The sequence below is a fragment of the Kitasatospora sp. NPDC059408 genome (genome assembly GCF_042751525.1).
Classification (GTDB): domain Bacteria; phylum Actinomycetota; class Actinomycetes; order Streptomycetales; family Streptomycetaceae; genus Kitasatospora.
Genome location: NZ_JBHYWI010000060.1, coordinates 1 through 57,518, shown reverse-complemented (window position 1 = coordinate 57,518; position 57,518 = coordinate 1). Strand labels below are relative to the sequence as shown.

Genomic DNA, 57,518 nt, shown 5'->3' with positions numbered 1-57,518 from the left:
GCCCGCGGCCGTCACCGAGGCCGCCCCGGGCGGTGCCGAGGCCGGCACCCCGCGGCCCGCGCCGACCCTCGACGTCCCCGCCCCGGGCCTGCGCAGCCGGCCCGCCCGCCCGTTCCCCGGCGGGCCCACCGAGCCGCCGGGCGGGGCCGGCAGCCCGGCCGAGGGCAGCCTGCTCGACATGCTCAAGGTCGCCATCGCGATCCTCGACACGGCCGGCCGCGTGGTGCTCTGGAGCCCCGCCGCCGAGGAGCTGCTCGGCTGGCCGAACGAGCTGCTGGTCGGCCGCCGGATCGACGAGCTCATCCCCGACCACGACCAGGTCGCCCGGATCCAGGCCGCCATCCGGGACACCCTGCGCAACGGTCGCTGGGCCGGGCCCGCCGAACTGCGCGACCGGGACGGCGTGCCGGTCGCCGTGGACGCCCGGATCTCGCTGCTGGTGGACGGCGACGGCACCCCGTTCCTCCAGGTCAACCTGGCCGAGGCGGCCGCCGTCCGGGCCGTCGAGCGCGACCTCGCGGTGCGTGACGCGCTGTTCGAGCAGTCCCCGCTCGGCATCGCCGTCCTCGACACCGACCTGCGCTACACCGCCGTCAACCAGACCCTCGCCGAGATGAACGGCGTCGCCACCGACGACCACGTCGGCCGCACCACCGGCGAGACCCTGCCCGAGCGGGCCGCCGACGAGATCACCGCCATCCAGCGCCAGGTGCTGGCCACCGGCGAGCCGGTCATCGACGTCACCCTCGCCTCGCCGGTCACCGCCCGCTCCGGCTACCGCTCGATCTCCTACAGCCGGATGACCGACCGCTCCGGCCGGGTGCTCGGCATCTCCGGCACCGTCATGGACGTCACCGAGCGCTACCGGGCCGTCGCCAAGGTCGAGCACGCCCGGCGCCGGCTCTCCCTGCTCAACGAGTTCGGCTCGCGGGTCGGCGACCTCCTCGACGCCGCCCGGATCGCCCAGGAGCTGGCCGGCTCCGTCGTCCCCCGGCTCACCGACCACTCCGCGGTGATCCTGCTGCAGGCCGTCGCCCACGGCGACGACCTGCCCCGCCACGGCCACGACCGGCGCACCTCGCTGCTCCAACTCGGTACCGCCTCCGTCCAGGACGGCCCCGAGGTCGACGTGATGCTGCGCCGCGGCGCCCGGATCACCTTCGCCGAGGACTCCGCCTGCGGCCGGGTGCTGCGCACCGGCGTGCCCGAGCTGCTCTCCGGCGCCGACCAGCTGAACGACGTCACCTACCCGGGCGACCCGAAGATGCAGGCCGCGCACGACCTCGGCGTGCACTCGATGCTCGTCGTCCCGCTGCGCGCCCGCGGCATCGTGATCGGCCTGCTGCTGGTCAGCCGGGCCGGCTACCGCGAGGGCTTCGACCGGGACGACCTCGCCTTCACCGTCGAACTCGCCGACCGGGCCGGCAGCTCCCTCGACAACGCCCGCCTCTACGCCCGTGAGCGCACCGCCGCGCTCACCCTCCAGCGCACCCTGCTCCCGCAGCAGGTCCCGCAGCCCACCGGCGTCGAGGTCGCCTACCGCTACGTGCCCGGCTCCAGCGGCACCGAGGTCGGCGGCGACTGGTTCGACGTCATCCCGCTGCCCGGCGACCGCACCGCGCTGGTCGTCGGCGACGTCATGGGCCACGGCCTGCGCGCCGCCGCGACCATGGGCCGGCTGCGCACCGCCGTCCGGGTGCTCGCCGCCCTCGACCTGCCGCCGGACGTGCTGCTGCGGCACGTCCACGAGCTCGCCGACGACCTCGCCCAGGGGCCGGACGAGGCGCTGCTCGCGACCTGCGTCTACGCCGTCTTCGACCCCGGCACGGCCCGGCTGACCGTCGCCAAGGCCGGGCACATCCCCCCGGTGCTCGTGGTGCCCGGCCAGGAGACCGAGGAGCCGACCCGCACCGGCGGCCCGCTGCCCGGCGGCACCGGCCGGATCCTCGACCTGCCCTCCGGCGCCCCGCTCGGCGTCGGGGGCGTCCCGTTCGAGTCGGTCGAACTGAAGATCCCCGAGGGCAGCCTGCTCGCGCTGTGCACCGACGGCCTGGTCGAGTCCAGGGACAAGGACCTGGACGTCGGCCTCGGCCGGCTGGTCACCGTCCTCCAGGAGCCGCACGCGTCCATCCAGGCCGCCTGCGAGGCCGTGCTCGACACCATGGAGCAGGGGCGCGAGCCGGACGACGTCGCGCTGCTGCTGGCCCGGCTCGGTCACGGCCAGGCCGGCACCCCGACGGCCGGCTGGACGCTGCCGGCCGAGCCCACCGCCGTCTCCCGGGCCCGGCGGCTGGTGCGCTCCACGCTCGCCGAGTGGGGCGTCGAGGCGCTGACCGACATCGCGGAGCTGCTGGTCAGCGAGCTCGTCACGAACGCCGTCCGGTACGCCAGCGCCCCGATCGGGGTCCGGCTGACGCTCGGCGAGACGCTGCTGGTGGAGATCTCCGACCCGCTTCCCGACCCGCCCCGCGAGCGGCACGCGGCCGAGGCGGACGAGGGCGGCCGGGGCCTGGAGCTGGTCCGTCGGCTCGCGCTGCGCTGGGGCGCCAGGGCCGAGGGCATCGGCAAGGTCGTCTGGTTCGAGCAGGCGCTCCCGGGTAATGAGCCCGACGAGCCGTGAGGCGTGCGGCGGGCGAGGGCGTGAGCCGGCGCGGAGGACCAGCGGGACGCGAGTAGAACGGAGCTGCATATGCCACCTGGCGGCCAGGGGGAGCGCGCACTCCGGAAGGGGGCGCGGGCGTGGCATTGTGGTTGCGCGGGCGGTAGGACAAAAACCTTCGCCCGATCTGATGTTGTGATGTTGAGGGCGTGTGAACGCACCCCTCGATGATGAATACTCGGTCTTCTCGACATCCGGACGGTCGCGGGTTGGAGGGGTCGGTCCGTTGAACAGCACCCCGGCGCGGAACGCGCCGAGCAGCAGCGGTCATGCCGCCGTGCCCGGGCAGGCCGGTTCACCGCACCTGCCCGCCCCGGTGACGGCCCGCGCGGCCGCCGCGGCCGAGGGCCGGCACGGCGCCGCCGCCCACGTCGGCACCCACGCGGGTGCCGGCTCGGTCTACGACTACATCCGGGTCGCCACCTTCGCGATCGGCCCCGACGGGCGGATCAGCCAGTGGAGCGAGCGCGCTGCCGAGTTCTTCGGCGTCCCCGCCACCGACGCGGTCGGCGCCGACCCGATCACCACGTTCGTCCCGCGCGAGCTCTGGCAGCGCGGCCGCGCCCGGCTGGAGCGCACCCTCGGCGGCGAGGAGTGGACCGGCACCACCCCGTACCTCGACGCCGCCGGCGGCGAGGGCCTGGCCGAGCTGTACCTGATGCCGGACACCGCCCTGCCCGCCGGCGCCACCTGTCTCGCCGTCGACCTCGGCCGGCTGCGCCGCGTGGAGACCGATCTCGCCGCCTCGGAGGCGGTTTTCGGCCAGACCCCGACCGGCTTCGTCCTGTTCGACGACCGGCTGCGCCTGCAGCGCGTCAACGACGCCTTCGCCTCCGGCATGGGCCTCGCCCCGGTCGACCTCGAAGGCCTCACCCCGCACGACCTCTTCCCGCCCTCCGAGGCCGACCGGCTGAGCGCCGCCCTGCGCAAGGTGCTCGCCACCGGTGAGCCCGTGTTCGACCTGCGCTTCCACGGCGTCGTCCCCACCCGCGAGGGCAACCGGCTCTGGGCCGTGTCGCTCTACCGCCTCAACGGCGCCGCGGGCCAGCCCATCGGCGTCGCCGGGCAGGTCTCCGACGTCACCAGCCGGCACGTCGCCGAGCGCGAGGCCGACGGCGTCCGCCGCAACCTCGCGCTGCTCAACGAGGCCAGCGCGCACATCGGCTCCACCCTCGACCTGGAGACCACCGCCAAGGAGCTGCTGGACGTCGTCGTCCCGCCGTTCTGCGACCTCGCGACCGTCGACCTGTACACCGCGCTGCTCTCCGGGGAGAGCGTCCCGAGCGCCGGGCGCCTCGGCGACACCGTCCTCACCGACGGCAGCGGCGAGCTGCGCCGGGTCGCCGTCTCCAGCGTCGTCGGCGGCGCCTCCTCGGTGCTCGGCTCGGTCACCGGCCTGCCCATCGCCGAGGCCGGCGGCACGCTCTGCTACCCGCGCCGCTCCCCGCACGCCCGGGCCCTGCGCACCGGCCGCAGCGTCGTCCCCGAGCCGGGGCCCGACCCGCTGCTGCGCTCCACGCTGATCGTCCCGCTGGTCGCCCGCGACCAGGTCCTCGGCCTCGTCCAGCTCTCCCGCGCCATCGGCAGCGAGCCCTTCGACGCCCGCGACGTCGCCATCGCCGAGGAGCTCGTCGCCCGCGCCGCCGTCTGCATCGACAACGCCCGGCTCTACCGCCGCGAGCACGAGCGGGCCCTGATCCTCCAGCGCAGCCTCCTGCCGCCCGGCAACCCGGCCGCCAGCGGCCTGGAGATCGCCTGCCGCTACCTGCCCAGCAACAACAACACCGAGGTCGGCGGCGACTGGTTCGACGTCATCCCGCTGCCCGGCAACCGCACCGCGCTCGTCATCGGCGACGTCATGGGCCGCGGCCTGCGCGCCGCCGTCGCGATGGGCCAGCTGCGCACCGCCGTGCGCACCCTCGCGATGCTCGACCTCGACCCCGCCGAGGTGCTCGGCGCCCTCGACGAGATCGCCCGCGGCCTCGGCGACGACTCCGTACCGGCCGGCCCGGCCAGCCCGTACGGGCGGCTCACCTCGACGGCCGACGAGGAGGCCCGCGAGGTCTACCTGGCCACCTGCGTCTACGCGGTCTTCGACGCCGTCACCCGGCGTTGCGTGTTCGCCAACGCCGGCCACCTGCCGCCGGTCCTGCTCAGCCCCGGCGAGCCCGCCCGGATGCTCGACGTGCCGCCCGGCCTGCCGCTCGGCGTCGGCGGCGAGCCCTTCGAGGAGGTCGAGCTGACCCTGCCCGACGGCGCCGTCCTCGGCCTGTACACCGACGGCCTCGTGGAGAGCCGCAAGCACCAGCTGGACGAGGGCCTGCGGGCCTTCCGCACCGCGCTCTCCGCCGAGGGCAAGGGCCTGGAGGACCTCTGCGACCACGTCCTCGGCGAGCTCAACCCGCACCACGGCGAGGACGACATCGCCCTCCTGATGGCCAAGGTGCACGCCTTCCCCGAGGACAGCGTCGGCAACTGGTTCCTGCCGCCCGAGCCCACCTCCGTCGCCAAGGCCCGCGAACTCGCCTGCAGCTGGCTGCTCGCCCGCGGCCTGGACGAGCTCGTCGACACCACCGAGCTGCTCGTCAGCGAGCTGGTCACCAACGCGCTCAAGCACGGGCGGGGCGAGATCCGGCTGCGGCTGCTGCGCGACCGCGGGATGGTCTGCGAGGTCTGGGACGACGGCTACGCCCAGCCCCGGCAGCGCCGCGCGCAGGAGACCGACGAGGGCGGCCGCGGCCTGCAGCTCGTCAGCCTGCTCGCCGAGCGCTGGGGCAGCCGGCGGACGCCCAAGGGCAAGATCGTCTGGTTCGAGCTGGCGCTCTGAGGCGTCCGGGGGATCGGCCGTCCGGGTGCAGTCGCCCGGCGGCCCGCCGTGTCGGCGCGGGCGCGACCGGCCGGTCGGCGTTCGATGGCCGCCATGCGCGTCCGCCAGCTCACCGCCGCAGCCGCCGCGCTGCTGCTCGCCGCCGTGCTCGGCGGCTGCTCCGACCGCCCGGCCCCGGCCCGGCCCCCGGCCCCCGAGCCCGTCCCCGAGGCCACCGCCGCCACCGGGGACGTCCGGCCCGCCGACCGCGCCGCCGTCCGGGACGGCGGGACCCTGCGCTGGGCGGTGGACCGCGTCCCCGCGACGCTCAACGTCTACCAGCCCGCCGCGACCGCCGACTCGGCGCTGCTCGCGCACGCCCTCTACCCGTCGCTCTTCCGGCCCGACGGGCACGGCCGGCTCGTCCCCGACCCGGACTACCTGGCCGGCGCCGAGTCCACCCCGCCCGGTCAGCGGCCGCAGGTCGTCACCTACCGGCTCAACCCGCACGCCGTCTGGAGCGACGGCACCCCGCTGACCGCCGCCGACCTGGTCGCCCAGCGGGCCGCGCTCTCCGGACTCGACCCGGCGTACCGGGGCGGGCACCCGGCCGGGTACGACGCCATCGACTCGATCGGCCAGGGCGCCGACCCGCACGAGGTCAAGGTCACCTTCCGGCGGCCCTGCGCCGACTGGCCGTCCCTCTTCGGACCGCTGTACCCGGCCGCCGAGACGTCCACCGCGGCGGCGTTCAACCAGGCGCTCGCGGGCGGGGGCCACCTCGGCGCCGGGCCGTACACGGTGTCCCGGTACGACGCCGAGGACGGACGGGTGACGCTGGAGCGCAACCCGCTCTGGTGGGGCGACCGGCCGAAGGCGGACCGGATCGACTTCCTCGCGGCGGCCCCCGAACGGCGCCTCGACGCCCTGGACCAGGACCTGCTGGACATCGCCCCGGTCACCGCCGCGGTGGACCGGGCGGTGCCCCCGGCGCCGTCCGCGAGCCCCTCCGCGGCCGCACCGCCCGCCGCCGCACCGCCCGCCGCCGCACCGCCCGCCGCCGCGCCCGAGGCGGCCGCGCTCGCCCTGCGGCGGGCCGAGTCGCTGCCCGGGATCACCGTGCACCGGGCCGCCGCCGCCTCGCTCACCCAGCTCACCCTCAACGCCGCCCGGGGCCCGCTCACCGACCCGGCGCTGCGCCTCGCGCTCGGCCGGGCCGTCGACCGGCGGCGGGTCGCCGCCGCGGCCCTCACCCCGCTCGGCGTCGCCCCGGCCGCCCTGGGCAGCCACCTCCTCGCGGGGGACCAGGACGGCTACCGCGACAACAGCGCGGCCGCAGGCCCGGCCGATGCCGCCCGGCTCTTCGACGAGGCCGGGTGGAAGCGGCCGGACGGCGGCGGCACGCGGGCCAAGGACGGCAAGCCGCTCACCCTCGACCTGCTCGTCCCGGCGGGCTCCGCGACCGCCAAGCGCACTGCCGACGCCCTCACCGCCGGCCTCGCCGAGCAGGGCGTCGCCCTGCGGACGGTGACCGCGCCCGCCGACACCTTCGTCAAGGACCACCTCGCGGTGGGCGACTACGACCTCGCCCTGTTCTCCTGGCCGGCCGGCCCCAGTCCGGCGAGCGAGCAGCGGCCCGCCTACGCCAAGCCCCGGCCCGACCCCGACGGCGCCCTCGACCCGGGCAGCAACTACGCCCGCAGCGGCACCGAGGAGATCGACCGCCTCTTCGACCGGGCGGCCGGCGAGCTCGACCGGGCCACCCGTCTGGACCTGCTCCAGGAGGCCGACGTCCGGATCTGGCAGCTCGGCCACTCGGTGCCGCTCTACCAGCGGCCGGAGCTGGTGGGCGTCCGCTCGGGCGTGGCCGGGGCCGGGGTGTGGGGCTTCGACTGGCCGCGCTTCCAGGACGTCGGGTGGGCCGTGACGCCGTAGCCCGGCGTGACCCGGCTGTGATCTTGATCCCGCCGGACGGGCTCGTTTCTGCCCCGGTGCGCCCTTCCCCGTACCATAGGAGAAAGCCGGGGCGTGTCCAGATGCCCGGCGGGTGGACCGGTAGTAGCAGGCGAACGGGTGACGGCGGCCGACGGCGGCCGCAAGTGCGCGTCTCGCGGCCGGGCGCCGTAACCCACGATTCCGGGAGAATCCGCTAGGCATGCCCACGCGCAACGACATCCGTAACGTCGCCATCGTCGCCCACGTCGACCACGGCAAGACCACCCTGGTCGACGCCATGCTGAAGCAGGCCGGCGCCTTCGCGGCCCACCAGCACCTCGACGACCGCATGATGGACTCGAACGACCTGGAGCGCGAGAAGGGCATCACCATTCTCGCGAAGAACACCGCGGTCAAGTACCACCCCAAGGATGGTGGCGCTCCGATCACCATCAACATCATCGACACCCCGGGCCACGCCGACTTCGGTGGCGAGGTCGAGCGCGGTCTGTCGATGGTGGACGCGGTCGTGCTCCTCGTCGACGCCTCCGAGGGCCCGCTGCCGCAGACCCGCTTCGTGCTCCGCAAGGCGCTCTCGGCCCGTCTGCCCGTCATCCTCTGCATCAACAAGACGGACCGCCCGGACTCCCGGATCGACGAGGTCATCAACGAGACCTACGACCTCTTCCTGGACCTGGACGCCGACGAGGACCAGATCGAGTTCCCGATCGTCTACGCCTGCGCCCGTGACGGCGTCGCGTCGCTGACGAAGCCGGAGAACGGCACCGTCCCGGCCGACAGCACCAGCCTGGAGCCGTTCTTCTCCACCCTGCTGGAGCACGTCCCGGCCCCGAGCTACGACGAGGACGCCCCGCTCCAGGCCCACGTCACCAACCTGGACGCCGACAACTTCCTCGGCCGCATCGCGCTGCTGCGCGTCGAGCAGGGCGAGCTGCGCAAGGGCCAGACCGTGGCCTGGATCAAGCGCGACGGCTCGATCCAGAACGTCCGCATCTCCGAGCTGCTGATGACCGAGGCGCTCACCCGCAAGCCGGCCGAGGTCGCCGGCCCCGGTGACATCTGCGCCGTCGCCGGCATCGGCGACATCATGATCGGCGAGACCCTGGCCGACCCGGAGAACCCGATCGCGCTGCCGCTGATCACGGTGGACGAGCCGGCCATCTCGATGACCATCGGCACCAACACCTCGCCGCTCGTCGGCCGTGGCGGCAGCGGCAAGGGCGCGGACGCCAAGGCCGGCGCCAAGGTGGACCGCAAGGTCACCGCGCGCCAGGTGAAGGACCGCCTGGACCGCGAGCTCATCGGTAACGTCTCGCTGCGCGTCCTGGACACCGAGCGCCCGGACGCCTGGGAGGTGCAGGGCCGCGGTGAGCTGGCGCTGGCCATCCTGATCGAGACCATGCGCCGCGAGGGCTTCGAGCTGACCGTCGGCAAGCCGCAGGTGGTCACCAAGGAGGTCAACGGCAAGACGCACGAGCCGGTCGAGCGCCTCACCGTGGACGTCCCCGAGGAGCACATGGGTGCCGTCACCCAGCTCATGGGCATCCGCAAGGGCCGGATGGACAACATGTCCAACCACGGCTCGGGCTGGGTCCGCATGGAGTTCGTCGTGCCGTCCCGCGGCCTGATCGGCTTCCGCACCGAGTTCCTCACCAACACCCGCGGCACCGGCATCGCCCACTCGATCCACGAGGGCCACGAGCCGTGGTTCGGCACGCTGACCACCCGCAACAACGGCTCGCTGGTCGCCGACCGGGCCGGCGTGGTCACCGCCTTCGCGATGACCAACCTGCAGGAGCGCGGCGTGCTCTTCTGCGAGCCGGGCACCGAGGTGTACGAGGGCATGATCGTCGGTGAGAACTCGCGCTCCGACGACATGGACGTGAACATCACCAAGGAGAAGAAGCTCACCAACATGCGGTCGTCGAACGCCGACGTCGCCGAGTCGATCGTCCCGCCGCGCAAGCTCTCGCTGGAGCAGTCGCTGGAGTTCTGCCGCGAGGACGAGTGCATCGAGGTGACCCCGGAAACGGTTCGCATCCGCAAGGTCGTCCTCGACCAGAAGGACCGCGGCCGCACCGCTTCGCGCGCCAAGAAGGCGTGATCCCGACGGTTTGATCGGCCTTTGGCCGGAAAGCTCCGCCCCCCTTTCCACTGGAGAGGGGGGCGAACTTTTTCAATCACCCCAAGTTGTCGATGCGCGTATAAACGGAATAGCGCCTATCACAGTGGGGTGTCCGCTGAGCGAACATGACAGTCCGTCATTCATGACGACTGTCCGTTTGGTACCTGTCTGGCTATGTCTCATATGTCCGGTTTTCGAAACTTACCGACCGTTCATGTGACCTAATTGAGATCGGCAGTGGTCACTTTCGTGTCCGTGCGTGACGGATAGTGGAGCCAGTCAGGCTCGGGTCAAGGGTTAACGCGCAGGGGTGCGCGCCGAAACCACGAGCGCGGACGGCACAGCGGATCCGGTATCAACCAACCGCGGTGCTCTCCTCGTTGGAAAGTCGATTTCAGGAGGCATCCCCCATGCGTGGTGCAACCCAGACCAAGTGGCTCGTTGCGGCGACCGCGATCGCCCTGGCCGCGACCGCTTGCAGCACCAGCTCGAAGAGCAGCGACTCGGCCTCGAAGGACGGCGGCAGCATCGCCGTCCAGCTCGGTGAGCCCCAGCACGGTCTGGTTCCGCAGAACACCGCGGAGTCCGAGGGCACGCAGGTCGTGTACTCGCTGTTCACCGGTCTGGTCGACTACGACATCAAGACCAACGCGCCGAAGCTCGCGATGGCCGAGTCGATCGACTCCGCGGACAGCACGACCTGGACGATCAAGCTCAAGGACGGCTACACCTTCCACAACGGCGAGAAGGTCACCGCCAAGTCCTTCGTGGACGCCTGGAACTGGGGTGCCAACCAGGACAACGCCGCCGAGGGCCTGCCCTTCTACGACAAGATCCTCGGCTCCGACGAGCTGGCTCCGGGCAAGGGCAAGACCCCGACCGCCAAGGAGCTCAAGGGCCTGAAGGTCGTCGACGACAAGACCTTCACCGTCACCCTGAAGGCGCCGTTCTCGCAGTTCAAGACGATGCTGGGTTACAACCCGTTCTACCCGCTGCCGACGGCGTTCTTCTCTGACCCGAAGGCGTTCGGCGAGCACCCCATCGGCAACGGTCCCTTCCAGATGGACGGCGACTGGGACCACAACAAGCAGATCAAGATCAAGCGTTACGACAACTACGGTGGCACCAAGGCCCACCTGCAGAACGTGACCTTCAAGATCTACGACAACCTGGACACCGCGTACAACGACCTGCGCGCCGACAACATCCAGGCCACCAACAAGCTCCCGATCTCCGCGATGTCCACCGTCGCCAGCGAGTTCGGCGACCGCTACATCAACAAGCCGGAGTCGGGCATCGGCTACATCGGCTTCCCGATCGCCTACAACCCGGCCTACCAGAAGCCGGAGATCCGCAAGGCGATCTCGATGGCGATCGACCGTGACCAGATCACCAAGACGATCTTCGCCGGCACCCGCGTCCCGGCCTCGGACTTCGTCAGCCCGCTGATCAACGGCTACCGCAAGGACGCCTGCGGCGACGCCTGCAAGTACGACCCGGCCAAGGCCAAGGACCTCTTCACCCAGGCCGGCGGCCTGCCGGGCAACACCCTGGAGCTCGGCTACAACGCCGACGGCGGCCACAAGGAGTGGATCGAGGCCGTCGGCAACCAGCTGAAGAAGAACCTCGGCGTCGAGGTCACCTTCAAGCCGTTCGAGAAGTTCGGCAAGATCCTGGACGCGCTCCAGGCCAAGCAGTACCAGGGCGCCTTCCGCATGGCCTGGTCGATGGACTACCCGTCGATCGAGGACTACCTGCGCCCGATCTTCTCCAAGGTCGCCATCGACAGCGGCTCGAACTACGGCGGTTACGTCAACGACCAGTTCGAGAGCCTGCTGACCCAGGCCGACGGGGCGAAGACCGAGGACGAGGGCATCAAGCTCTACCAGCAGGCCGACGACATCCTGATCAAGGACATGCCGTACATCCCGGTCTACACGTACCAGTCCTCCGCTGCGTACACCAAGAAGATCAAGAACTTCAACACGGATGCGCAGATGCGCTACAACCTGGCCGAAGTTGAGATGGCCGGCTGATCCGGTAGTCAGACGATCGGGGGCGGGTGGACCGGACCACAGTCCGGCTCGCCCGCCTCCCTTCCTTGTCCGAAAGTATGGAGGTCTGATGGGCCGCTATGTGATCCGCCGGTTGATACAGGCGATCCCTGTTCTCATCGGTGCGACGTTCCTGATCTATTTCATCGTCTTCTCGCTGCCGGGTGACCCGGTGCAGGCGCTGGCCGGTGAGAAGCGCGCCGACCCGATCGTGGCGGAGATGATCCGTCAGAGGTACCACCTGAACGACCCGTTCCTCGTTCAGTACTGGCACTACATCTCGGGCGTCTTCCAGGGCGACCTGGGCGAGAGCCTGCAGGGTCGCAGCGTGAGCGACATGATCGGCGACGCCTTCCCCTACACCCTGAACCTCGGCATGGTGGCGTTCGTCATCGAGGCGGTCGTCGGTGTGGCGGCGGGTGTCATGGCGGCCCTGCGCAAGGGCAAGTTCCTCGACCAGCTGGTCCTCCTGAGTACCCTGCTGGTCATCTCGGTCCCGGTCTTCGTCACCGGCTTCATCCTCCAGCTGGTGCTCGGCGTCCAGCTGAAGAACTCGTACGGCATCGACTTCTTCTCGGTCTCCTTCAACGAGGAGGACGGAATCCGGGCCTACCTGCTGCCGGCCTTCGTCCTCGCGTCGCTCTCGCTCGCGTACGTCGCCCGGCTGACCCGCACCAGCCTGATGGAGACCATGCGCGCGGACTACGTCCGCACCGCCGTCGCCAAGGGCCTGAAGCGCCGTCGGGTGATCGGCCGGCACGCCCTGCGCAACGCGCTGATCCCGATCGTCACCTTCCTCGGCGCCGACCTCGGTGGCCTGATGGGCGGTGCGGTGATCACCGAGAAGATCTTCAACATCCACGGCATCGGCGGTCTGCTCGCCCAGGCCGTGTACCAGAAGCAGGGCACGATCATCGTCGGCGTCGTCACGCTGCTGGTGATGATCTACCTCGTGACCACCCTGCTCGTGGACATGCTGTACGCCGTGCTCGACCCGAGGATTCGCTATGAGTGACACCATCACCAAGGACGCCTCGGCGCCGGCCGGGGACAACAGCCCGAAGGCCGCGCCGGCGAAGAAGCAGAAGCCGGAGCGCGTCGCCAGCCTGTGGTCGGACGCGGTCCGCGACCTGCGCCGCAACCCGATGTTCATCATCGGCGGCGTGCTGGTGCTGGCGCTGATCGTCATCTCGATCGTGCCGCAGTGGTTCACCGACGGCAGCCCGTTCGACAACAACGCGTGCGACCTGTCGCACTCGCTGGAGCGTCCGAGCGCCGACCACTGGTTCGGCTACGACGTCCAGGGCTGCGACAACTACACCCGCACCATCTGGGGCGCCCGCAACTCGATCATCGTCGGCATCCTGACCACCACCATGGTCACCGTGGTCGGCTCCCTCCTCGGCCTGCTGGCCGGCTGGAAGGGCGGGATCATCGACTCGGTCCTGTCGCGGTTCACCGAGATCTTCTTCTCGATCCCGACCCTGCTCGGCGGCATGCTGATCATGTCGATGCTCGGCAAGGGCAACGCCTACACCGTCTCCCTGGTGATGGCCGTCCTCGGCTGGCCGCAGATCTACCGCATCATGCGCGCCTCGGTGCTGGCGAACAAGAACAACGACTACGTGATGGCCGCCCGCGCCCTGGGCGCGGGTGCCGGCCGGATCACCTTCCGGCACATCCTGCCGAACGCCATCGCGCCGGTCATCGTCGTCGCCGCGATCAGCCTGGGTGTCTACATCGGCGCCGAGTCCGCCCTGTCCTACCTGGGCATCGGCGTCCAGTCGCCGGAGATCTCCTGGGGCCTGATGATCAGCGACGCCCAGGTCCGCTTCCTGGCGGCCCCGCACGTGCTGCTCTTCCCCGCCGCGGTCCTGAGCGTCACCGTGCTGGCCTTCATCATGCTCGGCGACGCGGTGCGCGACGCCCTCGACCCGAAGCTCCGCTGAGAGAAGAGGTGACGACCCGATGACCACCGTGATCGAGAAGAACCAGAAGAGCGGCCGGCTCGAAGTTGGCACCCCGCTGCTGGAGGTCAAGGACCTCCACGTGGAGTTCCACACCCGGGACGGCGTCGCGAAGGCCGTGAACGGAGTCAACTACTCCGTGGCCGCCGGTGAGACCCTGGCGGTGCTCGGCGAGTCCGGCTCCGGCAAGTCGGTGACCGCCCAGACCATCATGGGCATCCTCGACATGCCGCCCGGCAAGATCAGCCAGGGCCAGATCCTCTTCCGCGGCCAGGACATGCTGGCCATGAAGGAGGAGGAGCGCCGGCAGATCCGCGGCCAGAAGATCGCGATGATCTTCCAGGACGCGCTGTCCTCGCTGAACCCCGTCATGACCGTCGGCGCCCAGCTGGGCGAGATGTTCCGGGTGCACCGCGGCGCCTCCAAGAAGGAGGCCCGGGAGAAGGCCATCGAGCTGATGGAGCGGGTCCGCATCCCCGCCGCCAGGCAGCGCGTCGGCGACTACCCGCACCAGTTCTCCGGCGGCATGCGCCAGCGCATCATGATCGCGATGGCGCTCTCCATGGAGCCCGACCTGATCATCGCCGACGAGCCCACCACCGCCCTGGACGTGACCGTCCAGGCCCAGGTGATGGACCTCCTCGCCGAGCTGCAGGCCGAGTACAACATGGGCCTGATCCTGATCACCCACGACCTCGGCGTGGTCGCCGACGTCGCGGACAAGATCGCCGTCATGTACGCCGGCCGGATCGTCGAGACGGCCCCGGTGCGCGACCTGTACGCCAACCCGGCGCACCCGTACACCAAGGGTCTCCTGCGTTCCATCCCGCGCCTGGACCAGAAGGGCCAGGAGCTGTACGCGATCAAGGGTCTGCCCCCGAACCTGCTGAAGGTCCCGGCCGGCTGCGCGTTCAACCCCCGCTGTGACGTCGCCACCGACCTGTGCCGCACGGAGATCCCGGCGCTGCACCAGGTGACCGACAAGGACGGCAAGGAGCTCACCGGCCGCCGCAGCGCGTGCCACCTCTGGAAGGAGACCCTCCATGGCTGAGCCCATCCTGGAGGTCAAGGACCTGGTCAAGCACTACCCGCTGACCCAGGGCATCCTCTTCAAGAAGCAGGTCGGCGCGGTCAAGGCGGTCGACGGCATCTCCTTCGACCTGATGAAGGGCGAGACGCTCGGCATCGTCGGCGAGTCCGGCTGTGGCAAGTCCACGCTGGCCAAGGTGCTGATGAACCTGGAGCGGGCCACCTCCGGCCAGGTGCTGTTCAAGGGCGAGGACATCTCCAAGCTGACCGGCCAGGCCCTCAAGGCCGTGCGCCGGAACATCCAGATGGTGTTCCAGGACCCGTACACCTCGCTGAACCCGCGCATGACGGTCGGCGACATCATCGGCGAGCCGTTCGAGATCCACCCCGAGGTGGCCCCGAAGGGCGACCGCCGCAAGGCCGTCCAGGACCTCCTGGACGTCGTCGGCCTGAACCCGGAGTACATCAACCGGTACCCGCACCAGTTCTCCGGCGGTCAGCGCCAGCGCATCGGCATCGCCCGCGGCCTCGCGCTCAAGCCCGAGATCATCATCTGCGACGAGCCGGTCTCCGCCCTGGACGTGTCCGTCCAGGCGCAGGTGATCAACCTGCTGGAGCAGCTGCAGAGCGACTTCGGGCTCTCGTACATGTTCATCGCCCACGACCTCTCCATCGTCCGGCACATCTCCGACCGCGTCGGCGTGATGTACCTCGGCAAGATGGTCGAGATCGGCTCGGACGAGGAGATCTACGAGAACGCCACCCACCCGTACACCCAGGCGCTGCTCTCCGCGGTGCCGGTGCCGGACCCGACGGCGCGCGAGCACCGCGACCGGATCATCCTGACCGGCGACATCCCCTCGCCGGCCAACCCGCCGTCCGGCTGCCGCTTCCGCACCCGCTGCTGGAAGGCGGAGGACCGCTGCTCCGAGGAGATGCCGCTGCTCGCGGTGCCCTCGCTGCTCAAGGGCGCGGCCGCGCACGAGTCGGCCTGTCACTTCGCCGAGGTGCGCGAGACGGAGACGGCCGCGGCCTGACCGACGGCACCCGTGACGCACCCGGAAGGGCCCGTGGCTTCCCGCCACGGGCCCTTCCGGCGTTCGGTAGGTCCGGTGCTGCGTAGATCCGGTGCTGCGTCGATCCGGCGCTGCGTCAACTCCGCGGGCGGTCACCGCACCCATCCGGGGGTACTCGACTCGCGCCGTCGCCGGGGCGCGCTTCTCATGGGGTGTGATGCGACACACACCCTGAGGAGGGACCTCCATGCCCGTAGCCGCCCGTGCTCGTTGGGTCCTCGCCGCTGCGACGTCCGTGGCCCTGGTGGCCACCGGGTGCAGCAGCAGCGGGGGCGGCAGCAGTTCGTCGGACACCAGCAAGACCTTCAGCTACCAGAGCAGTGAGCCGCAGAACCCGCTCCAGCCCGCCAACGCGAACGAGACCGGCGGCGGTCGCATCATCCAGAACCTGTTCAAGGGGCTCGTGGACTACGACCCCGGCACCGCGAAGATCCGCATGCAGGTCGCCGACAAGATCGACACCAGCGACTCGCAGACCTACACCGTCACGCTGAAGGACGGGTGGAAGTTCCACGACGGCACCCCGGTGCACGCCAAGAACTTCGTCGACGCCTGGAACTGGGGCGCGGCCACCACCAACAACCAGATCAACAGCTCCTGGTTCTCCGACATCGAGGGCTACAAGGACGTCCACCCGGCCACCGGCCAGCCGACCACGGACAAGATGTCCGGCCTGAGCGTCACCGACGACCTGCACTTCACGGTCAAGCTGAGCAACAAGGTCTCGTACTTCGAGTACAAGCTCGGCTACATCGCCTTCTCGCCGCTGCCGGACGGCTTCTTCAAGGACCCGGCCGGGTACGGGCAGAAGCCCGTCGGCAACGGGCCGTACCAGTTCGTCAGCTGGTCCCACAACCAGCAGGTGGTCACCAAGGCCTTCCCGGACTACCAGGGCGTGGACAAGCCGAAGAACGGCGGCGTCGTCTTCAAGATGTACAACACGTCCGAGGCCGCCTACGCCGACCTCCAGTCCAGCAACCTCGACGTGATGGACCAGGTGCCGCCGTCCGCGCTGGCCACCTACAAGAGCGACCTCGGCGACCGGGCGATCGACTCCCCCCAGGGCGCCATCCAGAACGTCGGGTTCACGCTCTACCAGGCCGACTGGTCCGCGCCCGACAAGGCCAAGGTGCGCCAGGGCATCTCGATGGCGATCGACCGCGACACCATCACCAAGACCGTGCTCCAGGGCTCCCGCAAGGCCGCCAGCGCCTGGGTGGCCGAAGGCGTCGAGGGCTACAAGGAAGGCGCCTGCGGCGACTTCTGCAAGTTCGACCCGGCCAAGGCGAAGACGCTGATCACCGAGGGCGGCGGCGTCCCCGGCAACAAGCTGACCATCCTGTACAACGCGGACGGCGGCCACAAGGAGTGGGTCGACGCGGTGTGCAACTCGATCCGGCAGAGCACCGGGGTGGACTGCACCGGCGACCCGAAGCCCGACTTCAAGACCGCGCGCGCGGCGATCACCGGACACCAGGTCAACGGCATGTTCCGGACGGGCTGGGTGCAGGACTACCCGCTGAACGCCAACTTCCTCGCGGACGTGTACCGCACCGGCGCCGCGTCCAACGACACGGGGTACAGCAGCCCGCAGTTCGACCAGGCCGCCAAGCAGGCCGACGAGGCCGCCAGCGTCGCCGACACGGTCACCGGCTACCAGCAGGCCGAGGCCGTGCTGCCCGGCGACATGCCGGCCATCCCGCTCTGGTACTACCGCACCAACTCGGGCTACTCGACCAAGGTGCAGAACGTGAAGTTCGACTCCTTCGGCAACCCGGCCTGGACCCAGGTCGAGGTCAAGGGCTGATCCCCTCTCCCGCCGGCCCCGCCCTCACCGCACGGAGGGCGGGGCCCGGCCACCTCGGAAGGAGGCTCGGATGGGCAGTTACGTGCTGCGTCGGGTGCTGCAGATGATCCCGGTGTTCCTCGGCACCACGCTGCTGATCTTCCTGATGGTCTACACGCTGCCGGGCGACCCGGTGGCGGCGCTGTTCGGCGAGAAGGCCGCCGATCCGGCCGTGGTGGCCAGCATCAAGCACAAGTACTACCTCGACCAGCCGGTCTGGAAGCAGTACCTGCACTACATGGGCAACCTCTTCCAGGGGGACTTCGGGACCAGCTTCACCGGCCGTCCGGTCACCGACATCATGGCGGACGCCTTCCCGGTCACCATCCGGCTCGCGCTGCTGGCCTTCGTGTTCGAGATGGTCCTCGGCCTGTGCCTCGGGCTCGTCTCCGGCCTCAAGCGCGGCAGCCTCCAGGACACCCTGGTGCTGATCCTCACCCTGCTGGTGATCTCCATCCCGGTCTTCGTGCTCGCGTACATCGCGCAGACGGTGTTCGCCACCAACCTGGGCTGGGTCACCCCGACGGTGCAGGACAGCTACGACCTGTCCCAGCTGCTCCTGCCGGCGATGGTGCTCGGCTCGCTCTCGCTCGCGTACGTCGCCCGGCTCACCCGCACCTCCATCGGCGAGAACCTGCGGGCCGACTACATGCGCACCGCGGTCGCCAAGGGCCTGCCCCGGCGGACCATCATCTCCCGCCACCTGCTGCGCAACTCGCTGATCCCGGTGGTCACGTTCCTCGGCACCGACCTGGGCGCCCTGATGGGCGGCGCGATCGTGACCGAGGGCATCTTCAACGTGCAGGGCATCGGCAACGTCCTGTACCGGGCGATCAACCAGAAGGAGGGGCCGACGGTGGTCGGCATCGTGACCGTCCTGGTGATCGTCTACCTGGTCGCCAGCCTCCTCGTCGACCTGCTCTACGCGGTCCTGGACCCGAGGATCCGCTATGCCTGACATCCATGACGAAGAGTCCTTCGAACCGCACCCCAAGCCCGGCGTCTCGCGCCTGGACTACGCGGGCGAGCAGGGCATGGCCGTCGAGCAGGACACCCTGGTCGAGGCCGACCCGGTCAAGCGCGAGGAGGCCCGCAGCCTCTGGGGCGACGCCTGGCGGGACCTGCGGCGGCGCCCGATCTTCCTGATCTCGGCGGTGCTGATCCTGCTGCTGGTCGTCATGGCGATCTTCCCGTGGGCGTTCACCGACGCCGACCCGCGCAAGGCCGACCTGGTGCACAACTACCTGCGCCGGCCGGACTGGTCGGACGTGTTCGGGGCCGGCTGGTTCGGCTACGACGGACAGGGCCGGTCGATCTTCGCCCGCGTCGTGTACGGCGCCCGCGCCTCGATCACCGTCGGCATCTGCGTCACCGCGGCGGTCACCGTGCTCGGCGGCCTGGCCGGCATGGTCGCCGGGTACTTCGGCGGCGGCGTGGACGCGGTGATCTCCCGGATCGTCGACATCTTCTTCGGGATCCCGCTGCTGCTCGGCTCGCTGGTGCTGCTGAACGCGTTCGCCACCCGCACGGTGTGGAGCGTGGTCATCGCCCTCGGCTTCCTCGGCTGGACCCAGATCGCCCGCGTCATGCGCGGCGCCGTGCTGACCGTCAAACAGGCCGACTACGTGGTGGCCGGACGGGCACTCGGGGCCGGGACGGGGCGGCTGATGTTCCGGCACATCCTGCCGAACGCGATCGCGCCGGTGATCGTCGTCGCGACCATCGCGCTCGGCGGCTACATCGCGACCGAGGCGACGCTGAGCTTCCTCGGCATCGGCCTGCAGGACCCGACCATCTCCTGGGGCATCGACATCTCCTCCGCCCAGAAGGTGATCCGGACGGCGCCGTACGTCCTGTTCTTCCCGGCCGCGGCGCTCTCCGTCACCGTGCTGGCCTTCATCATGCTGGGCGACGCGGTGCGCGACGCCCTCGACCCGAAGCTTCGCTGAGCGAGGGGAACGCATCGTGACTACAGCTGTGGACACCACCGGACCCGGGCGGGACGCGCCGTACGAGGGACCGCTGCTCGACGTGCGCGACCTGCACGTCGAGTTCGTCACCCGGGACGGCGTGGCCCGGGCGGTCAACGGGGTCAACTACAGCGTCCGGGCGGGGGAGACGCTGGCGGTGCTCGGCGAGTCCGGGTCGGGCAAGTCGGTGACGGCGCAGGCGATCATGGGCATCCTGGACATGCCGCCGGCCCGCATCCCGCGCGGCGAGATCCGCTTCCGCGGCCAGGACATGCTGAAGATGGGCCGGGAGGAGCGGCGGCGCATCCGCGGCCGGAAGATCGCGATGATCTTCCAGGACGCGCTGTCCTCGCTCAATCCGGTGCTCAGCGTGGGCTTCCAGCTCGGCGAGATGTTCCGGGCGCACCAGGGGACGTCCCGCAAGGAGGCCAAGGACAAGGCCGTCGAGCTGATGGACCGGGTACGCATCCCGGCGGCGGCGCAGCGGGTGAACGACTACCCGCACCAGTTCTCCGGCGGCATGCGCCAGCGCATCATGATCGCGATGGCGCTGGCCCTCGAACCGGACCTGATCATCGCCGACGAGCCCACGACGGCGCTGGACGTGACGGTGCAGGCCCAGGTGATGGACCTGCTGGCGGAGCTCCAGGCGGAGTTCCAGATGGGCCTGATCCTGATCACCCACGACCTCGGCGTGGTGGCCGACGTCGCGGACAAGATCGCGGTGATGTACGCGGGGCGGATCGTCGAGACGGCGCCCGTGCACGAGCTGTACGCGCGCCCGGCCCACCCGTACACCCGGGGCCTGCTGGACTCGATCCCGCGACTGGACCAGAAGGGCCAGGAGCTCTACGCCATCAAGGGGCTGCCGCCCAACCTGCTGCGGATCCCGAAGGGCTGCGCGTTCAACCCGCGCTGCCCGCGGGCGCAGGACGTCTGCCGGGCCGAGGTACCGGAGCTGTACCCCGTGACCGAGGAGGACGGCACCGCGCTGGCCGGGCGGGGCAGCGCGTGCTTCTTCTGGAAGGAGACCCTCCATGGCCGGTAACGGGGCGAGTGCGCTGGGGGCGACCACGGCGGCGGCGACCACGCCGGAGGAGCTCGTGTTCGACCAGAACGTGGCGCGCGGCGAGCCGATCCTCGAAGTCCGCGACCTGGTCAAGCACTTCCCGCTGACGAAGGGGGTGCTGCTCAAGAAGCAGGTCGGCGCGGTGAAGGCGGTGGACGGGGTCTCCTTCGACCTGATGCAGGGGGAGACGCTGGGCATCGTGGGCGAGTCGGGCTGCGGGAAGTCCACGCTGGCGAAGGTGCTGATGAGCCTGGAGCCGGCCACCGGGGGATCCGTCCGGTACAAGGGCGAGGAGATCTCCCGGCTGTCGGGGTCGGCGCTGAAGGCCGTGCGGCGGAACATCCAGATGGTGTTCCAGGACCCGTACACCTCGCTGAACCCGCGCATGACGGTCGGGGACATCATCGGCGAGCCGTTCGAGATCCACCCGGAGGTGGCGCCGAAGGGCGACCGCCGCAAGGCCGTCCAGGATCTGCTGGACGTCGTCGGGCTCAACCCGGAGTACATCAACCGGTATCCGCACCAGTTCTCCGGCGGCCAGCGTCAACGCATCGGTATCGCCCGGGGGTTGGCGCTCAAGCCGGAGATCATCATCTGTGACGAGCCGGTGTCGGCGCTCGACGTGTCCGTCCAGGCGCAGGTGATCAACCTGCTGGAGAAGCTCCAGGGCGAGTTCAACCTCTCGTACATGTTCATCGCGCACGACCTCTCGATCGTCCGGCACATCTCCGACCGCGTCGGCGTGATGTACCTCGGCAAGATGGTCGAGATCGGCTCCGACGAGGAGATCTACGACCACGCCACCCACCCGTACACGCAGGCCCTGCTGTCGGCCGTGCCGGTGCCCGACCCGACCGCGCGGGAGTCGCGGGACCGGATCGTGCTGACCGGGGACGTCCCCTCGCCGGCGAACCCGCCGTCGGGCTGCCGCTTCCGCACGCGCTGCTGGAAGGCGCAGGAGCGGTGCGCGGTGGAGGTCCCGCTGCTCGCGGCGCCGTCGTGGCTGGACGGGGCGGCCCGGCACGAGTCGGCGTGTCACTTCGCGGCGGAGCGCGAGATCGGGTAGAGCGCGGCGGAGCGCGAGATCAGGTAGAGCGCGGCGGAGCGGGACAACGGGAGGGGGGCCGCCGCGGCCGGGTAACAATTCGGTCGACGTCGCGGCAGGCGGCGCACACCAAGGGCGCGTCCTCGATTCGAGGGCGCGCCCTGCGCTGTGCTGCGCAAACGCCGGAAAAAGATCGATTACTCCTCGTAAACGCGCGAATACCGGAGATCATCGTCCGCCTTCCGGAGATCGGAGCGGGTGATCCCGTATGCGATATGCGGGAATTTGGCGAGCATTGTCCGGGCCGGGTCCGGCGCGTAATTGAAAAGAGATGTGACGCGGATTCCGAAAGCCGGTCGGTTGATCGATAGTTGCTTTGCGCGTATCAGTGGTCACCTCGCCAACTGTGCGGATCGGCCCTGAGATGTCGGCCTCCGTCACGCCCGGCACACCGAGTGGCGGGGCCGCCGTTCGTTCGCAAGCCCCCAAAACGAGGAGCAGTTGAATGAGGCTCACCAAGACGATGCGCCTGACCGCCCTGGCGGCCTGCACGGCGCTCGCGATCTCCGCGTGCACCACGGGCAGCGACAAGAAGCCCCCGGCCGGCAAGACCGGCGGGTCGATCAGCGTCCAGCTGGGTGAGCCGCAGAACGGCCTGGTCCCGCAGAACACCGCGGAGTCCGAGGGCACCCAGGTCGAGTACGCGCTCTTCACCGGGCTGGTCGACTACGACCCCAAGACCAGCACGCCCAAGCTCGCCATGGCCGAGTCGATCGACTCGCCGGACTCCACCGTCTGGACGATCAAGCTCAAGGACGGCTACACCTTCCACAACGGCGAGAAGGTGACCGCGCAGTCCTTCGTCGACGCCTGGAACTGGGGCGCCGACCAGGACAACGCCGCGCAGGCCCTGCCGTTCTTCGACAAGGTCCTCGGCTCCGACGAGCTCGCGCCCGGCAAGGACAAGAAGCCCACGGCCACGGCGCTCAAGGGCCTCAAGGTCGTGGACGACAAGACCTTCACCGTCACCCTCAAGGCGCCGTTCTCGCAGTTCAAGACCATGCTCGGGTACAACGCCTTCTACCCGCTCCCGAAGGCGTTCTTCAACGACCCGAAGGCCTTCGGCGACAACCCGATCGGCAACGGCCCGTTCCAGATGGACGGCCCGTGGCAGCACAACCAGCAGATCAAGGTCAAGCGCTACGACAACTACCCGGGCAAAAAGGCCAAGCTCGATTCGGTCACCTTCAAGATTTACGACAAGCTGGAAACCGCGTACAACGACCTCCGCGCGGACAACATCCAGATCACCAACAAGCTGCCGATCTCGGCGATGGCGACGGTGGCCCAGGAGTTCGGTGACCGCTACATCTACCAGCCGGAATCCGGCGTCGGCTACATCGGGTTCCCGATCGCGACCAACAAGGCGTTCGCGAGTCCCGACCTGCGCAAGGCGATCTCGATGGCGATCGACCGCGAGGCCATCACCAAGACGATCTTCTCCGGCACCCGCAAGCCGGCCGACGACTTCGTCAACCCGATCATCCCGGGTTACCGCCAGGGCGCGTGCGGCGACGCCTGCAAGTACGACCCGGCGAAGGCGAAGGCGCTCTACACCCAGTCCGGCGGCCTGCCCGAAAACAAGCTGGAGATCGGCTACAACGCGGACGGCGGCCACAAGGAGTGGATCGAGGCCGTCGGCAACCAGCTGAAGAACAACCTCGGGATCGACGTCACCTTCAAGCCGTTCGAGAAGTTCGGCAAGATCCTCGACGCGCTGGGGGCCAAGCAGTACTCCGGCGCCTTCCGCATGGCCTGGTCGATGGACTACCCGTCGATCGAGGACTACCTGCGCCCGATCTTCTCGAAGATCGCCATCGACAACGGCTCCAACTACGGCGGCTACGTCAACGAGGACTTCGAGGCGCTGCTCGCCAAGGCCGACCAGGCGAAGACCGAGGACGAGGGCCTGAAGCTGTACCAGCAGGCCGACGACATCCTGCTCAAGGAGCTGCCGTACATCCCGGTGTACACCTACATGAGCTCCGGGGCGTACACCAAGACCGTCAAGAACGTCATCATCGACGCCCAGAACCGCATCGACCTGACCTCCGTCGAACTCGCCTGACCCGACTCCCGCTGACCGGTGCGTCCCGCAGGGCGGCGCGGGAAACCCCCGTGCCGCCCGCCGGTGACGCGCCCCAACCACGAGGAGGCCGCCACATGGGCCGCTATGTGGTCCGTCGGGTCATCCAGGCCGTACCTGTGATCCTCGGCGCGACGTTCCTGATCTACGCACTGGTCTTCCTGCTGCCCGGTGACCCCATCCAAGCGCTGGCCGGTGAGAAACGCGCGGACCCGACGGTCGTCGCGATGCTGCACGACCGGTACCACCTGGACGATCCGTTCTTCCTCCAGTACTGGCACTACCTGGTCGGCCTGTTCCAGGGCGACTTCGGCGAGGACTACCGCGGCCACGCCGTCGTCGACGTGATGACGCGGGCCTTCCCGTACACCATCAACCTGGCCGGGACCGCGCTGGTCATCGAGATGGCGGTGGGCGTGACCGCCGGCGTGGTCGCCGCCCTGCGGCGCGGCCGGTTCATCGACAACCTGGTGCTGATCTCGACCCTGATGGTCATCTCGATCCCGACCTTCGTGATCGGCTTCGTGCTCCAGCTGCTCCTCGGGGTGAAGCTCCACAACGACTACGGCATCGACTTCTTCCCGGTCTCGTTCAACGAGGACGACGGCTTCCGCGCGTACCTCCTGCCGGCCTTCGTGCTCGCGTCCACCTCGCTCGCCTACATCGCCCGGCTCACCCGGACCAGCCTGACCGAGGTGATGCGGGCCGACTACGTGCGCACGGCGGTGGCCAAGGGCCTGAGCCCGCTGCGCGTCGTGGTGCGGCACGGGCTGCGCAACGCGCTGATCCCGATCGTCACCTACCTCGGCATGGACCTGGGGTCGCTGATGGGCGGCGCGGTGATCACCGAGGGCATCTTCAACATCCCCGGGATCGGGCACCAGCTGTTCCAGTCCGTGTACCTGCGCGAACGCACCATCGTGGTGGGCGTCGTGAGCGCCCTCGTCATGGTGTACCTCCTCACCAACCTGGTGGTCGACCTGCTCTACGCCGTTCTTGACCCGAGGATCCGCTATGAGTGAGCCGACGAACGCGCTGGACACGACGGCCCCGGTGACCGCGGCGGCGGCCGCCAAGGGCGACAAGGAGCGGGTGGGCAGCCTCTGGACGGACGCCTGGTACGACCTGCGGCGCAACCCGCTCTTCATCATCGGCGGGCTGCTGGTGCTGCTCATGGTGGTGATGGCCGTCGCCCCGCAGCTGTTCACCGACAAGGACCCGAACTCGGCCGGCTTCTGCGAACTCTCGTCCTCGCTGCAACGCCCCTCCGCGGACCACTGGTTCGGCTTCGACGTCCAGGGCTGCGACGTCTACACCCGGACGATCTGGGGTGCCCGCAACTCGATCATCGTCGGCATCCTGACCACGTCGCTGGTGGTCCTGGTCGGCGGCACGCTCGGGCTGCTGGCCGGCTGGATGGCCGGGTTCTGGGACAGCCTCCTGTCGCGCATCACCGAGATCTTCTTCGCGATCCCGCTGCTGCTCGGCGGCATGCTCATCATGTCGACCTGGCAGAAGGGCAACGCCTGGACGGTCTCGGCGGTGATGGCGGTGCTCGGCTGGCCGCAGATCTACCGGCTGATGCGCTCGGCGGTGATCTCCAACAAGCACAACGACTACGTGGTCGCCGCGCGGGCGCTCGGGGCCGGCACCGGGCGGATCGTCACCCGGCACATCCTGCCGAACGCGGTGGCGCCGGTGATCGTCGTCTCGACCATCAACCTCGGCGTGTTCATCGGCGCCGAGGCCGCGCTGTCCTACCTGGGCATCGGCATCCAGTCCCCGGCGATCTCCTGGGGCCTGATGATCAGCGACGCCCAGTCCCGCTTCCTGAACGCCCCGCACGTACTGCTCTTCCCGGCCGCCGTGCTGAGCATCACCGTGCTGGCGTTCATCATGCTCGGCGACGCGGTGCGCGACGCCCTCGACCCCAAGCTGCGCTGAGGAGGGCCGCGGACCATGACTGACACGACGAAGCCGTCCGGCACGAGGGACGGCGGGGCGCGCCTGAGCGCGATCGAGGTGACCGCCCCGCGCCGGGAGAACCTGGTGCCCGGCACGCCACTGCTCGAAGTCGACGACCTCCACGTCGAGTTCGTCACCCGGGACGGCATCGCCAAGGCCGTCAACGGCGTCAGCTACTCGGTGTCGGCCGGGGAGACGCTGGCGGTGCTCGGCGAGTCCGGTTCGGGCAAGTCGGTGACGGCGCAGGCGATCATGGGCATCCTGGACATGCCGCCGGGGCGGATCACGGCCGGCAAGGTGCTGTTCCGGGGCCAGGACCTGCTGACGATGAGCCCCAAGGCCCGGCGCGCGGTGCGCGGCCGGAAGATCGCGATGATCTTCCAGGACGCGCTGTCCTCGCTCAACCCGGTCCTCAGCGTGGGCTACCAGCTCGGCGAGATGTTCCGGGTGCACCAGGGCGCCTCGCGCAAGGAGGCGAAGGACCGCTCGGTCGAGCTGATGGAGCGGGTGCGCATCCCGGCGGCGGCGCAGCGGGTGGACGACTTCCCGCACCAGTTCTCCGGCGGCATGCGCCAGCGCATCATGATCGCGATGGCGCTCTCGATGGAGCCCGACCTGATCATCGCGGACGAGCCCACCACTGCCCTGGACGTGACCGTCCAGGCCCAGGTGATGGACCTGCTGGCCGAGCTGCAGTCCGAGTTCCACATGGGGCTGATCCTGATCACCCACGACCTCGGCGTGGTGGCCGACGTCGCGGACAAGATCGCGGTGATGTACGCGGGACGGATCGTCGAGACGGCGCCCGTGCACGAGCTGTACGCGCGCCCGGCCCACCCGTACACCCGGGGCCTGCTCAACTCGATTCCCCGGCTGGACCAGAAGGGGCAGAACCTGTACGCCATCCAGGGCCTGCCGCCGAACCTCCTGCACATTCCGGCCGGCTGCGCGTTCAACCCGCGCTGCGACCGGGCGCAGGACCGCTGCCGGTCCGAACTTCCGCCGCTCGTCCCGGTGCTGGACGCGGAGGGCAGGGACCTGCCGGGCCGGCACAGCGCCTGCCACTTCTGGAAGGAGACCCTCCGTGGCTGAGCCGATCCTGGAGGTCCGGGACCTGGTCAAGCACTACCCGCTGACGCAGGGGATCCTCTTCAAGCGGCAGGTCGGCGCGGTGAAGGCGGTGGACGGCATCTCCTTCGACCTGGTCACCGGGGAGACGCTGGGCATCGTCGGCGAGTCCGGCTGCGGGAAGTCCACGCTGGCCAAGGTGCTGATGAGCCTGGAGCGGGCGACCGCGGGCCAGGTGCGCTACAAGGGCCAGGACATCACCCGGCTGTCGGGGTCGGCGCTGAAGGCCGTGCGGCGGAACATCCAGATGGTGTTCCAGGACCCGTACACCTCGCTGAACCCGCGCATGACGGTCGGGGACATCATCGGCGAGCCGTTCGAGATCCACCCGGAGGTGGCGCCGAAGGGCGACCGCCGCAAGGCCGTCCAGGATCTGCTGGACGTCGTCGGGCTCAACCCGGAGTACATCAACCGGTATCCGCACCAGTTCTCCGGCGGCCAGCGTCAACGCATCGGCATCGCCCGGGGGTTGGCGCTCAAGCCGGAGATCATCATCTGTGACGAGCCGGTGTCGGCGCTCGACGTGTCCGTCCAGGCGCAGGTGATCAACCTGCTGGAGCAGCTGCAGACCGAATTCGGCCTGTCGTACATGTTCATCGCGCACGACCTCTCGATCGTCCGGCACATCTCCGACCGCGTCGGCGTGATGTACCTCGGCAAGATGGTCGAGATCGGCTCGGAGGACGAGATCTACGCCCATCCGACCCACCCGTACACCCAGGCCCTGCTGTCGGCCGTGCCGGTGCCCGACCCGACCGGCCGCGAGCAGCGCGAGCGCATCCTGCTCAGCGGCGACCTGCCGTCGCCGGCGAACCCGCCGTCCGGCTGTCGCTTCCGCACCCGCTGCTGGAAGGCGCAGCAGCGGTGCTCCGAGGAGGTGCCGCTGCTCGCGGTGCCCGCGCTGCTGGAGGGCCCGGCCGCGCACGAGTCGGCCTGCCACTTCGCCGAGGTGCGGGACGTGATCGGGAGCGCCTGAGCCCGTTCCCCGGCCGGGTCGCGGAGTCCGCCGACTCCGCGGCCCGGCCGCGTGGTGCCGGGCGCCGTCGGCCCCCGGGGGCGGTCACTTCTCGAAGCCGACGTTCTCCCAGACGATGTCGGACAGGCCCTGCGCGCCGATGTTGGCGAGGTTGGCGCGGGCGCCGTACAGCTGCGGCCGCTGGTAGAGCGGGAGCATCCCGGCCACCTTCCACAGCTCGGCGTCGGCCTGGTTGATGGCCTCGGAGGCGGTGGCGGTGTCCGGCGCGGCGGCGGCCCGGTCGAGGGCGGCGTCGACGGCGGCGCTGCCGGTGCCGGCGTGGTTGTTGCCGCTGTTCTGGACGAAGCTGGCGCGGCTGCCGCTGGCGGGGAAGGGCGTGCCGAGCAGCGCGTACACGGCGAGGTCGAAGTCCTGGCGGTTGACGTACTTGTCGAAGAACTCGTTCGGGCCGGCCTGGACGGTGGTGACCTTCACACCGACGCCCTTGAGCATTCCGGTGAGGCTCGCGGCCTCGCTCTGGGCGGTGGCGACGCCGGCCGGGACGACCAACCGCAGGTTCAGCTCGCGGCCGTCCTTGTGGCGGACGTCGCCGTCGAGCTTCCAGCCGGCCGCGTCGAGCTTGCGGCGGGCCTCGGCGGGGTCGTAGCGGCTGAGGCCGAGCGAGTTGTCGCGGTAGGCGTTCTGGTTGGCGACCAGCAGGTGGTTGTTGAGCGTGGCCGGCGGCCAGTCCAGGCCCTTGAGGTCCTCGCGGGCGATCGCGTCCCGGTCGATCGCCTGGAACACGGCCTGGCGCACGGTCGCGTCGGTGAGCAGCGGGCTGCGGCCGTTGAGGGTGAGCTGGCGGAAGTCCGGCCCGCCGGCCCGCCGGACGACGGCGCCCTTGGTGCGCTTGATGGCCTCGTACCCGGCCACGTCCGGGCCGTTGTTGAAGAGGTCGATGTCGCCGCGGCCGAAGGCGGCGGCCATCGTCGCCGGCGTCATGGCGTGGAAGACGATGCGGTCCAGCAGCGGCTTGTCGCCCCACCAGGCCGGGTCGGCGACCAGGGTGACGGTCTGGGCCGCCGGGTCCAGCTTCTCGACCTTGAACGGGCCCGCGGTGACCGGGATGGCGTCCAGGTAGGCGGTGTTGAACAGGTCGGGGCCGCTCACCCTGCTCGCCGGCAGCAGCGGGGCGTTGGCGGCGCCGTTGAACATCGACTGCCACTCGGAGAAGGGCTGGTCGAAGGTCATCACGGCCTGGAAGTCGTCCTTGCCGGGCACCACCGAGGAGACCAGCTCGAAGCCGGTGCTGCTGGAGGACTTGTACGCCGGGTCCTTGCCGTTCATCGCGTGCCAGTCGGCCTCGATGTCGCGCCAGGTGATCGGGGTGCCGTCGGACCAGTGGGCCTGCGGGTTGAGCGTCCAGACGACCACCTGGTGGCCGTCCCTGAGCTCGGCGTGGGCGTCCTGGAGGTAGGCCGGGTTGGGGGTCTGGGTGCCGGCCGCGTCGGAGCGGAAGAAGGTGGGCAGCAGCGCCTTGGTGACGCTGCCCGTCGAGGACTCGGTGCCGTCGGCGTGGATCGGCGACCACTGGTGGGAGAACTGGGTGATCGCGAGGTTCAGCGTGCCGCCCTGGCGCAGCTGGGCGCGGTCGCGCGGATTGATGTCCGTCGCGGTGGACTTGGGCGACTTCGGGACGGACGCCATCGCGTCGCCGGGCGAGCCGTCCGGCTGGGACGCACACGAACAGAGCGTCAGCGAGAGCGTGAGCGCGGTGAGGCCGGCGAGCAGGGCCGTCCGGTGGTGGAGGCGGCCCATTGGCATGCTCCCGAGGCAGGTGTGGCGGATGGTGTGGCGTCACATCTTGGCGAGCGGGACGGGAGTTGTCGAGGGGGAGGGCCGGGGGGCCGGCCGACGGGGACGGCCGAGGGGCGGGCCCGTTCCTTCACGGGGAAGGCGGCGGACCCGCCCGTCGGCGGTCGGGCGCGGTCGCTCAGGCGACGGTGAACTTGAAGGTGCGGTCCTTGTCGCCGCTCTTGTCGAGCAGCGGGGTGAGCGCGTCGGCGACGTCCTGCGCGGTGATCGCCGCGGACTGGCCGTTCTTCTTGATCTTGACCTTGTCGAAGACGTTGCCGAGCTGGGCGTTGAGCGCGTCCAGGTCCCACTTGGGCGTCAGCTTGCCCGAGGCGTCCGGCACGAGGGTCAGCGCCTTGGCGGCGGTCAGCTTGCCGAAGTTAAACGTCTTGGCGCCGGCCGTGATGTGGATCGGGCCGCTGACCGCGGACTTGCCGAGGCCGTCCGCGGCGGCCTGCAGGGCCTGGGCGGAGACCTTCGGCTGGGCGGCCGTGACGTTCAGCGCGATCGGCTGGTCGGGCTTGCCGGCGGCGCGGTCGCGGTAGGCCTGCTCGACCACGGCGACGGCGCTCGCGGAGTCCAGCGCCTGACCGGCCTTGCCGGGCACGACGACCGGGTCGCCGGTGTCGCCGAACTTGACGTAGCCCTCCTGCAGGCCCTGGCCCGCCCCGGCGGCCAGGCCGTCGAGCGCGGCCTTGAGCTTGGCCCGGTCGACCTTGACCTCCGGCGCGACGTTCTTCGTGCCGCCCTGCAGCGACTTGATGACGTCGACCGGGCTGTAGCTGTGCTGGGTGAGGCCGTCGACGGTGGCCGTGGTGTCGAAGCCGAGTCCGGCGACGGTCGGGTCCAGGTCGACGCTCTGGTCGCCGATCTTCAGCTTGAGCGGCTGCTGGCCGGCCTTGCCCACCGTCTCGTCGAGCTGGTGGATGGCCTGGTCGCGGTTGTTGCCGCCGATGTCGGTGCCGAGCACCACGGTGCCCTTGGGGATGTCCGACTGGTTCAGCATCAGGCCGGTGCCGTACGCGGCGGCGCCGAGGAACAGGACGCCGCCGATGCCGTAGACGCCGAGCTTGACGATCTTCTTGCCGGCGCCGCCCTTCTTCTTGGCCTTGCCCTGCGCCTTGGCGGGCGCGGCCTTCGCGGGCTCCGCGGCGGCGGGGGCCGGGCCGCCGGCCTCCGGGCGGGGGCCGGGCGGGGGGGCCGGCAGTGGGGTGACCGCGGTGGCCTCCGGGTCGCGGCCGGGCTGCCGCGCGCCGGCCGGGGCGGCGCCGAACGGATCGGTGCCGAACGGGCCGGTGCCGAACGGGTCGGCGGGGGAGGCCTTGCCGCCCGGTGCGCCCGGTGCGCCCGGCGCGGCGGGGGCGCCGGGGAACAGGCCGCCGGGGGCGGCGAACGCGTCCTGGCCGGCGGGCGCACCGGGGCGCTGCGCGGCGAACGGGTCGGCGCCGGTGGGCGCGGAGGCGAACAGGCCCGGCTGCTGGCGGCCCTCGCCGGCACCCCGGCCGGCGCGCTGGGCGCCGTCCTGGGGCAGGCCGGGTATGGCGGCCGGCGCCGGAACGTCCTCGCGGATCGGCGCGAAGCCGTCGACGGAGGTGTCCTCGGGGTCGGCCGCGCCGCCGGCCGGGAAGGGCCGGGCGCTCTGCGGGCCGCGGTTCTGCGGGCGGCCGTCAGGCGCGCCGGCACCCTGCGGACCGCGCTTCTGCGGACGGCCGTTCTGCGGGCCGCGCGGACCGGCGGGGGTCGCCGCGGCGGGAGGAACGGGGGCGAACGGGTCGGTGGCGAACGGGGCCGCCGCGGCCTCGTACACGCCGGGCTCGTCGGCCCGGCCCTCCGGGCCGCCGAACGGCGCGGGAGCCGGGGCGGGCGCGGCGCCGTTGGCCTGCGCCTGGGCGGGGACCGGACGGCCGCTCTGCCGGGCGGCGCCCTGGCCGGAGCGCTGGGCGCCGTTCTGCGGGGCGCCCTCGGGGCGCGCGCCGTTCGGCTGGGGCTTGGGCCGGGCCTGGGCCTTGGCCTGCGGCTGGGCCTGGGGCTCGGCTCCGGCGCCCGGCGCACCGGCCGGGACCGGGGCGGGCGCGGCCTCGTTGGGCGCCGACGCGGCCTTCTTCTGCCGCGGCCGGAACCACGCGCCGGTCGACTCGGACTCGGAGGTCGCCGGCGGGATCGGCGGGATCTGCCACTCCGGCGGCAGGTTCGGCGGCGTCGCCGTGCGGCCGCCGCCCTCCATCACGCCGAGGACGGGGGAGGAGGGCGCGGAGCGGTGGCGCGCGCCGCCCGCCTCGGGGGCGGACGCCGGGGCCTCGTCGCCGGGGCCCTCCTCGTTCTTGACGGCGCTGCGGACGACGACCGGCGGGATCGGGCGCGAGCCGGGGATGTTGATCCGGACCCGGGTGGTCAGGGTGGTCTCGGTCTTCGGGACCTCGTCCTCGCCGCCCGACGCCGCGCCCTGGGCGGCACCGTTGCCGGCCCGGTCGCCGCCGGGCAGGCCCGGTGTGCCGTAGGGCGGGGTGCCCGACGGGTAGGCGTCCGGGCCCGTGCGCCGGGGCGTCGGGTGGGCGTTGTCAGATTCGCGGCTGCTCAATGCTGCTCTGCTCCGGGTTCGCGGGCGGGCCGTGCGGCGCGACCGCGGTTCGTGGTCGCCGGGCCTGGGGCGGGCGGCGGTCGGGTACGGCGTTCTGCGGCACCACCATACTGGGAAGAACTGAGCGGTGAACGGGTTCGGACAGATCCTGATACGTCCGGTTCCTCCGGTATGAGAGTACGGCCGTGTGGTCCTGACTGCGCGTCGTGCGCGGTACCGTACGCGCCGCACTCCCGGGCTCAGCGGGGCGGGTTGGGGACCCCGGGGAACCAGCTCGCGCGGGTGGGCAGGGTGGCGCAGATCACGCCCAGGATCGAGCCGGCGAACATCCAGGCGAGCGAGGTGGCATTGGGCCACAGCACGGTGTCGCCCTCCGGCCGCGGCACGATGACGACGACCAGGGCGATGAACCAGCCGGCCGCGGGCAGGGCGGCGCCCAGCCGGGTGCCGGTGACGCGCAGTCCGCCGTAGAAGGTGGCGGCGGTCGCGCCGAGCGCGAGCAGGACCCCCACGGGCGGCCACAAGGCCTGCACAAAGGATCCGCAGACCGAGACCGCGAAGCCGAGCGCGAAGAACAGGACATACGCCACGAACCGGGCGCCGCGCGGGGGCTGAGCCTCGGCCAGGCGCTCGTCCCGGGTGCCGAGGACGGTGGCGGCGAACGAGCGCTTCGGCGCCTGCGGCGGCTTCCGGTCGGCGGGGCCGGCGGACCCGGCCGGCGTGCGGTCGGCGGACTTGTTCATCGGGCGCCCTCCTCGGCGGTCGCCGCAGCGGTCTCTTCGGCGGTGGTGCGCTCGGCGTCCAGGCCGGCGAACAGGTCGTCCTCGGGCCGTCCGGGCCCCGCCTGCCCGCGCACCAGCTGGTAGTACTCGGTGGCCACCAGCGGCTGGCCGAGGTGGTTGGAGAGCGCGAACGAGGCGCCGTCCACGGTGATCTGGGTGACGTGCGCGGCCATCGCGGCGGCCTTCCGCCCGGCGTACGCGGCGCCGTCCACCGCGGTGGTGACCATCGCGTCGTCCACCACCCCGGGGACGTCCGACGGGGCGGCCGTGCCCGGGAAGGCCGCGCCGGCGGCGGTGGCGGCGAGCCCGGCCTCGATCACCGAGCGGGGCATCCGGTTCCAGTACACCTTGGCGATCCGCCAGGCCGGGCCGAGCCCGGGCCCGTACGCCGGGTCGGCCGCGAGGTCGTACGCGCGCATCGCGACCCGGTGCGCCTGGATGTGGTCCGGGTGCCCGTAGCCGCCGTTCTCGTCGTACGTGACCAGGACCTGCGGCCGCACCTCGCGGATCACGGCGACGAGGTGGCCGGCCGCCTCGTCCACGTCGGCCCGCCAGAAGCAGCCGGGCGCGTCGTTCTCGGGCACGCCCATCATCCCGGAGTCGCGGTAGCGCCCCGGGCCGCCGAGGAAGCGGAAGTCGGTGACGCCGAGGGTGGCCATGGCGTCGGTCAGCTCGCCGATCCGGTGCGCGCCGAGGGCGTCGTCCCGATCGGCCGTCAGGTGCGCCAGCCCGGGCGGGATCACCTCGCCGCCCTCGCCGAGGGTGCAGGTCACCAGGGTGACGCGGGCGCCCTCGGCGGCGTACCGGGCCATGGTGGCGCCGTTGCCGATCGACTCGTCGTCGGGGTGGGCGTGCACCAGCAGCAGGCGGCGTCCGGTAGTCGAGGTCATGGGAGGAAGCCTAACGACCGGCCCGGCGGGCGCGGGAGCGCGCGCGGTTCAGAGCTTCAGGCCGTTGATCATCCCGGCGAGGTTGCTGGTGACCTGGCTGATCGACGGGGCGATGGAGCTGGACGCCAGGTAGAAGCCGAGCAGCGCGCAGATGATCGCGTGCGCGAGCTTCAGGCCGGAGCGACGGATCAGCACCACCACGATGACCAGCATCAGCATGGCTGCGGAGACGGACAAAGCCATGTCGGCTCACACCCCTTCTCGGGTGCGCCGCCCCCTGGGGAGGTCGGCGGTCGGACCGTGCGGGACTTGCGGTCGGGCGACCGGCGGTCCGGGACGGGGCCGGACGATCACCCGCCTGATCAGTCTTACCCGATGGGTGAGCGGAGCATTACGTTCGGTGAGTCCGCGCGCGCCGGGGTACGGCAGCACTCGTGGGGCGCATGGGCCGGTCGGAGGGGGTGCGGACCACTTTGGGGCGTACTTCCCGACGATGCTCCGAACGAGTGATCAAAACGCTCCCGGCAGCGCGCGCGAGAGGTCGTAGGGTCTGGCCATGACCTCCCACACCCCTGCGGACACCTTCCCCCGGCAGTACGCGCGGACCCTGCGCTACACCGTCGGCGCGCCCCGGTCGTTCTCCGTCGCACCGGACGGCTCCCGGGTCGTCTTCCTCCGCTCCCGCTCGGGCAGCGACCGGGCGAACCTGCTCTGGACCCTCGACACCGCCACCGCCGAGGAGCGGATCGCCGCCGACCCGGCCGTCCTGCTCGGCGGCGGCGAGGAGGACCTCTCCCCGGCCGAGAAGGCCCGCCGCGAGCGCAGCCGCGAGGGCTCGGCCGGCATCGTCGGCTACGCCCTCGACGCGGCCGGCCGGCTGGCCGCCTTCGCCCTGTCCGGCCGCCTGTTCACCGCCGACCTCGTGACCGGCGCCACCGCCGAACTCCCCGCCGAGGGCCCGCTGCTGGACCCGCGCCCGTCCCCGGACGGCAGGTACGTCGCGTACGCCAACACCGCCGGCGAACTGCGGCTCACCCGCACCGACGGCAGCGGCGACCGCGCCCTCGCCGAGCCCGACGGGCCGAACGTCACGTGGGGCCAGGCCGAGTTCATCGCCCAGGAGGAGATGAGCCGCGACCGCGGCCACTGGTGGTCCCCGCAGGGCGACCGGCTGCTGGTCGAGCGCGCCGACGACACCCCGGTGCGCCGCTGGTGGATCGCCGACCCGGCCAACCCGGAGCGCGAGCCCGCCGAGGTCGCCTACCCCGCCGCCGGCACCGCCGACGCCGAGGTCGGGCTCTGGGTGTTCGACCTGGACGGCGGCCGCACCGAGGTCGACTGGGACCGCGCGGCCTTCCCCTACCTCGCCCGGGTGCACTGGTCCGGGGGCGGCGTGCCGCTGCTGCTCGTCCAGGCCCGCGACCAGCGCAGCCAGCGGATCCTCGGCCTCGACGTCGCCACCGGCGCCACCGAGGTGCTGTTCGAGGAGCACGACGACACCTGGCTGGAGCTGTTCCAGGGCGTCCCGGCCTGGACGCCGGACGGCAAGCTCGTGCGGATCTCGGACGAGGGCGGGGGCCGGGCCCTGGTGATCGGCGACCAGGCCGTCACCGGGGACGACCTGCACCTGCGCTCCGTCGTCGCGGTCACCGCCGACGAGGTGTTCTTCACCGCCTCCGGCGGCGCCGCCGAGACCGACCCCGAGCCCGGCTGGGTCGCCGTCGGCCGGATCGGCCACGACGGCAAGCGGCTCGCCTGGGAGGCCGCCAACGGCCGCCCGTTCACCTCCGTCACCACCGCCGTGCACGCGGCCGGCATCACCGTCCGGGCCACCGCCGAGCCCGACCTGCCCGGCAGCCTCGTCCAGGTCTCCCGGGACCTGCCCGAGGGCGTGGTCGTCGACGACATCGCCACCATCGCCTCGTACGCCGAGACCCCGGTCATCACCGCCCGCCCGGTCTTCCGCTTCGCCGGCGAGCGCCGCATCCCCGCCGCCGTCTTCCTGCCCACCGGCTACGACCGCGAGCGCGACGGCCTGCTGCCCGTCCTCATGGACCCGTACGGCGGCCCGCACGGCCAGCGCGTCGTCCAGGCGCACAACCCGCACCTCACCTCGCAGTGGTTCGCCGACCAGGGCTTCGCGGTGATCGTCGCCGACGGGCGCGGCACCCCCGGGCGCGGTCCGGACTGGGAGAAGTCGATCGCCTTCGACTTCGCCGGGAGCACCCTGGACGACCAGGTGGACGCGCTCCAGGCGCTGGCCGGGGAGTTCCCGCTCGACCTCGGCAAGGTCGCCATCCGCGGCTGGTCCTACGGCGGCTACCTGTCCGCGCTCGCCGTGCTGCGCCGCCCGGACGTCTTCCACGCGGCCGTCGCCGGCGCGCCGGTGGCCGACTGGGAGCTGTACGACACCCACTACACCGAGCGCTACCTGGGCCACCCGGCCGAGCGGCCCGAGGTGTACGCGGCGAACTCGCTCACCGGGTACGCGGCCGGTCTGGAGCGCCCGCTGATGATCATCCACGGGCTCGCGGACGACAACGTGGTGGCCGCCCACACCCTGCGCCTGTCCTCCGCCCTGCTCGCCGCCGGCCGCCCGCACACCGTGCTGCCGCTGTCGGGCGTCACCCACATGACGCCGCAGGAGGAGGTCGCGGAGAACCTGCTGCTGCTCCAGGTCGACTTCGTGAAGCGCTCGCTGGGGATGTGACCCCGGCAGGGGCGCGCCAAGGCCCCTGACCAGCGGTTTCGGCGGGCGGTGACCCAGTCGGGGGGTACGGGCGGCCGGGGTTTTTCCCCCGGGGGGGGGGGCCCCAAGCCCCCGTACCCTGGGTTGGGGCGGGCCGTACCCCGCCCGGGGCCCCCCCCCCGCCGGCATGACATCCGTCATACGGAACGCACGACGGCGGACACTGCCGCCGTACCCGGCCCGCGCGGGACCCTGAGGTGGTGCGAACGGCACCGGACGCGACACCACCAGGGGACAGGAGCAGGGCGATGGGCACGGATGTGGCCGCCTTCCGCGGCGTCGGCAAGAGCTACGGGCGGGTACGGGCCGTCGACGGGCTGGACCTCGTGCTGCGGCCGGGCGAGACCGTCGCCCTGCTCGGGCCCAACGGCGCGGGCAAGTCGACCAGCCTCGACCTGCTGCTCGGCCTGCGGGAGCCCGACCAGGGCACCGTCTCGCTGTTCGGTACCGGCCCGCGCGAGGCGATCGCGGCCGGGCGGGTCGGCGCGATGCTGCAGAGCGGCGGGCTGATGGCCGACGTCAAGGTCCGCGAGCTGGTCAAGCTCGCCTGCGACGTCCACCCGCGCGGCCGCGCGGTCGCCCAGGTACTGACCGACGCGGGGGTCACCGAGCTGGCCGAGCGCCGGGTCGACAAGCTGTCCGGCGGCCAGGAGCAGCGGGTCCGCTTCGCCCTCGCGATCGCCGGCGACAGCGACCTGATCGTGCTGGACGAGCCCACCACCGGCATGGACGTCACCGTCCGGCAGGCGTTCTGGGCGAGCATGCGCGCCCAGGCCGACGCCGGGCGGACGGTGCTGTTCGCCACCCACTACCTGGAGGAGGCGGACTCGATCGCCGACCGCGTCCTGGTCCTGCACCGGGGCCGGCTGATCGCCGACGGCACCTCCGCGGAGATCAAGGCGCGTGCGGGCGCCCGCCGGGTGGCCTTCGAGCTCCACGACGCCGACCTCGCTCCGGACGCCGGCCCGTTCGACGGCGGCGTGCTGCGCGCCCTGCCGGGCGTGCAGTCCCTGGACGTCACCGCCCGCGTGCCCGGCGTGCGGACGGTCCGGATCCGGACGGCGGACGCGGACGCGAGCGTCGCCGGGCTCTACCGGGCGGGCCTGTACCCGCGCGGACTGGAGGTCACCGGGCTGGGCCTGGAGCAGGCCTTCCTCACCATCACCGGCGAGCAGGACGACCGCGATGACCGGAACGCCGCCCCGAAGGAGACCGTGCGATGACCACCCTGATCCAGCTGGAGATCCTGCGGACCTTCCGCAACCGGCGCTACCTGTTCTTCACCGTCGCCTACCCGGCGCTGATGTACTTCTTCTTCATCCACGCCTACGGCTCCGCCAACCAGGCCGGCGGCCTCCCGGTGAAGACCTACTTCATGGTCTCGATGGCCACCTTCGGCGCGGTCGGCGCGGTGCTCACCGGCAACGCGCAGCGGATCTCGCTGGAGCGCAAGAGCGGCTGGACGCGCCAGCTGCGGCTGACGGCGCTGCCGGGCCGGGCGTACACCGTCGGCAAGATCGCGGCGAGCGCGGTGACCACGCTGCCGGCGATCCTGGTGGTGTTCGCGGTCGGCGCGAGCCAGGGCGTGTCGCTGGGCGCCGCGCAGTGGATCGGCCTCGCGACCGCGCTGTGGCTGGGCAGCTTCGTGTTCGCCGCGCTCGGCGTGGCGCTCGGGTACGCGGCGGCGCCGGACTCGGTGCAGCCGATCGTGATGATCACCTACATGGCGATGGCGCTGCTCGGCGGCACCTGGTTCCCGGTGAGCGGTTCGCTGGAGAAGTTCGCCCGCTTCAACCCGGTGTTCCTGTACAACAAGCTGGCCGCCTTCACCCAGCCCGGGCACTCGCTGGACACCGTCGCCGTCGCGGGGCTGGCCGCCTTCCTCGCGGTGTTCGTCGCCGCCGCCACCGCCTTGTACCGGCGCGACACCCGACAGGCATGATGATCCACATGGACGACACCCGCCGCACCCACCGCACCGACGAGCAGCCGGAGGTGGGTGTGGCGCGCGCGTCGTTCATGAACGTCCCCGGATCCCCGGTGGAGACCAGGCGGCAGATGCTGGTCAAGGTCGCCTGGATGCTGCTGTGGATGCTCTACCTGGCCTACCCGGCGGGCGAGCTGCTGCGCGGCGGCCACAGCGAGGCCGCCCGGGTCTTCGGCTGGGTGTGCCTGGTCGGCTTCGTGGCCGCCTACGTCCTGCTGGTGATCTTCCGCTCGACGGCGGGGATGAAGCCGCGGGCCTGCCGGGTGATCGTCGCGATGATGGTCGTGCTCGCGGTCGTGGCCACCTTCGTCCTCGGCGGCACCTTCCTGACGCTCTTCATCTACGCCTCGGTCTGCCTCGCGATCATCACGCCGGTGCGGCTCGCGCCGCGCGCGCTCCTCGGCATGGCGGTGCTCACCGGCGCCACCGGCCTGGCCGTCGACGCCGGTTCGGACGCCACCACGACCTTCGCCCTCAGCGCCTTCCTCTCCGGCATCGCGATGACCGGCCTGCAGCGGCTCGTCGCCACCATGAAGGAGCTGCGCGAGGCCCGGGCCGCCGTCGCGCACCTGGCCGCCTCCGAGGAGCGGCTGCGGCTCGCCCGCGACCTGCACGACCTGCTCGGGCACTCGCTGTCGCTGATCACGCTGAAGAGCGAGCTCGCCGGGCGGTTCATGGACGCCGGGAAGGACGAGGCGGCGCGGGCGCAGGTCGCGGACATCGAGCAGGTGGCGCGGCAGTCGCTGATCGACGTCCGGGAGGCGGTGACCGGCTTCCGCCGGCCCACCCTGCCGGTCGAACTCGCCGCCGCCCGCACGGCGCTGGCCGCGGCGCAGGTGCGGCTGGACGCGTCGCCGGAGCTCGTCGACAGCTGGCCGGGCCTCGCCACCGAGGAGGCGGGCGCGCTGGCCTGGGCGTTGCGCGAGGCCGTCACCAACATCGTCCGTCACGGCGAGGGCGCCACCGTCTGCACCGTCACCGCCGACACGGCGTGGGAGGGCAGCGGCGAGCGCTTCGCCGTCCTGCAGATCACCGACGACGGGCGCGGCCCGGGCAAGTCCCAGCCGGGCAACGGGCTCTCGGGCCTGGACGAGCGCCTCGCCCTCGTCGGCGGCCGCCTGGAGAGCGGCCCGGGGGAGCGCGGCAAGGGCTTCCGGCTGCGCGCGATGGTGCCGCTGCGCGAGGTGCCGGCGCCGGTGACGCCGACGGCCGAGCGGTCGTAGGGGGAACGCAGAGGAGCCCGTGCGCGGGTGCGCACGGGCCCCTCCTGCTCACGGTGGGCGGACCGAGCCCCACGGGGTGCCGCCGGTCACCCCGGCCGCTGCGGTCAGCCGCAGGAGCTCGCCACCGCGCCGAGGCCGCTGATGTCGCCGAAGGCCGCCAGCAGGGCCTTCATGCGCTGTTCGAAGTTCTTGCCCTTGATGAGCAGCTTGGCGAGCTTCACCACGCCGCCGAACTTGCGGATCTTCGAGACCGCGAGCGCGTTGCCCGCGATGAAACCGCCGACGGCACCCACGCACTTGGCCAGGTGCCAGGCGTCGCCCCAGCCCCAGAACTGCGGGGTGACGGCGCCCTCCGGCGCGCCGGTGCCGGTCGCGTCGTCCGAGGACGCGTCGTCCGACGCCGCAGTGAGGTAGGCGAGGGCCGACGCCTGGGCGTCCTCGTCGTCCGGGTACATCGCCTGGACGACCTGGTCGAGCGAGGCGTCCTCCGGCAGGTCCGCCAGGCGGTCCTCCAGCCCGTCCTCGACGATCGTCGGGGCGGGCGTGCCCTCGAAGGCCTGGGCGAGGGCGTGCGCCTCGACGGTGGCCTGCGCGAGCCGGACGTTGTGCTGTTCGGTGGCGCTCGCCATGCCCGCACCACTGCCCAGTGCGAGAGCGGTGACGACCGTGACGGCGGCCATGCGGAGCTGGTTCTTGGTCACTTTCGTTTCCCTGTCTGTTGTGCGCACACAGGGGTCCTCGTATCCGTTCGGGAAGAAGTGCACAACCGCGAGCAGGATCCCCCGAATTGCGGCGCCGAAGCCCCCGAGCGCGCCGATCCCCGTCGGTCCGGGACGATCACGGATGATCGCGCCCCCGGCGGTGGTCGAGCCCGCCGGTCCGGACGAGTGGAAAACGTAGCGGAAACCGGTGACCAAGGCCCGTAAATGAGGGTGACCGGACCAACGTGATAGTGCAATTGTCAGCGGGGGACTGCTACTTGATAGTGGTCCGGACTGCACGGGTCCGAGAATCGGGGGAAGCGGCTGTGCCTGCGCACGGGGGAGACGCGACGTTGACGGCGGGGCCGGCCCGGGAGTCCGGGCCGGACGCCTACTGGTCCGCCACGACGGGTGACCTGGTCGAGTACCGGACCGGACTGGAGCGCGCCTGGCTGACGCTCCTCGACTTCGACCCGGGGATCACCGCCTTCGCCACCCGGCCGCTGCGGTTCGGCGCGGTCGACGACGACGGCCCGTGGCGGCACGCCCCGTTCGTCCTGGCGCGCCGCGCCGACGGCCGGAGCCTGGTCCTGGAGACCGACGAGCCGGCGCCCGGGCACCGGGCCGAGCGGGTCCGGCGCGCCTGCGCCGAACTGGGCTGGGACCACCGCCGGGTGGGCGAGCCGGACCGCCAGCGCCGGGCGAACGTGGAGTTCCTCTCCGGCGCGAGACGCCCGGTCCACCTCGGTGCGGAACTCGCCCCCCGGCTGCTGCGACTGGCCCGCGGCGGCACCACGATCGGCGGCCTGCTGGCCCGCATGCCGTACCCCGACCTGGCCCGCGGCGTGCTGTTCCACCTGATGTGGCACCACCGCGTGGTCGCCGACCTCGACGTACCCCTGCGGGAGGCGACCCTCGTCACGACCGCCGGGGAGCCGGCGTGACCCCGGCCACCCGCGGACCGTTCCGGCTGCACTGCGGCGCCCGGCTCTGGCTCGACGGCCGGCCGCACACCGTCACCGGCATCACCGACGACACGGTCCGGCTCCGCTCGGACACCGGAGCACTCACCCTGATCGGCGCCGGCGCCCTGCTCGCCGAGCCCACCTTCCGGCCGTACGGCCAGGCGCCGGACGGCACGGCCCCCGAGGAGGGCCGCCCGGACGCCGGCGCCCTGCTGGACCGGCTGAGTCCCCAGCAGTGGCGCGAACTCTTACGGGCCCAGGAGCACCTCCTGGAACTCACCACCGGCTACCGTTCCGGCTGCCCGGACGACTCCAGGCCGGACGAGCCCCGGGCCCAGTACGCGCCGGGGCTCTCCCTGACCCGCCGGGTGGAGAGCAAGGCCGCCGAACTCGGCTACGCGCCCGTGCAGATGTGGCGGCGCCTGAAGCGCTGGCGGGAGGAGGGCCTGTGGGGGCTGGTGGACCGCCGCTCGCTGCGCCGCTCCGGCCCCGCCGGCCCGGCGGGCGCACCCGCGAAGCCCGACCGGGCCGAGCCGCCGGAGATCCCCGGCCTGCCCCTGGTGGCGGACCGCCCCGGCGCGGTGGTGCTGGTCGACACCGTCCCGCTGGACGTGAGCGCCGTCGACCCGGCCACCGGCGCCGTGACCCCGGTCGGCCTGACCGCCGCCGTCGACCTCTGCACCCGCAGCCTGCTGGGCTGGCGCCTGCTGCCGGGCGGTGCGGGGCCGGTGGACGCCGGGCTCGTGATCGCCGACGCCCTCGTGCCCGAGCCGATGCGGCCGGGCTGGCCGGACGATCTGCGGCACCGGACGCTGCGGCTGCCCTGCGAACCGCTGCTGGCGGCGGACGAGCGGTTCGCGGCCGCCGCGGCCCGTCCGGTGGTCTTCCCCGAGCGGATCGTCGTCGACCGCGGCGCGGCGGTCGTCCCGGAGACGGTCAAGGACGTCTGCCGCCGCTACGGCATCGTCGTCCAGGGCGGCCGGGCGTACCCGCCGGCCGGAAAACCCCAGGCCGTCGCCGCCCTCGCGCACGTCCGGGCGCAGTTCGCCGCCCACCTCGCCGGCCGCGGCGAGGAGCCGGACCGCCCCCGGACGACCGGCGAACTGGAGGAGCTCTTCGCCGAGTACGCCGTCGCCGGCTACCAGCGCCGCCGCCAGCCCGGACTGGCCCTGCCCGGCCTGCCCGGCCCCGACCTCAGCCCGAACGAGGCCTACCGGCTCGCGGTCCACCGCTGCGGCTACATCGCCGCCCCGCGCGATCCGGCGCTGTTCCTCGAACTCCTCCCGATCCACTGGGCCGTGATCCGCCCCGACGGGGTGCACAAGGACGGCCTGCGCTACGACGGCCGCGCGCTGCGGCGCCACGTCGGACGGCCGTCGCCGTACCCCGGGGGCCGGTGGCCGATCCGCTACGACCCCCGCGACCCCGGCCGGGTCCACTTCCACGACCCGGGCACCGGGACGTGGTCGGCGCTGGCCAGGACCTCCGGCCCGGGCGGGGTCGAGCCGTTCGCGGACCTGACGCCGGCTCTGCGGGAGGTCCTCGCCCACCGCGGCGCCCGCACCGGCGCCGTCCCCGCGCAGCGCGGCCCGCTGAGCCGGGAGCGGGCCGCCGAACCGGCCGGCGGACTCCCGGGGGAGCAGGCCGCCGTGCCAAGATCAGCCAATGAGTGACGATCAGAACGGCCCCTCGATCCGCGTGCTGCTGGCCGAGGACCAGGGGATGGTCCGGGAGGCGCTGGCGGCGCTGCTCGGACTGGAGGGGGACATCGACGTCGTGGCGCAGGTGGGCCGCGGCGACGAGGTGGTGGCGGCGGTGCTGGCGAACGACGTCCAGGTCGCCGTACTGGACATCGAGATGCCCGGCATGACGGGCATCGAGGCGGCGGCGAAGCTGCACCGGGAGGCGCCGGGGACGAAGGTCGTGATCGCGACGACCTTCGGGCGGCCCGGCTACCTGCGGCGGGCGATGGAGTCCGGCGCGGACGCGTTCCTGGTGAAGGACGCGCCCGCCTCCGAACTCGCCGAGGCGATCCGCCGGGTGCTGCGCGGGGAGCGGGTGATCGACCCGGCGCTGGCCGCCGCCGCGCTGGCCGAGGGCGCCAACCCGCTGACCGCCCGCGAGCGGGACGTCCTCGGGGCGGCGGCGGACGGCGCGGTGAACGCGGACATCGCCAAGCGCCTGCACCTGTCCGAGGGCACGGTCCGCAACTACCTCTCGATGGCGATCCAGAAGACCGAGGCCCGCAACCGCACCGAGGCGGTCCGCATCGCCCGCGAGAAGGGCTGGCTGTAGTCCGTCGGTCGAGTCAGTTGAGCCGGTGCCGGGCCGCCCTGGCCTCCTGGCGGACCTTGGCCGCCGCGTCCGGGTCGAAGGCGTCGAGGATCTCGGCGTAGGCGTCCATCTCGGCCGAGCCGCCGAGGAAGTCCCCGGTCCGGACGAGGAGTTCGGCGCGTTCGAGGCGCAGCTGGGCGGGGTGGCGGGGGAGCAGCAGGGCGAGTTCGGTGGCCCAGAGCTGGGTGCGGGCGTGTTCGGGCCGTTCGGAGGCCCAGGCCCGGATGTTGCCGAGGACGCGGTGGACGATGTCGAGCGGCTGGGCGGGGGTGAGCAGCGCGGGCGCGAAGGGGTGCCCGGTGGCCTCGACGAGGCGCTCGGCGTCGCCGGGGTCGAGCAGCCGTCCGCCGTGGAAGGGGTCGGCCAGGACGTACTCCTCGCCGCCGGCCGGGCCGCCGACGGCGACGATGAAGTGGCCGGGCAGCGCGATGCCGTGGACGGTGAGCCCGGCCCGCCGGCCGACCGCCATCCACACCAGGGACAGCGTGATGGGCAGCCCGCGCCGTCGCCGCAGGACCTCCGGCAGCAGCGAGGACTCCAGCCGCCGGTAGTCGGACTGCCGCCCGTGGAACCGCTCCCGCCCGCCGAGGACGGCGGCGAGCAGGGCGGCGGTCTCCTCGGGCCCGGCGGGGGCGCGTTCGGCGACCGCGAGGCGGACGGCGGCGGCGTGCCGGTCGAGGGCGGCCCCGCACGCGGCGAGCAGGGCGTCGAGGCCCGGCGGCTCGCCGGGGTCGTCCGGGTCGGTGAGGGGGCCGTGTTCGGCGGCGGCGAGCAGGCAGAGCAGCACGGGGTCGGGCTGTTCGGCGCGGGCGGCGGTCCGGAAGCGGTCTCTGCTCTGCTCGGTCACGGTGACGGCGACGGCTTTCCTACGGCGGGCGGGCGATCGGGCAAGCGGTGGCCTGGGCTACCCCTGGGGCGGCCGGGCGTAGTGGTAAGTGTGACTGGTCGTGAAGCCGAGTCCGTCATAGAGCGCGACCGCACCGTCGTTGTCCGCCTCGACCTGCAGGTAGGCCCCGGTGGCGCCCTCCTCGGCGGCGCGGGCGGCGAGCACCGCCATGACGGCCGTGGCCAGCCCGGCCCGCCGGGCGTGCGGCTGGACCTCGATGGCGCCGAAGCAGGCCCACGCTCCGTCGACGACGCAGCGTCCGATGGCCAGCGGCGGCCGTCCCGCGGCGCCGGGCACGGTGGCGAACCAGACCGAGGGCCCGCCGTGCAGGACCCGCCTGGCGGCCTCGCGCACCGCCGGGTCCGCGCTCAGCTTCCCGTACAGGGACATCCAGTCGGGCCCGGCCGTGCGGGAGAGCCGCACCCGGTCGTGCCCGGAGCCGATCCTGGCGAGTGCGGCCAGCGGGGCGGTGCGCACCAGCGTCGGCGACTGCGCGGGGCCGAGCAGTTCGCGCAGTCCGTCCGCGGTGCCGGGCGTGACGACCTCGACGAGGGCGGGCAGTTCGCGCTCGGCGTACCAGTCCCGGACGGCGGCCAGTGCCGCCGGCAGCGGCAGCCCGGGGTCGCCGAGCGCCTGGACGGAGTTGGCCCGCTGGGTGAACCCGGCCGAGGCGCGCAGGGTCCACTCGCCGAGCGCCTCCTGCTCGACGCCGGGCCAGCCGCGCGCCGCGATCCGCTGGAGCTCGACCGGAGTCGCGGCCGGCAGCGGGGTCCGTCGGGCCGGGAAGAGCGGGACCACCTTGCCCGCGACCAGCAGTTTCTCGGGGAAGGAGACCGGCTCGCCCGCGCGGGGCACGACCGTCAACCCGTGATCGTCCCACGATGTGAGCACGCCGATCACATCACGGAAGACCGGCCGGTCGTCCACGAACCCGGACAGCCGTCGGGCGGACACGCGTCGTCCCACGTCGGAGCGATCTATCCGGACCTCCGGACGGTCCTGCGGACGGCTGCTTTCCGGGCCGCCTGCCGTCATCTGGGCACCTCCTGTGCATTTGCGGTCTCCGACCCGCGATACTAGGGGCGGGCATCGACGACGCCGCGCTCACCGCGCACGCGAGCAGAACAGAACGGGCCGCCAGGGCCCTTCCGAGGAGGAACGACAGCGTGACTTACGTCATCGCGCAGCCTTGTGTCGACGTGAAGGACAAGGCGTGCATCGAAGAGTGCCCGGTTGACTGCATCTACGAGGGCGAGCGATCGCTCTACATCCACCCGGATGAGTGTGTCGACTGTGGCGCTTGCGAGCCGGTCTGCCCGGTCGAGGCGATCTTCTACGAGGACGACACTCCGGAGGAGTGGAAGGACTACTACAAGGCGAACGTCGAGTTCTTCGACGACCTCGGTTCGCCCGGTGGCGCCTCGAAGCTCGGCCTGATCGAGCGTGACCACCCGTTCATCGCCGCTCTGCCGCCGCAGAACGCCGACCACTGACGATCGGTGGCATCTGAGCTGTGAGCACCGACAACAGCACGCGCGCGCCGTTCCCGGGCCACCCGGGGGCGGCGCGCCGCGTTTCGGACCGCCTGCCCGTCTTCCCGTGGGACAAGCTGGAGCCGTACAAGCGGACGGCCCTCGCCCACCCGGGCGGCCTGTGCGACTTCTCCGTCGGCACCCCCGTCGACCCGGTCCCCGAGGTGATCCAGAAGGCGCTGGCCGCCCACTCGGACACCCCCGGCTACCCGACCGTCTGGGGCCCGCTGGAGCTGCGCGAGGCGATCGCCGGCTGGCTGCGCCGCCGCTGCGGCGCCGAGATCGGCCCGCAGGCCGTGCTGCCGACCATCGGCTCCAAGGAGCTGGTGGCCTGGCTGCCGACCCAGCTCGGCCTCGGCCCGGGCGACCAGGTCGCCTACCCGCGCCTCGCCTACCCCACCTACGAGGTGGGCGCGCGGCTGTGCGGCGCGGAGCCCGTCGAGTACGACTCGGTGGACGAGCTGGACGGCTCGCGCGTGCGCCTGCTCTGGGTGAACACGCCGTCCAACCCGACCGGCCGGGTGCTCGGCGCGGACGAGCTGCGCCGCACCGTCGCGTGGGCCAGGGAGCACCGGGTGCTGCTGGTCAGCGACGAGTGCTACCTGGAGCTCGGCTGGGAGGCCGAGCCGGTGTCCGTCCTGCGCCCGGACGTGTGCGGGGGCGACCACGAGGGCCTGCTGGCCGTCCACTCGCTCTCCAAGCGCTCCAACCTGGCCGGCTACCGCTCCTCCTTCCTGGCGGGCGACCCGGTCGTGGTCAAGGAGCTGCTGGGGCTGCGCAAGCACGGCGGCATGATGGTCGCCGCGCCCGTGCAGGCCGCGACGATCGCCGCGCTGGACGACGACGCCCACGTGGCCGAGCAGCGGGAGCGCTACGCGGCCCGGCGCTCGGCGCTGCGGGCGGCCCTGGAGGCGTACGGCTTCCGGATCGAGCACTCGGAGGCGAGCCTCTACCTGTGGGCCACCCAGGACCGCCCGTGCTGGGAGACGGTGGCCGAACTGGCCGCCCTCGGCATCCTGGTGGCGCCCGGGGAGTTCTACGGCCCGGCCGGCGGGCAGTTCGTCCGGGTCGCCTTCACGGCGACGGACGAGCGGGTCGCCGCGGCCGTCGAGCGGCTGAACGCGGCGGCGCGCTAGCGGGACCGCACGAAGGGCCGGTGTCCGCCTCGGACACCGGCCCTTCGCCGTCTTCGTCGTACGTCGTCGAGGCCCCGTCAGCGGGCCCGTCCGGGGGTGGCCTAGAGGCCGACGCCGCCGCCGTTCACGGCGCCCAGCAGGCCGCCGATCGGGCCCAGCGCACCGGTGACGCCGGACAGCGGGTTGTTCGGGCCGAGGTCGGCGCCGCCGAGGCGGTTGGCCGAGCCGTGCTCGGCGAGGCCGAGGACGTCGGCGCCAGGCAGGGCGCCCGCCAGGCCGCCGGCCGGCAGCGAGCGCTCGACGGAGCCCAGCGGCAGCGCGTCGGTGACGGCGCTGGTGCTGGGCACGCCGTTGGTGAGGCTGCCGAGGCTGGGCACCTGCTTGGCGACCGAGCCGGTCTGGGCGAGCCCGCCGACCGGGCTGGCGGCGCTGCGGGTGCCCATGGCCTTGCCGGTGACGGCCTCGCCGAGCTTGCCGGCCAGCGCGGAGGCGACCTTCGGGGTGACGGCGGAGAGCTGCCCGGTGGTGGCGGCGGTCTGGTCGACCGGGGCGGTCAGCGAGCTGGCCTTCTCGTTCGCCTCGGGCAGCTGGTGGGCGACGATGTTGCCGGCGGCGTCGGCGGAGGCCGGTACGCCCGCGGCGACGGTGGCGGCGCCGGTGGTCCCGGCGGCCTCGCCGAGCTGGTGGGTGGTGTGCTGGAGGCTGGAACCCGCGTCGGTGTTGGTCAGCTGGCCCAGCGGAGCGGCGAGGTCGCTCTTGGGCAGCAGGGCGTCGCCGCCCAGGGCGGACGCGGAGCCGGCCGCGACCAGCGGGGTCGCTCCGGCCGCCACGACGAGCGCGGCCTGGGCGATCCGGCGCGTGAGGGGGTGAGACATGGGGCTCCTCGAAGGGTCTGGGTCCGTCCCGTCCGCCGGGTGGACGACCGGGCGGACGACGTTGTTACCGCTTGAGAAGCCAGAAGGTTTCGGCCGGTGCAAGGAAAGTGTCCGACCGACCATCGGATCGTATGACCGCGCGGGGGTGCCCTGGCGGAGCCCGTCGGAGCCCGTGGATCCTGCACCGGGCAAGGGGAGTGACGGTTCTCCGGCGGGGGTCGCCGGAACGGGCGGCCGGTCCACAAAGGTTGACCGGAATCACCCGTCCGGCGGCAACCCGTACGTCAGTGCGTCAGCTCTTGTCGGACGGCGCCAGGGTGACCTGGACGAGCTTGGTCGTCGTCCCCGTCGGCTGCGACTGCCAGCCGTCCTCCGACGAGGTCTTGCGCCAGATCTTCCCGTCGTAGGCCACCGTCGCGATGCCCAGCTGCTGCGCCTGGGCGACCGCCCAGTGCGCGACCTCCCAGCCGCTCGCCCGCTCGGCGGCCGCGGCGGCGTCGGCCCCGGCGTCCGCCGAGGTGGTCAGCGCGGCGGCGGCCGGGTCCGGGGTCAGCGCGACGGCGTTCTCGGCTCCCTTGATCGACGACGTGTAGCCGGGGGCCGCGGCGACCGTGCGGCCGAACTCGCGGCGCACCCGGTCGGAGAGCACCTGGGTGCGGTCCGGCGCCGCCGCCGGGGTCGCGGAGGCGGACGCGGTCGGCGAGGCGGAGTCCGCGGAGTCGTCCGTCCCCGGCTTGGCGTAGTCGTGCACGACGCAGCTGAACGAGGCGGGCTCGCGGCCGGCCAGCGCCGAGGTGAGCAGTGTCGCCTTGGTCTCGTGCTTGGCGTACGCCTGCGGGTAGCCGCTCTTCTGCACCGCCTGGGCGGCGTCGGTCAGCGGCAGCCGGGTGTAGCCGGGCACCTTGACCAGGCCGTCCAGGAACTTGTTGGTCGCGTAGACCGGGTCCTGGATCTGCGCCGCGGTGCCCCAGCCCATCGAGGGGCGCTGCTGGAACAGGCCGAGCGAGTCCCGGTCGCCGCCGGCGAGGTTGCGCAGCTTGGACTCCTGCATGGCCGTGGCCAGCGAGATCGCCGTCGCCCGGTCCGGCAGCCCGCGCGAGCGGGCCACCGCGGCGATCGTCGCGGCGTTGGCGGCCTGCGACACCTCCAGGGTGCCCTCGCCGGTCGCGGTCTTCACCGTGCAGCCCTCGGGCTCGGTGCCCTTGAAACCGAACCACCAGATGCCGACCACGGCCGCCCCGCCGACGAGCGCGAGACCGAGCAGCCCGACGATCACGAGCAGCAGGGCACGCAGCGGCCCGCGGCGGGGGGGCTCCAATTCGTCGCCCTGGTCCTCGCTGCTCTTCTTCCTGGCCACCCTCGCCCCTCTCGCGCCTGCTTCTTGATCCGACACCGTACCCACTCGGACGGGTGTGCGGCGCCCCCCGGTTGCCGTTACGCTTCGCCGACCCTGTCACAGGACCGCTACGCAGGGTCTCCGCGGCGCGCACTAGGCTGGCGTCATGAGCAGCCCCGAGACGACGCCCCTGGACCTCACCCTCGACGGCGGCACGCTGACCGCCCGCCTCGTCGACTTCCCGTCCGTGAGCGGCGACGAGCAGCCGCTCGCCGACGCCGTGGAGGCCGCCCTGCGCGCCTACCCGCACCTGACCGTCGACCGGTACGGGAACAACGTGGTGGCCCGCACCCGCCTCGGCCGCTCCGAGCGGGTCCTGCTGGCCGGCCACCTGGACACCGTCCCGATCGCCGACAACGTGCCCTCGTACGTCGACGGGGACCTGCTCTACGGCTGCGGCACCTCGGACATGAAGTCCGGCGTCGCCGTCCAGCTGCGGCTCGCGGCCACGCTGCCCGAGCCCAACCGCGACCTGACCTTCGTGTTCTACGACTGCGAGGAGGTGGAGGCCCACCGCAACGGCCTCGGCCACCTCGCCAGGGAGCGGCCCGACTGGCTGGCCGCCGACTTCGCGGTGCTGCTGGAGCCCAGTGGCGGCGTCGTCGAGGGCGGCTGCCAGGGCACCCTGCGGGCCCAGGTCAGGCTCACCGGCGTGCGCGCCCACGCGGCCCGCAGCTGGCTCGGCGACAACGCCATCCACCACGCCGCCGAGGTGCTCTCCCGGCTCGCGGCCTACGAGCCGCGCCGGGTGGAGATCGACGGCCTGGAGTACCGCGAGGGCCTGAACGCGGTGCGGATCGACGGCGGCGTGGCCGGCAACGTCATCCCGGACGAGTGCGTCGTGACGGTCAACTTCCGCTACGCGCCGGACCGCAGCGAGGCGGAGGCGGAGAAGCACGTCCGCGAGGTCTTCGACGGCTTCGAGGTGACCGTCACCGACTTCGCCCCCGGCGCCCTGCCCGGCCTCGCCCAGCCGGCCGCGCAGGCCTTCCTGGCGGCCACCGGCGGCCAGGCCAGGGCCAAGTTCGGCTGGACCGACGTCGCCCGCTTCAGCGCGCTCGGCGTCCCGGCGGTCAACTACGGCCCCGGAGACCCGAACCTCGCGCACAAGCGGGAGGAGCACTGCTCGCTGAGCGCCATCGCCGAGGCCGAGGAGCGGCTGCGCGCCTGGCTCACCAGCTGACCGCCGGCCGCCCGGCAGCTGATCCGATCAGAAGCCGAACGCCATCTTCCGGTTCCCCAACCGACCTTCCCCCGTTGCCTGAAAACGGGGGAGGTCCGGCGTAGGGTTTCGTCATGACAGGCACCGGAGACGAGAAGCAGTACGGGCACGGCCCCGAGCAGGTCGGCGTGCCGCGGAAGAAGAAGGCCTGGCCGGAGAAGCAGAAGGGCCCGGTGCTGGTGCGCCGGGACCAGGTCGGCACGAGCACCACGGACCAGCGCCTGCTGGACACCACCGGGCCGACCGACTGGCTGCACACCGATCCGTGGCGGGTGCTGCGGATCACCTCGGAGTTCGTCGAGGGCTTCGGCGCCCTCGCCGAACTCCCGCCCGCGATCAGCGTGTTCGGCTCGGCCCGGACGCCGGTCGACTCGCCCGAGTACGAGTCCGGCGTGGCCATCGGCCGCGCGCTCGCCGAGGCCGGCTACGCGGTGATCACCGGCGGCGGCCCGGGGGCCATGGAGGCCGCCAACCGCGGCGCCTCCGAGGCCGGCGGCCTGAGCGTGGGCCTCGGCATCGAGCTGCCCTTCGAGCAGGGGCTCAACGAGTTCGTCGACCTCGGGCTGAACTTCCGTTACTTCTTCGTCCGCAAGACGATGTTCGTGAAGTACGCCCAGGGCTTCGTGGTCCTGCCCGGCGGGCTGGGCACGCTGGACGAGCTGTTCGAGGCGCTCACCCTCGTCCAGACGAAGAAGGTCACCCGCTTCCCGGTGATCCTCTTCGGCAGCTCCTACTGGGGCGGGCTCTACGAGTGGCTCAAGAACACCCTCGTCGCGCAGGGCAAGGCGGCCCCGCGCGACCTGGAGCTGTTCCACATCACCGACGAGATCGACGACGTCCTGAAGATCCTCGCCGACGCCCGCCGGCCGGTCAACGAGATCTGAGCCGACGGGATCCGAGTCGACGGGATCCGGGCAAGCGGGATCCGGGCCGACCGGATCCGGGCGCCGCGGTCAGGCCAGTCCCCGGCGGGCCACCGCCGGGGGCCGGGTGCCCCGGATCGAGGCGACCATGTCCAGCACCTGCCGGGTCTCGGCGACCTGGTGCACCCGGTAGACCCGCGCGCCCAGCCAGGCCGAGACGGCCGTCGTCGCGAGCGTGCCCAGCAGCCGCTCGTCCACCGGCTTGTCGAGCGTCTCGCCGACGAAGTCCTTGTTGGACAGCGACACCAGCACCGGGAAGCCGGTCGCGGTCATCTCCGGCAGCCGCCGGGTCGCCTCCAGCGAGTGCCGGGTGTTCTTGCCGAAGTCGTGCCCGGGGTCGATGATCAGCGCGTCCCGCCGCACGCCCAGCTCCACGGCCCGCTCGGCCAGGCCGACGGTCACCCGCAGGATGTCCGCCATGACGTCCTCGTAGCCCACCCGGTGCGGCCGGGTGCGCGGCTCGGCGCCGCCCGCGTGCGTGCAGACCAGCCCCGCGTCGTACCGCGCGGCCACCTCGGCGAGCTTCGGGTCCACCCCGCCCCAGGCGTCGTTCAGCAGGTCCGCGCCGGCCTCGCAGACCGCCTCGCCGACCTCGTGCCGCCAGGTGTCCACGCTGATCACGGCGTCCGGGTGGCGCTTTCGCAGCTCCGCGACGAACGGCACCGTGCGGCGCAGCTCCTCCTCGACGGTGACCTCGTCGCCCGGCCCGGCCTTGACCCCGCCGATGTCCAGGATCGCGGCGCCCTCGGCCACCGCCCGGTCGGCGGCCGCGAAGGCGGCCTCGTCCGCGAACGTCGCCCCCCGGTCGAAGAACGAGTCCGGGGTCCGGTTGACGATGGCCATGATCACCAGCTCGTCGTCACCGAATTCGCGCGGTCCCAGGCGCAGCGCCACCGATGTCTCCTCCACGGCTCCCCAGGGTGCGATGATGGCCCCCGGCCTCACTAGGGACCATGCTGTCATGATCAGCGCGGTCCGGGCACCTGACAGCAGGCCGGCCGGGAAGTCGGGAGGACAGCTCGTGTTCTGGGTGATCGTGGTCGCCATGGCCGTGGTGGTCGGCGGCGCCGCGCTGGTGGCGCTCGGCGGCGGCGGTTCGATGCCCGAGGCGGTTCAGGACCGCCTCGCGGCGCGGCTGCCGCAGGACCGTCCGCTGCACAAGACGGACGTGGACGACCTGCGCCTGCCGATGGCCGTGCGCGGCTACCGGATGGACGAGGTCGACGACGTCCTGGACCGCCTCGGCGCCGAACTCGCCTACCGCGACTCGCGGATCGCCGAACTGGAGGCCGCCGCCCACCTGCGCGGCGCGGTCGAGGCCACCACGGGACCCGACGCCGGCGCCGAACCGCTGCCGGGCCTGGAGGCGTTCGCCAAGGTCGTCGAGCCGGCCGGGGCGCCCGAGGACGCGAAGCCGGTGGAGGACCGGTGACCGGTCCGCAGGACGGCACCGTCCTCGGCGCCGACGGCCTGCGCCGCTGCGGCTGGGGCGACTCGACCGACGACTACCGGGTCTACCACGACACCGAGTGGGGCCGCCCGGTGCACGGCGACGACGCCCTGTTCGAGCGGGTCTGCCTGGAGGCCTTCCAGTCCGGCCTGTCCTGGCTGACCATCCTGCGCCGCCGCGAGGGCTTCCGGGCCGCGTTCGCCGGTTTCGAGATCGCCGCGGTCGCCGAGTTCGGCGAGGCCGACGTCGAGCGGCTGCTCGCCGACGCCGGCATCATCCGCAACCGGGCCAAGATCGAGGCGGCCATCGCCAACGCCCGGGTCGCCCGCGGGCTCGACGGCGGCCTGGAGGAGCTGATCTGGGGCTTCGCCGGCGACCCGGACCGGCCGGCCCCCCGCACGCTCGCGGAGGTGCCGGCCGTCACGCCCGGGTCGACGGCGCTCGCGAAGGCGCTCAAGAAGGAGGGCTTCCGCTTCGTCGGCCCCACCACCGCCTACGCGCTCATGCAGGCCTGCGGCCTGGTCGACGACCACCTGGCGGCCTGCCACGTGCGCACCGAGCTCCGGGGCCCGTCCGGCAAGGCCCGGCGGCCCCGGTAACGCGGCGCTCAGCGGCCCCGGTAGGCGGGCTTCTCCTTGGCGATGAAGGCGCGGACCGCGATCCGGTGGTCCTCGCTCTCACCGGCCAGGGTCTGCAGCTCGTCCTCCTTGTCGAGCAGTTCGTCCAGCGAGTGCGAAGCCCCGTACGCCAGCGACTCCTTGATGGCGCCGTAGGCCACCGTCGGGCCCTCGGCCAGCTCGCGGGCGAAGACCCGTGCGGTGGCGGCCAGTTCCTCGGGCGCGACGACCTTGGTGGCCAGGCCCAGCTCCATCGCCTCGGTGGCCCTGACCGTCCGCGGCAGCATCAGCAGCTCGGTGGCCTTGGCGTGCCCGACCAGCCGGGGGAGCGTCCAGGAGGCGCCCGAGTCCGCGGTCAGCCCGATCCCGGCGAACGCGGTGTTGAAGCCGGCCTTCTCGGACAGGATCCGGAAGTCGCAGGCGAAGGCGAGCGAGGCGCCCGCGCCCGCCGCGACGCCGCCGACCGCCGCGACGGTCGGCTTGCGCATGCCCGCCAGCGCCCGCACCAGCGGGTTGTAGTGCTCGGCGACGGTCCGCAGCGCGCCCTCACCGGTCTCGTCGGCCCGCTTGAGCATCGCGAGGTGCTCGTTGAGGTCCTGTCCGACGCAGAACGCGCGCTCGCCCGCCCCGGTCAGCAGCACGGCGCGCACCGCCGGGTCGGCCGCCGCGGCGGTCATCGTGTCCCGCAGCGCGACCTTCGTCGCGACGTCCAGCGCGTTCATCGCCTCCGGACGGTTGATCGTGATGACGGCCAGGCCGCCGTCCAGCTCGTACAGCACGGAATCGGACATGGGCGAGGGGTCTCCCTTGTGATCGCTGCGGTCTCGTCGGGTGTCAGGATGCCGGAGCACCGGGCCGCCTGGGGAGTGTGAGGTATCGCACCTTCCGGTGGTGTCCGCACCGCCGGCGTGCCGGGGCTTATGACGGCAAATGCGGCGGTTGGGGCGGATCCGGCCGAGGTTGCACCGAGAGTGATGTTGGTCATCAGGCCGTGGCATGCGGGATAATGGCTTCCGATCAATGCGTTCGATACCGGCGGTGGACGGACTGCCGGTGCGTAGCTGAGCGGTTGCAGGAAGGGGAACGAGCATGGCGGCCATGAAGCCGCGGACGGGTGACGGCCCGCTCGAAGTCACCAAAGAGGGGCGGGGCATCATCATGCGCGTTCCGCTCGAAGGCGGCGGACGCCTCGTGGTGGAGCTCACGCCTGACGAGGCCGACGCCCTCGGCGAGGCCCTGAAGAAGGCCTGCGGCTGACCGCAGCGGGTGCTCCCCATCTCCTGGAGATGTACTGCCGGCCCGGGTCCGACGTCATGTCGGCCCGGGCCGGCGGCTTCCCGGGACCGGCCCGGGACCGGCCCGGAGGCGCTCCCGGGGGCGCTCAGCGCTTGACGGCGCAGAGCAGCCCGTCCGAGACCGGCAGCAGCGCGGGCAGCAGCCCGTCGCTCTCCCGGACGTCCTGGACCAGGTTGCGCACCGCGTCCGTCTGCGGGTCCTGCAGCTCCGGCTCGGCCAGCCGGCCCTCCTGGAAGACCCCCTCGAAGCAGACCATCCCGCCCGGCCGCAGCAGCCGCAGCGCCTCCGCCAGGTACTCCCGCGACTCCGCCGGATCGCCGTCGCAGAACACCAGGTCGTACTGGCCGTCCGCGAGCCTCGGCAGCACCTCCAGCGCCCGTCCCGGTATGAACCGCGAGCGGTTGGCCGCGAAACCCGCCGCCTGGTACGCCTCGCGCGCCAGCTGCTGGCGCACCGGCTCGGAGTCCACCGTGGTCAGCACGCCGTCCGGCCGCATCCCGCGCAGCAGGTAGACCCCGGAGACGCCCGTCCCGGTACCGATCTCGGCGACCGCCTTGGCGTCCAGCGCGGCCGCCATCAGTCTCAGGCACGCCCCGCCGCTCGGCCCGATCGCCCTTATCCCCGTCCGCGCGGACTGCGCCCGGGCGTAGGTCAGCACCGCGTCCTCGCCCACGTAGGTGTCTGCGAGGGCCGCGCGCGCGGGCCCGAACTCGCTGATGGCTGCCTCTTTCGGAGCCCCGGGTGGCGGCCCGGTGCCGGGGGATGTCGATATTTCCTGCCACAGATTACTGGCCGGGCGGGAACCGCGTACGGCGGCGGGCCGTTGTGAGGAGGGACCGGGTGCGGGAGACCTCCCGGGCACTTTTATCCGGGCTTGACGGGTGAGGTGGATATGGTGGTGGCCCTGCTGGGCAGAAGAGCCGACCGAGGAGGTGTGGCCGAGGGCGACGTCCCCGTGCGGCGGCACGTCCGCGGCACCGCGTCGGCCCGTACGCCGAAGCCCGTGATGAACCAGCCTGCGCACTCCGACCTGGACCAGCCCGCCGCCGCGACGCCGGACGCCGGTACCACCGAGGCCCCCGCCCTCGCGACCTTCACCGAGGGCCCCGACGCGCAGTCCTGGACTCCCCCCACGTGGGAGGAGATCGTCGAGGCCCACAGTGCCCGCGTCTACCGCCTGGCCTACCGCCTGACGGGCAACCAGCACGACGCCGAGGATCTCACGCAGGAGGTCTTCGTCCGGGTGTTCCGTTCGCTGTCCACCTACACCCCCGGCACGTTCGAGGGCTGGCTGCACCGGATCACCACCAACCTGTTCCTGGACATGGTCCGCCGCCGCCAGCGCATCCGCTTCGACGCGCTCGGCGACGACGCGGCCGAGCGCCTCGCCTCCCGCGAGCCCAGCCCGGCCCAGCACTTCAGCGACACCCACTTCGACGCCGACGTCCAGCAGGCGCTGGACACCCTCGCGCCGGAGTTCCGCGCCGCCGTGGTGCTCTGCGACATCGAGGGCCTGTCCTACGAGGAGATCGCCGCCACGCTGGGCGTCAAGCTCGGCACCGTCCGCAGCCGCATCCACCGCGGCCGCTCCCACCTGCGCGCCGCGCTCAAGCACCGCGCCCCCGGCTCTGCCCCCGGGCGCGAGCGCCGCGGCGGCTCGGAGGAGCCGGTGCCGGTGGGCGCCGCCGCCGGCGAGGTCCCGGCCGCACCGGGCGGGCGCGGACGGAGGCGATCGTGAGCGGAACCGGCCGCTCGGGGTCGGGTCGTCCGGAGCCGTCCGGCCGGTCCGCCGCCAGGCGGGGCTGGTCCCTGCCCGGCCGCCGCGGCGGTGACGAGCCGGGCGAGCCGCTGCCGTCCGCCGCCCCGCTGCCCGGCGACGCCGAGCTGCGGGCCGTGGCCGTGCGCCCCGCCGAGCCCGCCGCCGAGGAGCACCACCTCGGCGAGCGGCTGTCCGCCTTCCTGGACGGCGAGCTCGGGCACGACTCCCGCGAACGCGTCCAGGCCCACCTGGCGACCTGCCCGCAGTGCCTGGCCGAGGCGGACGAGGGCCGCGGCGTCAAGCACCTGCTGACCCGCACCGGCACCCCCGGCCCCTCCTCGGGCCTGATGGCCCGCCTGATGGCCGTCGGGAGCCTGCCGGACGACGAGCAGCCCGGCTCCGACTGGCGCGACGGCCGGGACGACGACGACCTGCCCGGCGGCGGCGTCACCGGCCCCGGCACGCTCGGCGGCAGCCGGCTCGACGGCGGCTCCTTCGGCCGCGGCGCCGGCGCCTCCTTCGGCGCGGGCGCGCTCGGCGCCGGCACCCCGCTGCCCGGGGTCGACC

48 protein-coding genes are annotated in these 57,518 nt (G+C 72.4%); 35 read left to right on the top strand and 13 right to left on the bottom strand.

Going from position 1 to position 57,518, the window contains the following annotated elements; genetic code table 11:
* The 19 genes from ACFXDE_RS31565 to ACFXDE_RS31475 form a co-directional block, all read left to right on the top strand.
* A partial coding sequence (locus ACFXDE_RS31565; RefSeq protein ID WP_380498034.1) for a SpoIIE family protein phosphatase occupies positions 1-2,620 on the top strand: 2,620 nt, incomplete at its 5' end.
* 265 nt (positions 2,621-2,885) lie between these two features.
* Positions 2,886-5,486 carry a SpoIIE family protein phosphatase gene (locus ACFXDE_RS31560; RefSeq protein ID WP_380438124.1) on the top strand — a complete coding sequence of 867 codons (2,601 nt, stop codon included), beginning with the start codon at positions 2,886-2,888 and terminating at the stop codon, positions 5,484-5,486.
* 93 nt (positions 5,487-5,579) lie between these two features.
* Complete coding sequence (locus ACFXDE_RS31555) at positions 5,580-7,400, top strand: ABC transporter family substrate-binding protein (RefSeq protein ID WP_380498033.1); 1,821 nt, start codon at positions 5,580-5,582, stop codon at positions 7,398-7,400.
* A gap of 220 nt (positions 7,401-7,620) precedes the next feature.
* Entirely contained in the window at positions 7,621-9,525 is a 1,905-nt protein-coding gene (gene typA / locus ACFXDE_RS31550; RefSeq protein ID WP_380438128.1) for a translational GTPase TypA, read from the top strand.
* Positions 9,526-9,956: 431 nt separating this feature from the next.
* Complete coding sequence (locus ACFXDE_RS31545; protein WP_380438130.1) at positions 9,957-11,582, top strand: ABC transporter substrate-binding protein; 1,626 nt, start codon at positions 9,957-9,959, stop codon at positions 11,580-11,582.
* Between the two features lie 88 nt (positions 11,583-11,670).
* Positions 11,671-12,615, top strand: coding sequence for an ABC transporter permease (locus ACFXDE_RS31540; RefSeq protein ID WP_380438133.1), 945 nt, complete (start codon positions 11,671-11,673; stop codon positions 12,613-12,615).
* Positions 12,608-13,549: an ABC transporter permease gene (locus ACFXDE_RS31535; protein ID WP_380498032.1), complete on the top strand. Its 942-nt coding sequence runs from the start codon at positions 12,608-12,610 to the stop codon at positions 13,547-13,549. Before ACFXDE_RS31540 ends, ACFXDE_RS31535 begins: the two co-directional genes overlap by 8 nt.
* A gap of 19 nt (positions 13,550-13,568) precedes the next feature.
* A complete protein-coding gene (locus ACFXDE_RS31530; RefSeq protein ID WP_380438137.1) occupies positions 13,569-14,618 on the top strand; it encodes an ABC transporter ATP-binding protein in 1,050 nt (349 codons plus the stop codon).
* Entirely contained in the window at positions 14,611-15,633 is a 1,023-nt protein-coding gene (locus tag ACFXDE_RS31525; protein ID WP_380438139.1) for an ABC transporter ATP-binding protein, read from the top strand. Before ACFXDE_RS31530 ends, ACFXDE_RS31525 begins: the two co-directional genes overlap by 8 nt.
* Before the next feature lie 226 nt (positions 15,634-15,859).
* The gene (locus tag ACFXDE_RS31520; RefSeq protein ID WP_380438141.1) at positions 15,860-17,479 is read left to right on the top strand and encodes an ABC transporter substrate-binding protein; all 1,620 of its coding nucleotides are present in this window, start codon (positions 15,860-15,862) and stop codon (positions 17,477-17,479) included.
* A 70-nt stretch (positions 17,480-17,549) separates the two neighbouring features.
* A complete protein-coding gene (locus ACFXDE_RS31515) occupies positions 17,550-18,476 on the top strand; it encodes an ABC transporter permease (protein WP_380438143.1) in 927 nt (308 codons plus the stop codon).
* A 76-nt stretch (positions 18,477-18,552) separates the two neighbouring features.
* Positions 18,553-19,467, top strand: a complete 915-nt coding sequence (locus tag ACFXDE_RS31510) for an ABC transporter permease (RefSeq protein ID WP_380438272.1) — start codon at positions 18,553-18,555, stop codon at positions 19,465-19,467.
* 16 nt (positions 19,468-19,483) lie between these two features.
* Complete coding sequence (locus ACFXDE_RS31505; RefSeq protein ID WP_380498031.1) at positions 19,484-20,536, top strand: ABC transporter ATP-binding protein; 1,053 nt, start codon at positions 19,484-19,486, stop codon at positions 20,534-20,536.
* On the top strand, positions 20,526-21,623 hold the full coding sequence (locus tag ACFXDE_RS31500; protein WP_380498030.1) for an ABC transporter ATP-binding protein: 1,098 nt from the start codon (positions 20,526-20,528) through the stop codon (positions 21,621-21,623). The genes ACFXDE_RS31505 and ACFXDE_RS31500 overlap by 11 nt, the downstream gene beginning before the upstream one ends.
* Positions 21,624-22,107: 484 nt before the next feature.
* Entirely contained in the window at positions 22,108-23,730 is a 1,623-nt protein-coding gene (locus ACFXDE_RS31495; protein WP_380498029.1) for an ABC transporter substrate-binding protein, read from the top strand.
* A 95-nt stretch (positions 23,731-23,825) separates the two neighbouring features.
* Positions 23,826-24,770 carry an ABC transporter permease gene (locus ACFXDE_RS31490; RefSeq protein WP_380438150.1) on the top strand — a complete coding sequence of 315 codons (945 nt, stop codon included), beginning with the start codon at positions 23,826-23,828 and terminating at the stop codon, positions 24,768-24,770.
* Positions 24,763-25,692 carry an ABC transporter permease gene (locus ACFXDE_RS31485; protein ID WP_380438152.1) on the top strand — a complete coding sequence of 310 codons (930 nt, stop codon included), beginning with the start codon at positions 24,763-24,765 and terminating at the stop codon, positions 25,690-25,692. The genes ACFXDE_RS31490 and ACFXDE_RS31485 overlap by 8 nt, the downstream gene beginning before the upstream one ends.
* A 15-nt stretch (positions 25,693-25,707) precedes the next feature.
* Complete coding sequence (locus tag ACFXDE_RS31480; RefSeq protein ID WP_380498028.1) at positions 25,708-26,805, top strand: ABC transporter ATP-binding protein; 1,098 nt, start codon at positions 25,708-25,710, stop codon at positions 26,803-26,805.
* Positions 26,798-27,817, top strand: coding sequence for an ABC transporter ATP-binding protein (locus ACFXDE_RS31475; protein ID WP_380438153.1), 1,020 nt, complete (start codon positions 26,798-26,800; stop codon positions 27,815-27,817). Before ACFXDE_RS31480 ends, ACFXDE_RS31475 begins: the two co-directional genes overlap by 8 nt.
* 84 nt (positions 27,818-27,901) lie before the next feature.
* Here the strand turns inward: ACFXDE_RS31475 and ACFXDE_RS31470 are convergent, their stop codons facing one another.
* From ACFXDE_RS31470 to ACFXDE_RS31450, 5 genes are all read right to left on the bottom strand, one after another.
* Positions 27,902-29,614 (bottom strand): ABC transporter family substrate-binding protein, encoded by a 1,713-nt coding sequence (locus tag ACFXDE_RS31470; RefSeq protein WP_380498027.1) that lies wholly within the window; start codon positions 29,612-29,614, stop codon positions 27,902-27,904.
* 175 nt (positions 29,615-29,789) lie between these two features.
* Positions 29,790-32,228: a hypothetical protein gene (locus ACFXDE_RS31465; RefSeq protein WP_380498026.1), complete on the bottom strand. Its 2,439-nt coding sequence runs from the start codon at positions 32,226-32,228 to the stop codon at positions 29,790-29,792.
* 239 nt (positions 32,229-32,467) lie between these two features.
* On the bottom strand, positions 32,468-32,971 hold the full coding sequence (locus tag ACFXDE_RS31460) for a DUF6113 family protein (RefSeq protein WP_380438159.1): 504 nt from the start codon (positions 32,969-32,971) through the stop codon (positions 32,468-32,470).
* Complete coding sequence (gene mshB, locus ACFXDE_RS31455) at positions 32,968-33,900, bottom strand: N-acetyl-1-D-myo-inositol-2-amino-2-deoxy-alpha-D-glucopyranoside deacetylase (protein WP_380498025.1); 933 nt, start codon at positions 33,898-33,900, stop codon at positions 32,968-32,970. The genes ACFXDE_RS31460 and mshB overlap by 4 nt, the downstream gene beginning before the upstream one ends.
* Before the next feature lie 48 nt (positions 33,901-33,948).
* Positions 33,949-34,143, bottom strand: coding sequence for a DUF2304 family protein (locus ACFXDE_RS31450; protein WP_063347949.1), 195 nt, complete (start codon positions 34,141-34,143; stop codon positions 33,949-33,951).
* 313 nt (positions 34,144-34,456) lie between these two features.
* Here ACFXDE_RS31450 and ACFXDE_RS31445 point away from each other — a divergent pair, with 313 nt between their 5' ends.
* The 4 genes from ACFXDE_RS31445 to ACFXDE_RS31430 all read left to right on the top strand — a co-directional run bounded on the left by ACFXDE_RS31445 (position 34,457) and on the right by ACFXDE_RS31430 (position 39,859).
* The gene (locus ACFXDE_RS31445) at positions 34,457-36,610 is read left to right on the top strand and encodes a prolyl oligopeptidase family serine peptidase (protein WP_380498024.1); all 2,154 of its coding nucleotides are present in this window, start codon (positions 34,457-34,459) and stop codon (positions 36,608-36,610) included.
* A 287-nt stretch (positions 36,611-36,897) separates the two neighbouring features.
* On the top strand, positions 36,898-37,872 hold the full coding sequence (locus ACFXDE_RS31440) for an ABC transporter ATP-binding protein (protein ID WP_380498023.1): 975 nt from the start codon (positions 36,898-36,900) through the stop codon (positions 37,870-37,872).
* Positions 37,869-38,591, top strand: coding sequence for an ABC transporter permease (locus ACFXDE_RS31435; RefSeq protein ID WP_380498022.1), 723 nt, complete (start codon positions 37,869-37,871; stop codon positions 38,589-38,591). The genes ACFXDE_RS31440 and ACFXDE_RS31435 overlap by 4 nt, the downstream gene beginning before the upstream one ends.
* 8 nt (positions 38,592-38,599) lie before the next feature.
* Positions 38,600-39,859 carry a sensor histidine kinase gene (locus ACFXDE_RS31430; protein ID WP_380498021.1) on the top strand — a complete coding sequence of 420 codons (1,260 nt, stop codon included), beginning with the start codon at positions 38,600-38,602 and terminating at the stop codon, positions 39,857-39,859.
* A 104-nt stretch (positions 39,860-39,963) separates the two neighbouring features.
* Here the strand turns inward: ACFXDE_RS31430 and ACFXDE_RS31425 are convergent, their stop codons facing one another.
* Entirely contained in the window at positions 39,964-40,560 is a 597-nt protein-coding gene (locus ACFXDE_RS31425) for a hypothetical protein (RefSeq protein WP_380498020.1), read from the bottom strand.
* Between the two features lie 353 nt (positions 40,561-40,913).
* Here ACFXDE_RS31425 and ACFXDE_RS31420 point away from each other — a divergent pair, with 353 nt between their 5' ends.
* The 3 genes from ACFXDE_RS31420 to ACFXDE_RS31410 are packed head-to-tail and all read left to right on the top strand — an operon-like array spanning position 40,914 to position 43,820.
* On the top strand, positions 40,914-41,504 hold the full coding sequence (locus tag ACFXDE_RS31420) for a TnsA-like heteromeric transposase endonuclease subunit (protein WP_380498019.1): 591 nt from the start codon (positions 40,914-40,916) through the stop codon (positions 41,502-41,504).
* Positions 41,501-43,198: a Mu transposase C-terminal domain-containing protein gene (locus tag ACFXDE_RS31415; protein ID WP_380498018.1), complete on the top strand. Its 1,698-nt coding sequence runs from the start codon at positions 41,501-41,503 to the stop codon at positions 43,196-43,198. Before ACFXDE_RS31420 ends, ACFXDE_RS31415 begins: the two co-directional genes overlap by 4 nt.
* Complete coding sequence (locus ACFXDE_RS31410; RefSeq protein WP_359963282.1) at positions 43,191-43,820, top strand: response regulator transcription factor; 630 nt, start codon at positions 43,191-43,193, stop codon at positions 43,818-43,820. The genes ACFXDE_RS31415 and ACFXDE_RS31410 overlap by 8 nt, the downstream gene beginning before the upstream one ends.
* Before the next feature lie 13 nt (positions 43,821-43,833).
* On the opposite strand, the gene ACFXDE_RS31405 is transcribed toward ACFXDE_RS31410, so the two are convergent.
* On the bottom strand, positions 43,834-44,706 hold the full coding sequence (locus ACFXDE_RS31405) for a transglutaminase family protein (RefSeq protein ID WP_380438180.1): 873 nt from the start codon (positions 44,704-44,706) through the stop codon (positions 43,834-43,836).
* Positions 44,707-44,763: 57 nt separating this feature from the next.
* Positions 44,764-45,780 (bottom strand): GNAT family N-acetyltransferase, encoded by a 1,017-nt coding sequence (locus ACFXDE_RS31400; protein WP_380498017.1) that lies wholly within the window; start codon positions 45,778-45,780, stop codon positions 44,764-44,766.
* Positions 45,781-45,911: 131 nt separating this feature from the next.
* Between ACFXDE_RS31400 and fdxA the strand changes: the two genes are divergently transcribed.
* Both fdxA and dapC read left to right on the top strand, forming a co-directional pair.
* Complete coding sequence (gene fdxA / locus ACFXDE_RS31395; protein WP_030061559.1) at positions 45,912-46,238, top strand: ferredoxin; 327 nt, start codon at positions 45,912-45,914, stop codon at positions 46,236-46,238.
* 20 nt (positions 46,239-46,258) lie between these two features.
* Complete coding sequence (gene dapC / locus ACFXDE_RS31390; RefSeq protein WP_380498016.1) at positions 46,259-47,413, top strand: succinyldiaminopimelate transaminase; 1,155 nt, start codon at positions 46,259-46,261, stop codon at positions 47,411-47,413.
* 101 nt (positions 47,414-47,514) lie between these two features.
* Here the strand turns inward: dapC and ACFXDE_RS31385 are convergent, their stop codons facing one another.
* Positions 47,515-48,288: a hypothetical protein gene (locus ACFXDE_RS31385; RefSeq protein ID WP_380438186.1), complete on the bottom strand. Its 774-nt coding sequence runs from the start codon at positions 48,286-48,288 to the stop codon at positions 47,515-47,517.
* Between the two features lie 292 nt (positions 48,289-48,580).
* Complete coding sequence (locus ACFXDE_RS31380; protein ID WP_380498015.1) at positions 48,581-49,645, bottom strand: hypothetical protein; 1,065 nt, start codon at positions 49,643-49,645, stop codon at positions 48,581-48,583.
* A 145-nt stretch (positions 49,646-49,790) separates the two neighbouring features.
* On the opposite strand from ACFXDE_RS31380, the gene dapE reads away from it, so the two are divergent.
* Both dapE and ACFXDE_RS31370 read left to right on the top strand, forming a co-directional pair.
* Positions 49,791-50,867, top strand: coding sequence for a succinyl-diaminopimelate desuccinylase (gene dapE / locus ACFXDE_RS31375; protein ID WP_380438190.1), 1,077 nt, complete (start codon positions 49,791-49,793; stop codon positions 50,865-50,867).
* 113 nt (positions 50,868-50,980) lie between these two features.
* Positions 50,981-51,790, top strand: coding sequence for a TIGR00730 family Rossman fold protein (locus tag ACFXDE_RS31370; protein ID WP_380438192.1), 810 nt, complete (start codon positions 50,981-50,983; stop codon positions 51,788-51,790).
* Positions 51,791-51,859: 69 nt separating this feature from the next.
* Here ACFXDE_RS31370 and folP read toward each other — a convergent pair whose 3' ends face one another.
* A complete protein-coding gene (gene folP, locus ACFXDE_RS31365; RefSeq protein WP_380438276.1) occupies positions 51,860-52,672 on the bottom strand; it encodes a dihydropteroate synthase in 813 nt (270 codons plus the stop codon).
* Positions 52,673-52,790: 118 nt separating this feature from the next.
* On the opposite strand from folP, the gene ACFXDE_RS31360 reads away from it, so the two are divergent.
* Positions 52,791-53,261 carry a DivIVA domain-containing protein gene (locus ACFXDE_RS31360; RefSeq protein ID WP_380438194.1) on the top strand — a complete coding sequence of 157 codons (471 nt, stop codon included), beginning with the start codon at positions 52,791-52,793 and terminating at the stop codon, positions 53,259-53,261.
* Positions 53,258-53,878, top strand: a complete 621-nt coding sequence (locus ACFXDE_RS31355; RefSeq protein ID WP_380498014.1) for a DNA-3-methyladenine glycosylase I — start codon at positions 53,258-53,260, stop codon at positions 53,876-53,878. Before ACFXDE_RS31360 ends, ACFXDE_RS31355 begins: the two co-directional genes overlap by 4 nt.
* Before the next feature lie 8 nt (positions 53,879-53,886).
* Here ACFXDE_RS31355 and ACFXDE_RS31350 read toward each other — a convergent pair whose 3' ends face one another.
* The gene (locus ACFXDE_RS31350) at positions 53,887-54,687 is read right to left on the bottom strand and encodes an enoyl-CoA hydratase-related protein (RefSeq protein ID WP_380438198.1); all 801 of its coding nucleotides are present in this window, start codon (positions 54,685-54,687) and stop codon (positions 53,887-53,889) included.
* A 298-nt stretch (positions 54,688-54,985) separates the two neighbouring features.
* Here ACFXDE_RS31350 and ACFXDE_RS31345 point away from each other — a divergent pair, with 298 nt between their 5' ends.
* Positions 54,986-55,153, top strand: coding sequence for a DUF3117 domain-containing protein (locus tag ACFXDE_RS31345; RefSeq protein WP_014137929.1), 168 nt, complete (start codon positions 54,986-54,988; stop codon positions 55,151-55,153).
* A 124-nt stretch (positions 55,154-55,277) separates the two neighbouring features.
* Here ACFXDE_RS31345 and ACFXDE_RS31340 read toward each other — a convergent pair whose 3' ends face one another.
* Entirely contained in the window at positions 55,278-55,910 is a 633-nt protein-coding gene (locus ACFXDE_RS31340) for an O-methyltransferase (RefSeq protein ID WP_329928162.1), read from the bottom strand.
* Positions 55,911-56,198: 288 nt separating this feature from the next.
* Between ACFXDE_RS31340 and sigE the strand changes: the two genes are divergently transcribed.
* Both sigE and ACFXDE_RS31330 read left to right on the top strand, forming a co-directional pair.
* On the top strand, positions 56,199-56,930 hold the full coding sequence (gene sigE, locus ACFXDE_RS31335) for an RNA polymerase sigma factor SigE (protein WP_380438278.1): 732 nt from the start codon (positions 56,199-56,201) through the stop codon (positions 56,928-56,930).
* A partial coding sequence (locus tag ACFXDE_RS31330; RefSeq protein ID WP_380498013.1) for a zf-HC2 domain-containing protein occupies positions 56,927-57,518 on the top strand: 592 nt, incomplete at its 3' end. The genes sigE and ACFXDE_RS31330, both read left to right, overlap by 4 nt.

Coding starts and splice junctions, on each gene's coding strand:
- ACFXDE_RS31555 (WP_380498033.1), top strand. CDS start 5,580: ATGCGCGTCCGCCAGCTCACCGCCGCAGCCGCCGCGCTGCTGCTCGCC.
- typA (WP_380438128.1), top strand. CDS start 7,621: ATGCCCACGCGCAACGACATCCGTAACGTCGCCATCGTCGCCCACGTC.
- ACFXDE_RS31545 (WP_380438130.1), top strand. CDS start 9,957: ATGCGTGGTGCAACCCAGACCAAGTGGCTCGTTGCGGCGACCGCGATC.
- ACFXDE_RS31540 (WP_380438133.1), top strand. CDS start 11,671: ATGGGCCGCTATGTGATCCGCCGGTTGATACAGGCGATCCCTGTTCTC.
- ACFXDE_RS31535 (WP_380498032.1), top strand. CDS start 12,608: ATGAGTGACACCATCACCAAGGACGCCTCGGCGCCGGCCGGGGACAAC.
- ACFXDE_RS31530 (WP_380438137.1), top strand. CDS start 13,569: ATGACCACCGTGATCGAGAAGAACCAGAAGAGCGGCCGGCTCGAAGTT.
- ACFXDE_RS31525 (WP_380438139.1), top strand. CDS start 14,611: ATGGCTGAGCCCATCCTGGAGGTCAAGGACCTGGTCAAGCACTACCCG.
- ACFXDE_RS31520 (WP_380438141.1), top strand. CDS start 15,860: ATGCCCGTAGCCGCCCGTGCTCGTTGGGTCCTCGCCGCTGCGACGTCC.
- ACFXDE_RS31515 (WP_380438143.1), top strand. CDS start 17,550: ATGGGCAGTTACGTGCTGCGTCGGGTGCTGCAGATGATCCCGGTGTTC.
- ACFXDE_RS31510 (WP_380438272.1), top strand. CDS start 18,553: ATGGCCGTCGAGCAGGACACCCTGGTCGAGGCCGACCCGGTCAAGCGC.
- ACFXDE_RS31500 (WP_380498030.1), top strand. CDS start 20,526: ATGGCCGGTAACGGGGCGAGTGCGCTGGGGGCGACCACGGCGGCGGCG.
- ACFXDE_RS31495 (WP_380498029.1), top strand. CDS start 22,108: ATGAGGCTCACCAAGACGATGCGCCTGACCGCCCTGGCGGCCTGCACG.
- ACFXDE_RS31490 (WP_380438150.1), top strand. CDS start 23,826: ATGGGCCGCTATGTGGTCCGTCGGGTCATCCAGGCCGTACCTGTGATC.
- ACFXDE_RS31485 (WP_380438152.1), top strand. CDS start 24,763: ATGAGTGAGCCGACGAACGCGCTGGACACGACGGCCCCGGTGACCGCG.
- ACFXDE_RS31480 (WP_380498028.1), top strand. CDS start 25,708: ATGACTGACACGACGAAGCCGTCCGGCACGAGGGACGGCGGGGCGCGC.
- ACFXDE_RS31470 (WP_380498027.1), bottom strand. CDS start 29,614: ATGGGCCGCCTCCACCACCGGACGGCCCTGCTCGCCGGCCTCACCGCG.
- ACFXDE_RS31460 (WP_380438159.1), bottom strand. CDS start 32,971: ATGAACAAGTCCGCCGACCGCACGCCGGCCGGGTCCGCCGGCCCCGCC.
- mshB (WP_380498025.1), bottom strand. CDS start 33,900: ATGACCTCGACTACCGGACGCCGCCTGCTGCTGGTGCACGCCCACCCC.
- ACFXDE_RS31450 (WP_063347949.1), bottom strand. CDS start 34,143: ATGGCTTTGTCCGTCTCCGCAGCCATGCTGATGCTGGTCATCGTGGTG.
- ACFXDE_RS31445 (WP_380498024.1), top strand. CDS start 34,457: ATGACCTCCCACACCCCTGCGGACACCTTCCCCCGGCAGTACGCGCGG.
- ACFXDE_RS31440 (WP_380498023.1), top strand. CDS start 36,898: ATGGGCACGGATGTGGCCGCCTTCCGCGGCGTCGGCAAGAGCTACGGG.
- ACFXDE_RS31435 (WP_380498022.1), top strand. CDS start 37,869: ATGACCACCCTGATCCAGCTGGAGATCCTGCGGACCTTCCGCAACCGG.
- ACFXDE_RS31430 (WP_380498021.1), top strand. CDS start 38,600: ATGGACGACACCCGCCGCACCCACCGCACCGACGAGCAGCCGGAGGTG.
- ACFXDE_RS31410 (WP_359963282.1), top strand. CDS start 43,191: ATGAGTGACGATCAGAACGGCCCCTCGATCCGCGTGCTGCTGGCCGAG.
- ACFXDE_RS31400 (WP_380498017.1), bottom strand. CDS start 45,780: ATGACGGCAGGCGGCCCGGAAAGCAGCCGTCCGCAGGACCGTCCGGAG.
- ACFXDE_RS31385 (WP_380438186.1), bottom strand. CDS start 48,288: ATGTCTCACCCCCTCACGCGCCGGATCGCCCAGGCCGCGCTCGTCGTG.
- dapE (WP_380438190.1), top strand. CDS start 49,791: ATGAGCAGCCCCGAGACGACGCCCCTGGACCTCACCCTCGACGGCGGC.
- ACFXDE_RS31370 (WP_380438192.1), top strand. CDS start 50,981: ATGACAGGCACCGGAGACGAGAAGCAGTACGGGCACGGCCCCGAGCAG.
- folP (WP_380438276.1), bottom strand. CDS start 52,672: ATGGCCATCGTCAACCGGACCCCGGACTCGTTCTTCGACCGGGGGGCG.
- ACFXDE_RS31360 (WP_380438194.1), top strand. CDS start 52,791: ATGATCAGCGCGGTCCGGGCACCTGACAGCAGGCCGGCCGGGAAGTCG.
- ACFXDE_RS31350 (WP_380438198.1), bottom strand. CDS start 54,687: ATGTCCGATTCCGTGCTGTACGAGCTGGACGGCGGCCTGGCCGTCATC.
- ACFXDE_RS31345 (WP_014137929.1), top strand. CDS start 54,986: ATGGCGGCCATGAAGCCGCGGACGGGTGACGGCCCGCTCGAAGTCACC.
- sigE (WP_380438278.1), top strand. CDS start 56,199: ATGAACCAGCCTGCGCACTCCGACCTGGACCAGCCCGCCGCCGCGACG.